21 protein-coding genes, 10 tRNA genes and 17 rRNA genes (2 of these 48 cut by a window edge) are annotated in these 49829 nt (G+C 39.3%); 45 read left to right on the forward strand and 3 right to left on the reverse strand.

Annotated elements, in window-relative coordinates; translation table 11 throughout:
- From A7L45_RS00275 to A7L45_RS00385, 23 genes are all read left to right on the forward strand, one after another.
- Window positions 1-77 (forward strand): 23S ribosomal RNA (locus A7L45_RS00275); it begins 2862 nt to the left of the window's first position.
- A gap of 174 nt (window positions 78-251) precedes the next feature.
- Window positions 252-368: ribosomal RNA gene (rrf, locus tag A7L45_RS00280) — 5S ribosomal RNA — on the forward strand.
- A 43-nt stretch (window positions 369-411) separates the two neighbouring features.
- Window positions 412-486 (forward strand) — tRNA-Glu (locus A7L45_RS00285).
- A gap of 9 nt (window positions 487-495) precedes the next feature.
- Window positions 496-580 (forward strand) — tRNA-Leu (locus tag A7L45_RS00290).
- 7 nt (window positions 581-587) lie between these two features.
- Window positions 588-661, forward strand: a tRNA-Gly gene (locus tag A7L45_RS00295).
- A 13-nt stretch (window positions 662-674) separates the two neighbouring features.
- Window positions 675-751 (forward strand) — tRNA-Arg (locus A7L45_RS00300).
- Between the two features lie 5 nt (window positions 752-756).
- Window positions 757-831, forward strand: a tRNA-Gln gene (locus A7L45_RS00305).
- A gap of 4 nt (window positions 832-835) precedes the next feature.
- Window positions 836-911 (forward strand) — tRNA-Lys (locus A7L45_RS00310).
- Between the two features lie 10 nt (window positions 912-921).
- Window positions 922-996 (forward strand) — tRNA-Glu (locus tag A7L45_RS00315).
- 142 nt (window positions 997-1138) lie between these two features.
- Complete coding sequence (gene sfsA / locus A7L45_RS00320; RefSeq protein ID WP_071610947.1) at window positions 1139-1831, forward strand: DNA/RNA nuclease SfsA; 693 nt, start codon at window positions 1139-1141, stop codon at window positions 1829-1831.
- Between the two features lie 99 nt (window positions 1832-1930).
- The gene (locus tag A7L45_RS00325; protein ID WP_071610948.1) at window positions 1931-2458 is read left to right on the forward strand and encodes an NAD(+) diphosphatase; all 528 of its coding nucleotides are present in this window, start codon (window positions 1931-1933) and stop codon (window positions 2456-2458) included.
- A gap of 45 nt (window positions 2459-2503) precedes the next feature.
- A complete protein-coding gene (locus A7L45_RS00330; protein WP_071610949.1) occupies window positions 2504-3223 on the forward strand; it encodes a hydrolase in 720 nt (239 codons plus the stop codon).
- 42 nt (window positions 3224-3265) lie between these two features.
- A complete protein-coding gene (locus A7L45_RS00335) occupies window positions 3266-3451 on the forward strand; it encodes a hypothetical protein (RefSeq protein WP_071610950.1) in 186 nt (61 codons plus the stop codon).
- A gap of 201 nt (window positions 3452-3652) precedes the next feature.
- Window positions 3653-3841 (forward strand): hypothetical protein, encoded by a 189-nt coding sequence (locus A7L45_RS00340; RefSeq protein WP_071610951.1) that lies wholly within the window; start codon window positions 3653-3655, stop codon window positions 3839-3841.
- 310 nt (window positions 3842-4151) lie between these two features.
- On the forward strand, window positions 4152-5222 hold the full coding sequence (locus A7L45_RS00345; RefSeq protein WP_071610952.1) for a pyridoxal-phosphate-dependent aminotransferase family protein: 1071 nt from the start codon (window positions 4152-4154) through the stop codon (window positions 5220-5222).
- A gap of 125 nt (window positions 5223-5347) precedes the next feature.
- The gene (locus tag A7L45_RS00350) at window positions 5348-6259 is read left to right on the forward strand and encodes a D-2-hydroxyacid dehydrogenase (protein ID WP_071610953.1); all 912 of its coding nucleotides are present in this window, start codon (window positions 5348-5350) and stop codon (window positions 6257-6259) included.
- Window positions 6260-6285: 26 nt separating this feature from the next.
- Window positions 6286-7530, forward strand: a complete 1245-nt coding sequence (locus A7L45_RS00355; RefSeq protein WP_071610954.1) for a DUF1015 domain-containing protein — start codon at window positions 6286-6288, stop codon at window positions 7528-7530.
- 183 nt (window positions 7531-7713) lie between these two features.
- The gene (locus tag A7L45_RS00360; protein WP_071610955.1) at window positions 7714-8478 is read left to right on the forward strand and encodes a tRNA threonylcarbamoyladenosine dehydratase; all 765 of its coding nucleotides are present in this window, start codon (window positions 7714-7716) and stop codon (window positions 8476-8478) included.
- A gap of 113 nt (window positions 8479-8591) precedes the next feature.
- Window positions 8592-9533, forward strand: a complete 942-nt coding sequence (locus A7L45_RS00365) for a GNAT family N-acetyltransferase (protein ID WP_071610956.1) — start codon at window positions 8592-8594, stop codon at window positions 9531-9533.
- Window positions 9534-10079: 546 nt separating this feature from the next.
- Window positions 10080-11593 (forward strand): 16S ribosomal RNA (locus tag A7L45_RS00370).
- A gap of 298 nt (window positions 11594-11891) precedes the next feature.
- Window positions 11892-14830: ribosomal RNA gene (locus tag A7L45_RS00375) — 23S ribosomal RNA — on the forward strand.
- A 58-nt stretch (window positions 14831-14888) separates the two neighbouring features.
- Window positions 14889-15005, forward strand: a 5S ribosomal RNA gene (gene rrf, locus A7L45_RS00380).
- Together the 16S, 23S and 5S rRNA genes with 1 tRNA gene alongside form the textbook arrangement of a ribosomal RNA operon.
- A gap of 5 nt (window positions 15006-15010) precedes the next feature.
- Window positions 15011-15086, forward strand: a tRNA-Phe gene (locus A7L45_RS00385).
- A 32-nt stretch (window positions 15087-15118) separates the two neighbouring features.
- On the opposite strand, the gene A7L45_RS00390 is transcribed toward A7L45_RS00385, so the two are convergent.
- On the reverse strand, window positions 15119-15808 hold the full coding sequence (locus tag A7L45_RS00390) for a uracil-DNA glycosylase (protein ID WP_071610957.1): 690 nt from the start codon (window positions 15806-15808) through the stop codon (window positions 15119-15121).
- 206 nt (window positions 15809-16014) lie between these two features.
- On the opposite strand from A7L45_RS00390, the gene A7L45_RS00395 reads away from it, so the two are divergent.
- The 7 genes from A7L45_RS00395 (at window position 16015) to A7L45_RS00425 (ending at window position 24178) form a co-directional block, all read left to right on the forward strand.
- Complete coding sequence (locus tag A7L45_RS00395; protein WP_071610958.1) at window positions 16015-16890, forward strand: YitT family protein; 876 nt, start codon at window positions 16015-16017, stop codon at window positions 16888-16890.
- 159 nt (window positions 16891-17049) lie between these two features.
- Window positions 17050-17268, forward strand: coding sequence for a DUF3892 domain-containing protein (locus tag A7L45_RS00400; RefSeq protein ID WP_071610959.1), 219 nt, complete (start codon window positions 17050-17052; stop codon window positions 17266-17268).
- Window positions 17269-17810: 542 nt separating this feature from the next.
- Window positions 17811-19324, forward strand: a 16S ribosomal RNA gene (locus tag A7L45_RS00405).
- Window positions 19325-19623: 299 nt separating this feature from the next.
- Window positions 19624-22562: ribosomal RNA gene (locus A7L45_RS00410) — 23S ribosomal RNA — on the forward strand.
- A 73-nt stretch (window positions 22563-22635) separates the two neighbouring features.
- Window positions 22636-22752 (forward strand): 5S ribosomal RNA (gene rrf / locus A7L45_RS00415).
- Window positions 22753-22758: 6 nt separating this feature from the next.
- Window positions 22759-22834 (forward strand) — tRNA-Lys (locus A7L45_RS00420).
- Window positions 22835-22984: 150 nt separating this feature from the next.
- On the forward strand, window positions 22985-24178 hold the full coding sequence (locus tag A7L45_RS00425) for a mechanosensitive ion channel family protein (protein ID WP_071610960.1): 1194 nt from the start codon (window positions 22985-22987) through the stop codon (window positions 24176-24178).
- Between the two features lie 97 nt (window positions 24179-24275).
- On the opposite strand, the gene A7L45_RS00430 is transcribed toward A7L45_RS00425, so the two are convergent.
- A complete protein-coding gene (locus tag A7L45_RS00430; RefSeq protein WP_372445284.1) occupies window positions 24276-25544 on the reverse strand; it encodes an Nramp family divalent metal transporter in 1269 nt (422 codons plus the stop codon).
- Window positions 25545-25817: 273 nt separating this feature from the next.
- Here A7L45_RS00430 and A7L45_RS00435 point away from each other — a divergent pair, with 273 nt between their 5' ends.
- Window positions 25818-26129 carry a hypothetical protein gene (locus tag A7L45_RS00435; RefSeq protein ID WP_152749565.1) on the forward strand — a complete coding sequence of 104 codons (312 nt, stop codon included), beginning with the start codon at window positions 25818-25820 and terminating at the stop codon, window positions 26127-26129.
- 134 nt (window positions 26130-26263) lie between these two features.
- Window positions 26264-26731: a VanZ family protein gene (locus A7L45_RS00440; RefSeq protein ID WP_071610962.1), complete on the forward strand. Its 468-nt coding sequence runs from the start codon at window positions 26264-26266 to the stop codon at window positions 26729-26731.
- Window positions 26732-27563: 832 nt separating this feature from the next.
- On the opposite strand, the gene A7L45_RS00445 is transcribed toward A7L45_RS00440, so the two are convergent.
- Window positions 27564-29564 carry a methyl-accepting chemotaxis protein gene (locus A7L45_RS00445; RefSeq protein ID WP_071614806.1) on the reverse strand — a complete coding sequence of 667 codons (2001 nt, stop codon included), beginning with the start codon at window positions 29562-29564 and terminating at the stop codon, window positions 27564-27566.
- Window positions 29565-29981: 417 nt separating this feature from the next.
- Between A7L45_RS00445 and A7L45_RS00450 the strand changes: the two genes are divergently transcribed.
- The 13 genes from A7L45_RS00450 to A7L45_RS00510 form a co-directional block, all read left to right on the forward strand.
- Window positions 29982-30782 carry a metalloprotease family protein gene (locus tag A7L45_RS00450; RefSeq protein ID WP_071610963.1) on the forward strand — a complete coding sequence of 267 codons (801 nt, stop codon included), beginning with the start codon at window positions 29982-29984 and terminating at the stop codon, window positions 30780-30782.
- Between the two features lie 221 nt (window positions 30783-31003).
- Window positions 31004-32137: a pyridoxal-phosphate-dependent aminotransferase family protein gene (locus A7L45_RS00455; protein ID WP_071610964.1), complete on the forward strand. Its 1134-nt coding sequence runs from the start codon at window positions 31004-31006 to the stop codon at window positions 32135-32137.
- 553 nt (window positions 32138-32690) lie between these two features.
- Window positions 32691-34204, forward strand: a 16S ribosomal RNA gene (locus tag A7L45_RS00460).
- 321 nt (window positions 34205-34525) lie between these two features.
- A 23S ribosomal RNA gene (locus tag A7L45_RS00465) occupies window positions 34526-37464 on the forward strand.
- A 73-nt stretch (window positions 37465-37537) separates the two neighbouring features.
- A 5S ribosomal RNA gene (gene rrf, locus A7L45_RS00470) occupies window positions 37538-37654 on the forward strand.
- 754 nt (window positions 37655-38408) lie between these two features.
- A 16S ribosomal RNA gene (locus A7L45_RS00475) occupies window positions 38409-39922 on the forward strand.
- Window positions 39923-40221: 299 nt separating this feature from the next.
- Window positions 40222-43160 (forward strand): 23S ribosomal RNA (locus tag A7L45_RS00480).
- 73 nt (window positions 43161-43233) lie between these two features.
- A 5S ribosomal RNA gene (rrf, locus tag A7L45_RS00485) occupies window positions 43234-43350 on the forward strand.
- An 870-nt stretch (window positions 43351-44220) separates the two neighbouring features.
- Window positions 44221-45734 (forward strand): 16S ribosomal RNA (locus A7L45_RS00490).
- Between the two features lie 298 nt (window positions 45735-46032).
- Window positions 46033-48971: ribosomal RNA gene (locus A7L45_RS00495) — 23S ribosomal RNA — on the forward strand.
- A 73-nt stretch (window positions 48972-49044) separates the two neighbouring features.
- Window positions 49045-49161: ribosomal RNA gene (gene rrf / locus A7L45_RS00500) — 5S ribosomal RNA — on the forward strand.
- A 6-nt stretch (window positions 49162-49167) separates the two neighbouring features.
- Window positions 49168-49243, forward strand: a tRNA-Lys gene (locus A7L45_RS00505).
- Window positions 49244-49420: 177 nt separating this feature from the next.
- Window positions 49421-49829, forward strand: the 5' portion of a protein-coding gene (locus A7L45_RS00510) for a peptidylprolyl isomerase (protein ID WP_071610965.1). The gene runs 335 nt beyond the window's last position; the window shows 409 of its 744 coding nt (coding positions 1-409); its start codon is at window positions 49421-49423; its stop codon lies off the right edge, out of view.

Raw genomic sequence — 49829 nt, forward strand, 5'->3', positions numbered from 1 at the left:
CCAGGTTGATAGGTTAGAGGTGTAAGCATGGTAACATGTTCAGCTGACTAATACTAATAAGTCGAGGGCTTGACCAAGATAATACAAGTAACAATTAATATTAATAATGCGAATACTGTGCAATTTTGAGAGAATACTTTTCTATAAAGAAAGTAAAACTTCTCTATATAGAAATGATGATGAGAATATATTTATATAGAATATCCGTAGTCAACGACGGTAGATTCTCAATTATTATTTCTGAAGATAAATCTGGTGATAATGGCCTGAAGGTAACACCCGTTCCCATACCGAACACGAAGGTTAAGCTTCAATGCGCCGATGGTACTGCAGGGGTGACCTTGTGGGAGAGTAGGTTGTCGCCAGGTCAATACTAAAATACTAATATATTAGTATTTTAGTATTTTTTAAGGCTCCTTGGTCAAGCGGTTAAGACACCACCCTTTCACGGTGGTAACAGGGGTTCAATTCCCCTAGGAGTCACCATAAATATTTGCAGGTGTGGCGGAATTGGCAGACGCACTAGACTTAGGATCTAGCGCCTTCGGGTGTATGGGTTCAACTCCCTTCACCTGCACCATAATTAAGCGGGTATAACTCAATGGTAGAGTGTTAGCCTTCCAAGCTAATTACGAGGGTTCGATTCCCTCTACCCGCTCCATTATATTTAATATGCGTCTTTAGCTCAGTTGGATAGAGCAACGCCCTTCTAAGGCGTGGGCCGGGGGTTCGAATCCCTTAAGACGCACCAAACATTGGGATATCGCCAAGCGGTAAGGCACCACACTTTGACTGTGGCATTCGTAGGTTCAAATCCTGCTATCCCAGCCATTATGGTTTACTAGCTCAGTTGGTAGAGCACATGACTTTTAATCATGGTGTCCGGAGTTCGATTCTCCGGTAAGCCACCAAATTTTCTAGGGCTCCTTGGTCAAGCGGTTAAGACACCACCCTTTCACGGTGGTAACAGGGGTTCAATTCCCCTAGGAGTCACCATAAAAAAGCTCTTGCTTTTAAAGCAAGGGCTTTTTTATTTTATAAAATATTAATCGAATTTATACATAATGCTATTTTGATTGTGTATAGTGTTGATTATTTTCATAAATAAGTGTATATTTATAAAAATGGAGATAAAATTATGATTATAAGTAAAAGAGTTGTTATTGCAGAGTTCGTTAAAAGACCAAATAGATTTGTAGCTTATGTAAATCTTAATGGAAAAGAAATAATAGTACATGTTCCTAATACGGGAAGATGTAAAGAAATATTAGTTCCGGGATCTAAAGTTTTATTAAGAGAAGAGCTTAATCCAAGTAGAAAGACTTTATATGATTTAATTGCTGGATATAAAGATAATAAAATTATTAACATAGATTCACAGATTCCTAATAAAGTTGTTGATGAAGCGTTAAAAGACCAAAAGATACAAAAACTTGTTAAATATAATATAATACAGAGGGAAAAAACCTTTGGGAATAGTAGATTTGATTTTAAATTATCTAATAACATGGGTGAGGAGTATTATCTTGAAGTAAAAGGGGTAACGTTTGAAGTAAATGGTAAAAGTATGTTTCCAGATGCACCTACGCAGAGGGGAAAAAAACATTTATTAGAACTTATAGAAGTTAAAAAAATAGGAATAGGAGCTGGAGTGCTATTTCTTATTCAAATGAGCAATATAGAAAATTTCTCTCCTTATGATGATATGGATGGAGCTTTTGGTGAAGCACTACGATTTGCATACGAAAGTGGTGTAGATATTTTTGTATACGAATGTGATGTGGGTGAGAATTACATAACCTTAAGCAAATCTGTTGAGATTATTTTGTAATTTATAAGATTACTAAGAGATTTATTGATACTTGTTTTAATTGAATTAAAGCCTAAATAGGATTAAACTAATAACATAGGAATTAAGAGGAGGGAGAATTTGAGATTTATATATTGTCCAATTTGCGGAACAAAATTAATTGAAAAAGATAGTTGGGATGAAGGGGCAGTACCATATTGCCCTGTTGATGATAATATGTATTTCGACACACCCAAACCATGTGTAGTAGTTGCAGTTATGAAGGGTAAAGAAATCTTACTTCTCAAACAAAATTATACTTTTAAAAATTCAAAGGTATTAGTATCGGGATATGTAACTAATGGAGAATCTGTTGAAGAGACTGTATATAGAGAAGTTAAAGAGGAAACAGGTATAACTGTTGGAAAAATTAAATATTTGGGGAGTGATTATTTAGCTTCCAAAGAAATTATAATGCTAACATTTATGGCGAAGTTTGTTGAAGGAAATATAAAGAAATCGCCTGAAGTTGATTGGGCTGATTGGGTAAACATAGATGATGCTATATGTGAAATGAGTGAAGATGAAATAGGTAAGAGAGTTGTAAGAAAGTTATTAAAGGAGATTAATTATACTGGTGAAAAGGCTTATAGATGCGATATAAAGTAAAGGTGATTAAATATCGAATAACAAATAGAGGGGAGAGAAGTTAAAATGGAAAAAGAAGTTAAAGAAAAAACTATGTATCAAAAAGCGCCTCAAATAACAGGAAATTTGAGGAGACATATGATAGAGCTACCAACGGCTATTAGAGATGCTACTGGAATTGTAATATTTGGTAAAAGATTAAAATCTTTTGTTTTTACTACAGATGTAGCTGTTATAAGAAATACAAACGCTGATGCAATTATTGCAGTATATCCATTTACACCTCAGCCTATAATAACGGAAGCCTTGGTACTTGCTGCTGATGTACCAGTATTTTGTGGTGTTGGAGGAGGAATTACTACTGGGAAGAGAGTAACAAATTTAGCATTAGATGCTGAATTTAAAGGTGCTATGGGGATAGTTGTTAATAGTCCAATATCTAATGAAGTTATAACACAGGTAAGGGAAACTATAGATATTCCAATAATAGTTACAGTTGTATCAGAATTTGAAGACATAGAGGCGAGAATAAGAGCAGGTGCTACTATAATTAATGTTTCAGGCGCTAAAAAAACGGCTTATATAGTTAGCAAAATAAGAGAGAAACATCCTGACTTTCCAATAATTGCAACTGGGGGTCCCGATAATGAAACTATAAGAGAAACTATAAAAGCTGGTGCTAATGCAATTACGTATACGCCACCAATAGTAGCGGATATATTAAATGAAATAATGATTAAGTACAGAACGATTTACAAGAAAGAAGATAATGAAAATAATATTTAAACTATTGATAAAATAGTTTTAACTAAAACGGTAGGTGATAAAATGGCTGTAGGTGGAGACAATTGTATTCACTGCCCTGAGGCTTTAACAAAACAGTGTAGTGGCGAAGTAACGGATTGTGTATGTAAAAGATGTCCAAGGAATTTAAGACAGTGTTTAACTACAAAGTATTGTAGAGAAACTGAGTCTATAATTAATATAAAAGATTATTGGTGGGAAACCCATTAATAAAAAATTTAGGTGTTATTTAAATTATAAAAAAATAACATATGCAAGCTATTAGAACATTTTATGTTTTAGTAGCTTTTTTCATTTGAAATTCTAAAAATTAATTTAAATAATAAAAATGTGAAGAGGATTTATTTGATGAAGTTAGGGAAATAATAAATAGACATTAACTAAATTTTAAATTTTAGGAGGTTTAATATCATGCCAAATATAGAACAGATGACACATGTAGCAAACAGTTGTAATGGATATGACTCAATAGGAACAGGATTTCAGTCTTCAATAGGTAATGCATATAGTAAAAGTTGTGACAATTGCCAGCACTTAAAAAATAATAAGTGTGAAGTTAATTTGTACGATAAAATTTTAGCTGGATTAGATCAAGGTTAATATTGCAGCGTCGCAGGAAATGATATAATAGTATATTCCAAATAGAATTTCTAATATTAACACCATATAACAGATATGCTTTGTTATATGGTGTTTAATTAGATAGCATAAATATTATGGGTTTTATACATATGACTAAATATTGTATGTAAATGAATACAATTTTGATATAATATTAAGTAACATAATTATAATCTTTGTTTTTATCACGTTGAGAAATATATACTTAAGTGCTAAAATAAGTGTTATAATTCAATAATAATAAAAATATGAATAAAAAATTATAAAAATAGAAATTTGGAGGTTGGATATGCATAAAAGATTATTTATACCGGGACCAGTAGAAGTAGCAGAAGATGTACTTCAAAAAATGGCTACTCCTCAAATATCACATAGAGGTAAAGAAGCATCAACACTACAAAGGAACATAAGCGATAAAATGAGAAAAGTATTTAATACTAAAGAAGAAATACTACTTTCAACTAGTTCAGGAAGTGGACTAATGGAAGGTGCTGTTCGGTCATGTACAGCAATACGGGCAGCAATATTTTCAGTTGGGGCATTTGGAAACAGATGGTTTCAAATGTGTACTGCGAATGGGGTACCAGCGGATAAATTCGAATCAGAGTGGGGCATGCCAACAACTAAACAAATGATTGAAGAAGTATTAAAAACAGGGAAATATGATTTAATAACTATTACTATGAATGAGACTTCAACAGGACTTATGAATAATATGGAAGATCTTTCATCGGTTTATAAAAAGTATCCTGATGTTGTAGTATGTGTAGATACGGTGAGTAATGCCGCTGGAACAGAAGTAAAAGTAGATGATTGGGCGATTGATATTTGTATAACTTCAACTCAAAAATGTTTAGGATTACCTGCAGGAATGTCTATTTGTACATTTTCAAAAAAAGCAGTAGAAAGAGCTAAACAAGTTACAAATAGAGGAGTATATTTCGATTTATTAGGACTATATGAGTGTATACAAAAGAAGGATTATCAATATCCATCTACTCCATCCCTTTCACATATGTTTGCTTTAGATTATCAATTAGATAAGATATTAGAAGAAGGATTAGAGAATAGATATGCTAGGCATATAGCTGGTGCGGAGGTCGTTCGCGAATGGGCTACAAAATACTTCGCAATATTTCCCGATGAAAACTTTGTGTCAAACACAGTAACTGCTATTAAAAACACAAAAGAAATTAGTATTTCTGATTTAAACAAGAAATTAGGAGAAAAAGGATTTATGATTTCTAATGGTTATGGGAAGTTAAAAGATAAGACATTTAGAATTGCTCATATGGCTGAAACTACGCCAGAAGAATTAAAGGGTTTATTGGCAATAATTAATAATATTTTAGGAATTTAATAAATAATAAATAATAAATAACAAATAATAAAAAAAATTAAGAATGAAAAATTATATTGTGATTTTTCATTCTTAATTTAACTTTAATTGGATATAAAAAATTTTATATATAGAGGAGGATTTTAATGATTAGAGTATTAGTTACTGATGGTATGGAAAAGGGTGCAATTGAGGAGTTAAAAAATAAAGGATTTGAAGTTGTTGAAAAATTTTATGAACCAGAATTTTTAGGTGAAGAATTAAAAAACTTTGATGTAATTGTAGTTAGGTCTGCAACAAAGGTTAGAAAGCCAATAATTGATAAAGCAGCAGAATCAGGAAAACTAAAGCTTATAATTCGTGGGGGAGTAGGCGTTGATAACATTGATGTAGCATATGCCGAGGAAAAAGGGATAAAAGTCACTAATACGCCTAATGCAAGTAGTGCATCTGTTGCTGAACTTGCACTTGCACATATGTTTGCGGTATCAAGATTTGTTAATATCTCGAATGTAGCTATGAGAAAAGGTATGTGGGATAAGAAAAAATATACTGGTGTAGAGATAGGTGGTAAGACACTAGGGCTAATAGGATTTGGAAGAATATCTAAAGAGTTAGCCAAAAAAGCATCTGCGCTTGGTATGACAGTTATATATACAGATATAATAGGGAAAGCTAAGGGTTTTGATGAGTATGAGTACTTAGAGTTAAATGATGTATTAAAAAAATCAGATTATGTATCATTGCATATACCATTTATTAAAGAGAATGGAGCGACTATAGGAAAAGATCAATTAGCAATGATGAAGGATGGAGCATTTTTAATTAACTGTGCTAGAGGTGGAGTAGTTGATGAGGCTGCTTTAGTAGAAGCGTTAGATAATGGTAAATTAGCAGGAGCTGGTGTGGACGTTTATATTGAGGAACCAACAAAAAATGAAGCTTTGGTTAATCATCCAAAAATTTCTGTAACACCGCATATAGGGGCTGCTACGAAGGAAGCTCAAACAAGAATAGGTACTGAAATAACGGAAATTATTATTAGTTTTTTCAAATAAAATGATTGATCACGGGAGGAACAATTATGGCTATAGTAAGGCCTTTTAAAGCATACAGACCACAATTAGATTTAGTAGAAAAAGTAGCAGCTCTTCCTTATGATGTTATGGATAGTGAAGAGGCCAGAGAAATGGTAAAGGGGAAACCTTATTCATTTTTACATGTTGATAAAGCAGAAGTAGATTTACCAAAAGGTATAGATGTACATGATAAGCAAGTTTATTTAAAGGCTAGAGAAAATCTTCAAAAGATGATTAGTGATAAAGTGTATATTCAGGATAAAGAACCATGCATGTATATTTATAGACAAATAATGGATGGAAGGTCTCAAACAGGTATAGTTGCTTGTGCATCAATAGATGATTATATAAAGGACACAATTAAAAAACATGAGTTAACAAGAGCCGATAAAGAGCTTGATAGATTTAATCATGTCGATTATACAAATTGTAATACTGGTCCAATATTCTTAACATATAGACATAAGGATGAAATAGATGATATAGTAAAAAATTGGACTGAAACAAAATCTCCATTATATGATTATAAATCAGAAGATGGTGTGTCACAAATCATTTGGGTTATTAATGAGGAATCTATTATAAATAAACTATCTGATATATTCGCCAAGACCGATTATTTATATATAGCCGACGGTCATCATAGATCAGCTTCTGCTGTCAAAGTCGGATTAAAGCGAAGAAAAGATAAGCTATCTTATACTGGTGATGAGGAATTTAATTACTTCTTATCAGTTATATTTCCAGATAATGAGTTATATGTAATGGACTATAATCGAGTGGTTGCAGATTTGTTTGGAAACTCTTTCGATGAATTTATGAATAAAGTCTCTGAGAAATTTCACATTACGACCTTTGATGGTATTGGTCAATTTAAGCCAGAAGTACAAAGGACATATGGGATGTTTCTAGAGGGAAAATGGTATAAATTAGAGGCTAAAGAAGGAACTTTTAATTTGAAGGATCCAGTAGAAAGATTAGATGTATCAATTTTGCAGAAGAATTTATTAGATCCGATTCTAGGAATTGATGACCCAACAACAAATTCTAGAATTGATTTTGTAGGTGGTATCAGAGGGCTTGGGGAACTTGAAAGAAGAGTTAGGTGTGGTATGAAAGTTGCATTTTCTATGTGTCCTACAACTATGGACGATCTTATCGATATAGCGAATGCAGGCAAAACGATGCCTCCTAAATCAACTTGGTTTGAACCAAAATTACAAAGTGGAATATTTGTACATGAATTGTAATTTTATGTAGTGGTAAAAATGAATTGTTGAAATAGTTATAAAGGCTACGCATATGCGTGGTCTTTATAACTATTTGGGGTATAATTAGATTATGATATCAAATTATTATTAATTAATAAATACGAAAGTAATAAAAAGTATAAAACATTTACGATAAAATATATTTTGAAGGAGAAAAAACATATGCCACAGCATGCATTGTCAAGAACAGAGTTACTTATAGGCATGGATAGCCTAAACAAGTTAAAAGAGAGTAAGGTAGTAGTATTTGGAATAGGCGGAGTTGGCAGTTATACCGTTGAAGCATTAGTAAGAGCAGGCATTGGAAAAATAGTATTAATAGATGATGATACAATATGTTTAACAAATTTAAATAGGCAAATTCATGCTACTCATAAAACTATAGGTAAAAGCAAGGTTCTAGTAATGAAGGATAGAATACTCGAAATAAATCCTAAGTGTGAAGTTATTACTTATGAAACATTTGTGACAGCAGATAATATGGGAGATATAATTACTGAAGATACAGATTATGTAGTAGATGCTATAGATACTGTAGCTTCAAAAATATCTTTAGTTGAGTACTGCACGAAGCGGGGTATCAAAATTATATGCTGCCTTGGAACAGGTAATAAATTAGACCCAACTTTATTTAGAGTTGTAGATATTTATGATACAAAAGTATGTCCGCTTGCAAGGGTTATGAGGCAGGAACTTAGGAAGAGAAATATCGACAAATTAAAGGTGGTTTATTCACAGGAAGTTCCTATAAAACCAAAGTCAGACGAGGTTATAACATGTAAAGAAGGTTGTGTATGTACCGGGGGTTCAAAGAAATGTGCTATGAAAAGACAGATCCCGGGTAGCATATCTTTTGTTCCACCAGTGGCAGGAATGATAATTGGTGGTGAAGTGATTAAGGATTTAATAAAAAAGGTTAATATTTAATAGTTTTATTATGAGAAATGAACAAGGGTGTAAGTTTAAGCACCTTTTGTTATTTTTGTTAATGAATATATTTATGATCTAAATTACTATTATTGTAGACAAAGGGGTTAAAAATGAACAAAGGTAAGTATGTTAATTTAGAAGCTTTAAAGGGTAACGAGAGAGAGTATATTATAAAAGATAATAATTATATTATACTGGGAAGAATATTTATAGTTGAATTAGATAAAGAAAACAAGTTTTGCCAATTTAGAATAAAATTTCATAAACATACCAATGGAAGTTACGAGTATTTAAAAGATACATTAAATCTCATGCTGAATATTTTGTTTAAAAATATGGGAATAAATAAAGTGGATGTTATTGCTGATGAGAATATAAATGTAAGTGCCTTTACTGATCTAGGATTTGAATTAGAGGGTATAATAACTGATAGTGTGGTAAATAAATCTGATTATCAATCAGAGGTGATGTTTGGTATAAACGCCTTTAGATTTAATAAGAATTCAATAAGGAGAGATTTAGATATTAAAGGTAGGAATATTAGTATTCGGGCATTGACTCCAGGGGATGCGCAGGAGGTATTAGGGTTTCATTTAAGGAATAGAAAATATCTGAGTTGTTTTGAACCGGTTAGGGATGAAACATTTTATACTTTAGACAATCAAAAACGTACTTTAACAGAGGGATATAAACAATTTTTAAATGGTAGTGGTGTTAATTTTGGAATATATAAGGCTAAGAAACTTATTGGGAAAATAAGAATATCGAATATAGTTATTGGTGTTTTTAAAAATGCCTTTATAGGATATTCTATGGATGAGGAAGAACAAAATAAGGGATATATGAAGGAGGCTGTTAAGCTTGCAGTAACATATGCATTTGAAGAATTAGAATTGCATAGAGTCGAAGCTAGTACTTTGATAAATAATGAAAAATCACAAAGAGTTTTAAAAAATTGTGGATTTAAGGAACTTGGTATAAGTGAAAAATATTTATACATTAATGGCGAATGGAGAGATCACATGGTTTTTTATAAGGTAAAAAACATTTAATTAACTAAATATAATTTAAATCATAATCTTGATTACAGCGGATATTAGCAAAAATACTTTTTTATTATAGTGTAAACTTTGAATTTATGTTAATAGATATGTATACTAGTCCTAGTGTATCAACATGAGAGAAACGTAGAATAAGTAAGAAAATAAGATTATTATGTACTTATGTTGTCTTAAATAATATATACCATAAAACGGATAAAAATAATTATGATAAGATATTACATGTTGCTGCTGTTTTGCAATGAAACATTAATCAAGATAGTAAAAGACTTAATTAAAAAAAGTAAAATGCTATTGACAAACGATTAAACAACTGATAGAATAGTAGAAGTCGTCACATGATGACAAAGCAAATTGGTCTTTGAAAATTAAACAGAGAAATAGGTAAAGAAATGAAATAATATTTTATTTTAACCAGTCAATTACTTTAGTAAAAGTAATATTTTAGTCGTAAGGCTAAAAAGTATGTAATGAGCTTGCTAACCAACTTAACAGTTGGCGCAGATTAATTATTTCAACTAAAAAAGTGTAAACTTTTAAATTGAGAGTTTGATCCTGGCTCAGGACGAACGCTGGCGGCGTGCCTAACACATGCAAGTCGAGCGATGCGATCCTTCGGGATCAATTAGCGGCGGACGGGTGAGTAACACGTGGGTAACCTGCCTCAAAGAGGGGAATAGCCTCCCGAAAGGGAGATTAATACCGCATAATATGTTTTGATCGCATGATCTTAACATCAAAGGAATTTTTCGGAATTTCACTTTGAGATGGACCCGCGGCGCATTAGCTAGTTGGTGAGGTAAAGGCCCACCAAGGCAACGATGCGTAGCCGACCTGAGAGGGTGATCGGCCACATTGGAACTGAGACACGGTCCAGACTCCTACGGGAGGCAGCAGTGGGGAATATTGCGCAATGGGGGAAACCCTGACGCAGCAACGCCGCGTGAATGATGAAGGCCTTCGGGTTGTAAAGTTCTGTCTTCTGGGACGATAATGACGGTACCAGAGGAGGAAGCCACGGCTAACTACGTGCCAGCAGCCGCGGTAATACGTAGGTGGCAAGCGTTGTCCGGATTTACTGGGCGTAAAGGATGCGTAGGCGGACATTTAAGTCAGATGTGAAATACCCGAGCTTAACTTGGGTGCTGCATTTGAAACTGGGTGTCTAGAGTGCAGGAGAGGTAAGTGGAATTCCTAGTGTAGCGGTGAAATGCGTAGAGATTAGGAAGAACACCAGTGGCGAAGGCGACTTACTGGACTGTAACTGACGCTGAGGCATGAAAGCGTGGGGAGCAAACAGGATTAGATACCCTGGTAGTCCACGCCGTAAACGATGAATACTAGGTGTCGGGGGTCGAACCTCGGTGCCGCCGTTAACACATTAAGTATTCCGCCTGGGGAGTACGATCGCAAGATTAAAACTCAAAGGAATTGACGGGGGCCCGCACAAGCAGCGGAGCATGTGGTTTAATTCGAAGCAACGCGAAGAACCTTACCTAGACTTGACATCCCTTGCATAACTCAGAGATGAGTGAAGTCCTTCGGGACAAGGTGACAGGTGGTGCATGGTTGTCGTCAGCTCGTGTCGTGAGATGTTGGGTTAAGTCCCGCAACGAGCGCAACCCTTATCATTAGTTGCTACCATTAAGTTGAGCACTCTAGTGAGACTGCCCGGGTTAACCGGGAGGAAGGTGGGGATGACGTCAAATCATCATGCCCCTTATGTCTAGGGCTACACACGTGCTACAATGGTGAGTACAAAGAGATGCAAGACCGCAAGGTGGAGCCAAACTCAAAAACTCATCCCAGTTCGGATTGTAGGCTGCAACTCGCCTACATGAAGCCGGAGTTGCTAGTAATCGCGAATCAGCATGTCGCGGTGAATACGTTCCCGGGCCTTGTACACACCGCCCGTCACACCATGAGAGTTGGTAACACCCGAAGTCCGTGAGGTAACCGTAAGGAGCCAGCGGCCGAAGGTGGGATCGATGATTGGGGTGAAGTCGTAACAAGGTAGCCGTAGGAGAACCTGCGGCTGGATCACCTCCTTTCTAGGGAGTAGATGTATTGACTTCGGTCGATGCAATAGAAGAATTTAATTATTCTTCAAAATATCTATTGTAATTACTCGTTCCTATTTCTCTGTTTAATTTTGAGAGACTAATTATATTAACTCTTAGGAGCTAATTAATTAATAGTTTTTCTTAAAATGTTCTTTGAAAATTGCACAGTGTATAAAATTGTTTTAAAAAGATTTAGATCCACGAGAGTGGTTATAGGTTAATTTATTATGATTTCGCAAAATTAATATTAAGAAACAAAACGTTTATGAAAATAAACAGAATCAAAGGTCAAGCTACAAAGGGCGCATGGCGAATGCCTTGGCACTAGGAGCCGAAGAAGGACGCGTTAAGCTGCGATAAGCTTTGGGTAGGCGCAAATAGCCTGTGATCCAAAGATTTCCGAATGGGGGAACCCACATAGTAACAACTATGTACTGCATACTGAATAAATAGGTATGCAGAGGTACACCCGGGGAACTGAAACATCTAAGTACCCGGAGGAAGAGAAAGAAATATCGATTTCCTAAGTAGCGGCGAGCGAAAGGGAATGAGCCCAAACCTAAGTCTTTGACTTAGGGGTTGAGGATAGATCATAAATACTGCAATTCTTTAATTGAAGATAGCTGGAAAGCTGCTCCGCAGAAGGTAATAGGCCTGTAAATGAAAAGGAAGAACAGTCAGATCTAATCCAGAGTACCACGAGACACGTGAAACCTTGTGGGAAGCTGGGAGGACCACCTCCCAAGGCTAAATACTACCTAGTGACCGATAGTGAAGAAGTACCGTGAGGGAAAGGTGAAAAGAACCCCGGAAGGGGAGTGAAATAGAACCTGAAACCGTGTGCCTACAACCGGTCGAAGCACTTTTTATGTGTGACGGCGTGCTTTTTGTAGAACGAGCCAACGAGTTACGATATGTAGCAAGGTTAAGTACTTAAGGTACGGAGCCGAAGGGAAACCGAGTCTGAATAGGGCGTTCTAGTTGCATGTCGTAGACCCGAAACCGGGTGACCTATCCATGGCCAGGATGAAGCGGAAGTAAAATTCCGTGGAGGTCCGAACCACGTTGGTGTTGAAAAACCATGGGATGAGCTGTGGATAGCGGAGAAATTCCAATCGAACTCGGAGATAGCTGGTTCTCCTCGAAATAGCTTTAGGGCTAGCGTCGATTAATTGAGTAATGGAGGTAGAGCACTGAATGGGCTAGGGGCTGACAACAGTTACTGAACCCTATCAAACTCCGAATGCCATATACTTTTATTTCGGCAGTCAGACTGCGAATGATAAGATCCGTAGTCAAAAGGGAAACAGCCCAGACCATCAGCTAAGGTCCCAAAGTGTAAGTTAAGTGGAAAAGGATGTGGGATTTCTAAGACAACTAGGATGTTGGCTCAGAAGCAGCCACTCATTCAAAGAGTGCGTAATAGCTCACTAGTCAAGAGATCCTGCGCCGAAGATGTCCGGGGCTAAAACTTACCACCGAAGCTATGGGTTTACACAATTGTGTAAGCGGTAGAGGAGCTTTCTGTACTGGCTGAAGTCATACCGTAAGGAGTGGTGGACGGTACAGAAGTGAGAATGTTGGCATGAGTAGCGAGAGTTAAGTGAGAATCTTAACGGTCGAAAACCTAAGGTTTCCTGAGGAAGGCTCGTCCTCTCAGGGTTAGTCGGGACCTAAGCCGAGGCCGAAAGGCGTAGGTGATGGACAATCGGTTGATATTCCGATACCACCAATGGACGTTATTAGAAATGGGATGACGCAGGAGGATAAGATGTGCACACTATTGGATGTGTGTCTAAGCATTTAGGCGGAGCAAGCAGGCAAATCCGTTTGCTCTTAACGCTGAGATGTAATGGGGAAGGCAATTTATTGCTGAAGTATCTGATTCCACGCTGCCAAGAAAAGTCTCTATCGAGGATATTGGTGCCCGTACCGCAAACCGACACAGGTAGGTGAGGAGAGAATCCTAAGACCATCGGAAGAATTACTGTTAAGGAACTCGGCAAATTGACCCCGTAACTTCGGGAGAAGGGGTGCCTACGTAAGTAGGTCGCAGAGAATAGGCCCAAGCAACTGTTTAGCAAAAACACAGGTCTCTGCTAAAGCGAAAGCTGATGTATAGGGGCTGACGCCTGCCCGGTGCTGGAAGGTTAAGGGGATTAGTTAGCTGAGAGCTTGCTCTCGGCGAGGCTATGAACTTAAGCCCCAGTAAACGGCGGCCGTAACTATAACGGTCCTAAGGTAGCGAAATTCCTTGTCGGGTAAGTTCCGACCCGCACGAATGGCGTAATGATTTGGGCACTGTCTCAACAGTACATCCGGCGAAATTGTAGTTCCAGTGAAGATGCTGGATACCCGCGATTGGACGGAAAGACCCCGTAGAGCTTTACTGTAGCTTAGCATTGAATTTCGGTATTGTCTGTACAGGATAGGTGGGAGACTAAGATACATGGGCGTCAGCCTGTGTGGAGTCATCCTTGGGATACCACCCTGACAGTACTGAGGTTCTAACTGGAGGCCATGAATCTGGTCACAGGACATTGTTAGGTGGGCAGTTTGACTGGGGCGGTCGCCTCCGAAAGAGTAACGGAGGCGCCCAAAGGTTCCCTCAGCGCGGTTGGAAATCGCGCGAAGAGTGCAAAGGCAGAAGGGAGCCTGACTGCGACACTTACAAGTGGAGCAGGGACGAAAGTCGGGCTTAGTGATCCGGTGGTACCTCGTGGGAGGGCCATCGCTCAACGGATAAAAGCTACCTCGGGGATAACAGGCTGATCTCCCCCAAGAGTCCACATCGACGGGGAGGTTTGGCACCTCGATGTCGGCTCGTCGCATCCTGGGGCTGAAGTAGGTCCCAAGGGTTGGGCTGTTCGCCCATTAAAGCGGCACGCGAGCTGGGTTCAGAACGTCGTGAGACAGTTCGGTCCCTATCCGTCGCGGGCGTAGGAAATTTGAAGGGAGCTGTCCTTAGTACGAGAGGACCGGGATGGACAAACCTCTGGTGCACCAGTTGTCACGCCAGTGGCATCGCTGGGTAGCTATGTTTGGAAGGGATAAACGCTGAAAGCATCTAAGCGTGAAGCCCACCCTAAGATGAGATTTCCCATTGTCCACACGTAAGTGTGGTGCAAGTAAGACTCCTGGAAGACCACCAGGTTGATAGGTTAGAGGTGTAAGCATGGTAACATGTTCAGCTGACTAATACTAATAAGTCGAGGGCTTGACCAAGATATAATAATAAAATGCGAAAACACTGTGCAATTTTGAGAGAATATTTATATTCTCATCTGGTGATTATGGCCTGAAGGTAACACCCGTTCCCATACCGAACACGAAGGTTAAGCTTCAATGCGCCGATGGTACTGCAGGGGTGACCTTGTGGAAGAGTAGGTTGTCGCCAGGTTACATGGCTAAATAGCTCAGTCGGTAGAGCAGAGGACTGAAAATCCTCGTGTCCCTGGTTCGATTCCGGGTTTAGCCACCAAAAACGTCTTAGATAATTCTAAGACGTTTTTTTTAGCGTTTTTTATCAGAATAATTATTAATTTGCCAGTCAATTGCCTTTTCACCTACTGATAACAAAAAACTATTAGTTTTAGAAAAAGGTTTACTGTTAAAAAAACCTCTGTATGCAGATAATGGACTTGGGTGAGCAGACTTTATTATGTAATGTATTGGATTTGTTAAAAGAGATTGTTTTGATTGAGCATTATTACCCCATAAAATAAAAACTATAGGTTTTGTTTTCTCATTTAACAAAGTGATAATTTTATCAGTAAAATTTTCCCAACCTTTGTTTTTATGAGAATTAGCCTCTCCGGATCTAACGGTAAGGACTGTATTTAATAATAAAACGCCTTGATCAGCCCATTTCTTTAAATAACCGGTGTTTGGTATATAACAACCTAAATCGGTATTTAATTCTTTATATATATTTAATAATGAAGGGGGAATCCTTACGCCTGGATTTACAGAAAAGCTTAAGCCATGAGCTTGACTAGGACCATGGTAAGGGTCTTGACCAAGTATAACAACATTTACGTCAGTATATGAAGTATATTTAAGTGCATTAAATACATCCTTTAATTCAGGATATATCAAAGAACTTTCATATTCTTCTTTTAAAAAGTATTTCAATTTTAAATAATAATCTTTGTTAACTTCATCTAATAAAAGTTCATTCCAATTATTTAATAAATTATTCATAAAATCACCTCACTTAAGTGTATCATAAATATTTTTATTTGGCTAAAATAAGTGGTTTATTTAAATTAATAAGAAGTTAAAGTATAAGACAGTTGTATTTAATATTTTAAGGATTAAATGGTATATAATTATATCGAATATAAAAATAGTGCATAAAATAACCAATAGTTGTATGCTAGTCAAGTATAAGATAAGGAGGATAAGCTATGCAAAAGATAGCTAGTAATGATTTAAAAGATTTAATTAAAAAAATATTTCTTATTATTTTAGGAAGTTTAATTTTAGCTATTGCAATAAATCTATTTGTAATTCCAAATAAACTTCTTAGTGGAGGCATTTCGGGAATAGGGTTAATGCTGCAGTATACATTTAATCTTCCTATGGGTGCGACGATATTAGTATTAAATATCCCACTGCTTATATTAAGTATTTTTAAAATAAATAAGAAATTCACTGTATTTACAATATTAGGAACAATATCGTTATCAGTTTTTTTGACTATTACAGTGCACTTAAATAATGTTCTCGCCCCGGTTGAGGAGTCTTATAGGCTACTATATTGTATATATGGGGGAGCGCTTTCAGGGATAGGTCTTGGAATCATTTTTTCTAATGAAGGATCTACAGGGGGCCTGGATATTGTAGCTGTATATGCTAAAAAGAAATATGGGATAGAAGTAGGCACAGTAATCTTTGCAATAAATGTTTTGATTGTGGCTGTTGGATCTGTAATATTTAATTTTAGAGTTGGATTATATACTTTAATTTCTATGTATATTAATTCTACTGTCATGGAAAAAGTTGTTAATGGGTTAAATCGTCGAAAAATGCTTCTAATTGTATCAGAAAAAGAAAAAGAAGTAAGTGATGCGATAATGGATAATTGCCATAGAGGAGTAACTCTATTATACGGGGAAGGTGCATACACTAGTCATAAGAAAAATATAATGTATTGTGTTGTTTCCTTAGGACAATTACCACAAATTAAAAGAGTAATAAAATCAATAGATCAAGGAGCTTTTATTTCTATAATAGATATAGCTGAGGTTCAGGGTAATGGATTTAAAAGTCCAATAAATTAGGAGTAGAAAAATATAAATAATAATTAATATAATTTATAGTAATAAAATATTAGAAATAAGGGAAATACTAAACCTGTAGTGTAAAAGTTAACGTGTGGAGTTAATAAAAATTCTAACACTTGAACTATACCTATACTAATTGATAAGGAGATGTGTTTTATGAAGATAGTTAAGGTTAGAAAAAATGCAGATGGAGATATTACAAATGTATTAACTAGTGCTGGTGAAGAATTAGATGTGAGCAAAGCGCTAGCTTTAGCAAAGATAGGGACAGTAGAGTCAGTGATTGTTGGTAAAAATAGAAATGGAAATGATGTTATAAAGTCATCACCTAATAGTACTATAGAAGATAATTTAGATAATCTCCCAACTTTCTAATATAAAATGGTTAAGTCCTCTTCATTTACTATCTAATTAATGTAGGGGCATATATTTTACTTGTTAGTAATAGATAGAATTAATTAATTTTGATAGGTATACTATTCCTAGTGTGTCAGTATAAAGAAAGTGTATGATACAAGAGTATTACAGAGATTAATACGTATAATTGTCGTATTAAAGAAAAAGACCAAAACTGATTATGGTCAAAGATGATATTATATTACTTGTCGCTGAGATTGAGTGGCAGTAAAGTACAAAAGCATAAGGAAACAACAGATAAAATGATTTGAAAAAACTGTTGACAACTTAAGCAATAACAGATATAATAGTAGAAGTCGTCACATGATGACAAATAAAATTGGTCTTTGAAAATTAAACAGAGAAATAGGTAAAGAAATGAAATAATATTTTATTTTAACCAGTCAATTACTTTAGTAAAAGTAATATTTAGTCGTAAGACTAAAAGTATGTAATGAGCTTGCTAACCAACTTAACAGTTGGCGCAGATTAATTATTTCAACTAAAAAAGTGTAAACTTTTAAATTGAGAGTTTGATCCTGGCTCAGGACGAACGCTGGCGGCGTGCCTAACACATGCAAGTCGAGCGATGCGATCCTTCGGGGTCAATTAGCGGCGGACGGGTGAGTAACACGTGGGTAACCTGCCTCAAAGAGGGGAATAGCCTCCCGAAAGGGAGATTAATACCGCATAATATGTTTTGATCGCATGATCTTAACATCAAAGGAATTTTTCGGAATTTCGCTTTGAGATGGACCCGCGGCGCATTAGCTAGTTGGTGAGGTAAAGGCCCACCAAGGCAACGATGCGTAGCCGACCTGAGAGGGTGATCGGCCACATTGGAACTGAGACACGGTCCAGACTCCTACGGGAGGCAGCAGTGGGGAATATTGCGCAATGGGGGAAACCCTGACGCAGCAACGCCGCGTGAATGATGAAGGCCTTCGGGTTGTAAAGTTCTGTCTTCTGGGACGATAATGACGGTACCAGAGGAGGAAGCCACGGCTAACTACGTGCCAGCAGCCGCGGTAATACGTAGGTGGCAAGCGTTGTCCGGATTTACTGGGCGTAAAGGATGCGTAGGCGGACATTTAAGTCAGATGTGAAATACCCGAGCTTAACTTGGGTGCTGCATTTGAAACTGGGTGTCTAGAGTGCAGGAGAGGTAAGTGGAATTCCTAGTGTAGCGGTGAAATGCGTAGAGATTAGGAAGAACACCAGTGGCGAAGGCGACTTACTGGACTGTAACTGACGCTGAGGCATGAAAGCGTGGGGAGCAAACAGGATTAGATACCCTGGTAGTCCACGCCGTAAACGATGAATACTAGGTGTCGGGGGTCGAACCTCGGTGCCGCCGTTAACACATTAAGTATTCCGCCTGGGGAGTACGATCGCAAGATTAAAACTCAAAGGAATTGACGGGGGCCCGCACAAGCAGCGGAGCATGTGGTTTAATTCGAAGCAACGCGAAGAACCTTACCTAGACTTGACATCCCTTGCATAACTCAGAGATGAGTGAAGTCCTTCGGGACAAGGTGACAGGTGGTGCATGGTTGTCGTCAGCTCGTGTCGTGAGATGTTGGGTTAAGTCCCGCAACGAGCGCAACCCTTATCATTAGTTGCTACCATTAAGTTGAGCACTCTAGTGAGACTGCCCGGGTTAACCGGGAGGAAGGTGGGGATGACGTCAAATCATCATGCCCCTTATGTCTAGGGCTACACACGTGCTACAATGGTGAGTACAAAGAGATGCAAGACCGCAAGGTGGAGCCAAACTCAAAAACTCATCCCAGTTCGGATTGTAGGCTGCAACTCGCCTACATGAAGCCGGAGTTGCTAGTAATCGCGAATCAGCATGTCGCGGTGAATACGTTCCCGGGCCTTGTACACACCGCCCGTCACACCATGAGAGTTGGTAACACCCGAAGTCCGTGAGGTAACCGTAAGGAGCCAGCGGCCGAAGGTGGGATCGATGATTGGGGTGAAGTCGTAACAAGGTAGCCGTAGGAGAACCTGCGGCTGGATCACCTCCTTTCTAGGGAGTAGATGTATTGACTTCGGTCGATGCAATAGAAGAATTTAATTATTCTTCAAAATATCTATTGTAATTACTCGTTCCTATTTCTCTGTTTAATTTTGAGAGACTAATTATATTAACTCTTAGGAGCTAATTAATTAATAGTTTTTCTTAAAATGTTCTTTGAAAATTGCACAGTGTATAAAGTTATTTTAAAAAGATTTAGATCCACGAGAGTGGTTATAGGTTAATTTATTATGATTTCGCAAAATTAATATTAAGAAACAAAATAGTTTATGAAAATAAACAGAATCAAAGGTCAAGCTACAAAGGGCGCATGGCGAATGCCTTGGCACTAGGAGCCGAAGAAGGACGCGTTAAGCTGCGATAAGCTTTGGGTAGGCGCAAATAGCCTGTGATCCAAAGATTTCCGAATGGGGGAACCCACATAGTAACAACTATGTACTGCATACTGAATAAATAGGTATGCAGAGGTACACCCGGGGAACTGAAACATCTAAGTACCCGGAGGAAGAGAAAGAAATATCGATTTCCTAAGTAGCGGCGAGCGAAAGGGAATGAGCCCAAACCTAAGTCTTTGACTTAGGGGTTGAGGATAGATCATAAATACTGCAATTCTTTAATTGAAGATAGCTGGAAAGCTGCTCCGCAGAAGGTAATAGGCCTGTAAATGAAAAGGAAGAACAGTCAGATCTAATCCAGAGTACCACGAGACACGTGAAACCTTGTGGGAAGCTGGGAGGACCACCTCCCAAGGCTAAATACTACCTAGTGACCGATAGTGAAGAAGTACCGTGAGGGAAAGGTGAAAAGAACCCCGGAAGGGGAGTGAAATAGAACCTGAAACCGTGTGCCTACAACCGGTCGAAGCACTTTTTATGTGTGACGGCGTGCTTTTTGTAGAACGAGCCAACGAGTTACGATATGTAGCAAGGTTAAGTACTTAAGGTACGGAGCCGAAGGGAAACCGAGTCTGAATAGGGCGTTCTAGTTGCATGTCGTAGACCCGAAACCGGGTGACCTATCCATGGCCAGGATGAAGCGGAAGTAAAATTCCGTGGAGGTCCGAACCACGTTGGTGTTGAAAAACCATGGGATGAGCTGTGGATAGCGGAGAAATTCCAATCGAACTCGGAGATAGCTGGTTCTCCTCGAAATAGCTTTAGGGCTAGCGTCGATTAATTGAGTAATGGAGGTAGAGCACTGAATGGGCTAGGGGCTGACAACAGTTACTGAACCCTATCAAACTCCGAATGCCATATACTTTTATTTCGGCAGTCAGACTGCGAATGATAAGATCCGTAGTCAAAAGGGAAACAGCCCAGACCATCAGCTAAGGTCCCAAAGTGTAAGTTAAGTGGAAAAGGATGTGGGATTTCTAAGACAACTAGGATGTTGGCTCAGAAGCAGCCACTCATTCAAAGAGTGCGTAATAGCTCACTAGTCAAGAGATCCTGCGCCGAAGATGTCCGGGGCTAAAACTTACCACCGAAGCTATGGGTTTACACAATTGTGTAAGCGGTAGAGGAGCTTTCTGTACTGGCTGAAGTCATACCGTAAGGAGTGGTGGACGGTACAGAAGTGAGAATGTTGGCATGAGTAGCGAGAGTTAAGTGAGAATCTTAACGGTCGAAAACCTAAGGTTTCCTGAGGAAGGCTCGTCCTCTCAGGGTTAGTCGGGACCTAAGCCGAGGCCGAAAGGCGTAGGTGATGGACAATCGGTTGATATTCCGATACCACCAATGGACGTTATTAGAAATGGGATGACGCAGGAGGATAAGATGTGCACACTATTGGATGTGTGTCTAAGCATTTAGGCGGAGCAAGCAGGCAAATCCGTTTGCTCTTAACGCTGAGATGTAATGGGGAAGGCAATTTATTGCTGAAGTATCTGATTCCACGCTGCCAAGAAAAGTCTCTATCGAGGATATTGGTGCCCGTACCGCAAACCGACACAGGTAGGTGAGGAGAGAATCCTAAGACCATCGGAAGAATTACTGTTAAGGAACTCGGCAAATTGACCCCGTAACTTCGGGAGAAGGGGTGCCTACGTAAGTAGGTCGCAGAGAATAGGCCCAAGCAACTGTTTAGCAAAAACACAGGTCTCTGCTAAAGCGAAAGCTGATGTATAGGGGCTGACGCCTGCCCGGTGCTGGAAGGTTAAGGGGATTAGTTAGCTGAGAGCTTGCTCTCGGCGAGGCTATGAACTTAAGCCCCAGTAAACGGCGGCCGTAACTATAACGGTCCTAAGGTAGCGAAATTCCTTGTCGGGTAAGTTCCGACCCGCACGAATGGCGTAATGATTTGGGCACTGTCTCAACAGTACATCCGGCGAAATTGTAGTTCCAGTGAAGATGCTGGATACCCGCGATTGGACGGAAAGACCCCGTAGAGCTTTACTGTAGCTTAGCATTGAATTTCGGTATTGTCTGTACAGGATAGGTGGGAGACTAAGATACATGGGCGTCAGCCTGTGTGGAGTCATCCTTGGGATACCACCCTGACAGTACTGAGGTTCTAACTGGAGGCCATGAATCTGGTCACAGGACATTGTTAGGTGGGCAGTTTGACTGGGGCGGTCGCCTCCGAAAGAGTAACGGAGGCGCCCAAAGGTTCCCTCAGCGCGGTTGGAAATCGCGCGAAGAGTGCAAAGGCAGAAGGGAGCCTGACTGCGACACTTACAAGTGGAGCAGGGACGAAAGTCGGGCTTAGTGATCCGGTGGTACCTCGTGGGAGGGCCATCGCTCAACGGATAAAAGCTACCTCGGGGATAACAGGCTGATCTCCCCCAAGAGTCCACATCGACGGGGAGGTTTGGCACCTCGATGTCGGCTCGTCGCATCCTGGGGCTGAAGTAGGTCCCAAGGGTTGGGCTGTTCGCCCATTAAAGCGGCACGCGAGCTGGGTTCAGAACGTCGTGAGACAGTTCGGTCCCTATCCGTCGCGGGCGTAGGAAATTTGAAGGGAGCTGTCCTTAGTACGAGAGGACCGGGATGGACAAACCTCTGGTGCACCAGTTGTCACGCCAGTGGCATCGCTGGGTAGCTATGTTTGGAAGGGATAAACGCTGAAAGCATCTAAGCGTGAAGCCCACCCTAAGATGAGATTTCCCATTGTCCACACGTAAGTGTGGTGCAAGTAAGACTCCTGGAAGACCACCAGGTTGATAGGTTAGAGGTGTAAGCATGGTAACATGTTCAGCTGACTAATACTAATAAGTCGAGGGCTTGACCAAGATAACATAAGTAACAATTAATATTAATAATGCGATAATACTGTGCAATTTTGAGAGAATATTTATATTCTCATCTGGTGATTATGGCCTGAAGGTAACACCCGTTCCCATACCGAACACGAAGGTTAAGCTTCAATGCGCCGATGGTACTGCAGGGGTGACCTTGTGGAAGAGTAGGTTGTCGCCAGGTAAACATGGTTTACTAGCTCAGTTGGTAGAGCACATGACTTTTAATCATGGTGTCCGGAGTTCGATTCTCCGGTAAGCCACCAAAAAAAGACACTTCATATGAAGTGTCTTTTTTTGTACGGCTTATATACTAATAAAAAAATGATTCTTCATATATAATCTATTGAGTAAATAACATTATTAGTTTAAAATGATTATATACTTAAACATAGGATAAAAGGGAGTGTGATTGTTTGTTTAAATCGATAGTAGATTTTTTTGCAAAAGATGGAATACAAGGTTTTTTTAGTGGATTAACATATGTTAAACTTAGATATGTTGGATTTGCTATTGGAGTTTTCGTGTTATTTCTATTACTAAAAAAAATATTTGCGAAGTATGTATTTAAAATAATATTAAAACTTGTTAATAAAACAAAATTTAATGCAGATACAAAAATAGTAGCTGCTTTTGAAAGACCATTGATTAATTTTTTCGAAGTACTGGGATTGTATTTTGCTTTTAAAATTTTAACAAATGCATTCTATATAGGGCTTGTGGTTATAAATAATATTTTTAGTTCTGCCATAATAGTATTAATTTCATGGGGACTTTACAATCTTACAGGGGAATCTTCACTTTTATTTGAGAGAATGCATAAAGCATATGATGTAAAAGTCGATAAAATATTATTCCCATTTATATCAAAAACATTAAGATTAATAGTAATAGCGTTAGCTATTACAATAATAGCTGAAAAATGGGGATATAACATTCAAGGGTTTATTGCGGGACTTGGACTAGGTGGATTGGCATTTGCACTAGCTGCTAAAGATGCAGCTGCTAATATTATTGCGGGTATGTCTATAATATTAGATAAACCTTTTACTATTGGAGACTGGGTTAAAAGTGATGTGTTAGAAGGTAGTATAGAAAATATTTCTTTTAGAACTACTAAAATAAGAACTATCGATGAAGCATTAATAATAGTGCCTAATTCGAAATTAACTAATGAAGCAGTAACAAATTTTAGTAGAAGAGGTAAACGAAGAGTTACTTTTAGTTTAGAACTAAATTATATAACATCTAGGCAAAAATTAGAGATTTGTGTCTCAAGAGTTAGGAGTATGTTAGAGAATCATCCTCAGGTTAATAAGGAAGGGATTCTTGTTAGGTTTGATAAATTGAGTGCGGCTAGTTTAGATATTATAGTATGTTATTTCGCTGATACACCAGATTTTGATGAATACTTTAGAGTAAAAGAAGATATAAATTTTGAAATATCGGATATACTGCATCAAGAAGAGATTTTAATGGCATTTCCGAGAAGTGGTATTTATGTGGATAGTTTACCTGATGAAGGTAAAAAAGACTATATAAAATCACTAGATATGATTCAAAATAAGGATATCTCAACAGAGGATATTAATGAAGATAACGATAAGTAAGAAGGGTTCTAAAGTTTTAGGTTAGAGCAATTGTAAATTAAAAGATATAGCCATAACTAATGAAGTTATGGCTATATCTTTTTTATGTTTTGTGGATTTACGCTATGAGGCTTAGTAATAGCATTATATTAAGCCCGGTTACTATAAGTCCAACAATCCAAAGAGTTATTTTACTTAGTGTACTGTTAGCATATTTGCCCATAACTTTTTTAGAAGAAGTTAAATATATCTGTAGAAATATAGTTATTGGAAGCTGTATACTTAAGAGCATTTGTGAGTAGATAAGACCTTTAAAAGGATTTGTTATAAAAAATATAGCTATTGTAGCACCAATTAAAGTAATTCCTATTCCAAGTTTAGTGTATACATTGTTAATATCATAATCTTTACCGAATATTCCTGCAAAAATACTTCCGCCTGCCATGCCTGCGGTGACTGAGGAAGAAATTCCGGCAAAAAGGAGGGCTATAGCGAAAACAATTGATGCTGTATTTCCAAGTAGAGGTGTAAGCATTTGTTGAGCTTGACTAAGTTCTGTAACTTGAACCTTTTGTGCAAAAAAAGTAGTTGCTGCGATAAGGATCATAGCGCTATTTATAGCCCAACCTACTATCATTGAAAAAAAAGTATCCATAAATTCATATTTAAGTTGCTTCTTTATTATACTCTCATCTTCTAGATTCCACTGACGACTTTGTATTACTTGTGAATGCAAAAATAAATTATGAGGCATTACTACAGCTCCTAGGACACTCATTATTATTGGGAGGGATCCACTTGGGAAAGAAGGTTTAATCCAGCCCACCATAGCTTTACCCCATTCTACATGCACAAGGCTCAATTCGAATAAGAATGATATTCCTATAAGCGAGACAAAGCCAATAATCCATTTTTCTAGTTTTTTATAAGAATTTGTACATAATATCCATAATATAAAGCATAAAACTAATATTGTTCCAAGTTTTAAAGGTATACCAAATAGCATATTTAAAGCAATAGCTCCGCCTAGAAGCTCTGCAAGGGCAGTAGAAACTGCGGCTATTACAGCGGAACCAAGCACCACGCGATTAAGCTTTGGGTTTAATGTGGCAGTAGATGCTTCCGATAGACAATTGCCGGTTACAATTCCAAGGTGGGCAGCATTATGTTGAAGAAGAATAAGCATAATTGTTGAAAGGGTTACCATCCAAAGTAGAGCATATCCATATTCGCCACCGGCAGAAATATTTGAAGCCCAGTTCCCTGGATCGATAAATCCTACTGTTACTAAAAGGCCTGGGCCTATATATCTTATAAAATTTAATGCTTTAAGTTTAGGTTCATGCTTTTTTTTAAAGAGATTCTTAATAGATGATAAGTTCAATATAACACATCCATTCTATATTATTCCTACAATATATACTATGTGGTAACTATTATTTGGATCAACAAAAGTGCATAAATAAAGAAAATAAAAATAATTTATGAATGAGTTTAATAATGTTAAATAAATTAGATATAGCGGAAAAATTACAAATAGTCATTAAAAGTGGATATTTGAGCTATATAATAACCATAAACAATAAATTATAATAAGGGGAGTATGAAAGAGAAATAAACAAATACTATAAATATATTATAATAGAAAGGGAGTTATAAATTGAAAATAAATGAATCACTAATATGTCCTAAATGTAATGGTAAAAACTTTGAAATAAAACATGAGGCCACTTTTGTTTATACATATAAAATAGACATAGTAAATGCAAGTATAGACAATGAAGAATCAGAAAATCTTCCTTTTTTATTTGATAATAGGGAACAGACTTGTTTTAAGGAATTTATAGAGTGTGATAAGTGTGGTACAAAATACCCTTGCTCTTTTGACAAATATAATCAAACCATAGATCTTACTATAATGAAAAAAGCAATAAGAGCAGATAATGTTAAAGAACCTGATTTCTTGGGATAAAATAATCATCCATTTTATAATGTATATATGTACATTCGTCTCAATTTCAAAATAGAATATTGACAAACTTATTCAATTAAACCATAATTAAATTCTTAAGCAAAAGGTAATTTGAACAATTAAGGGGCGATTATATGCGAAAAAAGCATTTGAATTGGATTTTAGTTATAGGGTGGATGATAATAATTTTCATATTTTCTAGTCAAGTAGGAGAGGTGTCAAATGAAAACAATAAATTTGTCATTTATGTATTCAACTTGCTTGGTCTAAATTTGAATAATATATTTGGAACTTTGAGTAATTTTATTGTTAGAAAAGCATCTCATTTTACTGAGTATTTTATTTTATATATGCTAATATATAGAGCAATGAATAAAGGTAAAAAGATAGATATGAAAATTTTTATTGCTTCAATATTAATAGTATTTCTATATGCATGCTCAGATGAATTTCATCAATCATTTGTTCCGGGAAGAGGACCCGCATTAAGGGATGTGATGGTAGATACATGTGGAGGACTTACAGCATTTTTATTTATCTATATTGTCACATTAAAAAAAAGACCTGCTCCACCAAATAAAGTCCTGACAAAATTAAAATAAAGTTTTGCTAAAAAGCTAATCGGCTCCACACTCGATTAGCTTTTTCCGCTTTTACCCCTACCTTTCCCTCGAAAAAATACCAGACAATTACCACGACTTAACGTCCCTCGAAACCATCCCGAAAGGGATAATGATAGGTTCAATAGCATGACATGAACTCATACAAACAAAGGCGTACATACGATTTATGAACAGAGAAGTAAACCTATAAATAGAAAGAAAATGAGATATAAAGATGGAAGAAAAGATGGACTCCTACGGAGAGTTTTGGGTGAAATAACGGTTGAAAAAAGAGCATGAAAAAGCGGGAAATGGAATTGAAGTAAAAGTTGAGAAAAGAAGTGAGTGTTTGCAAGGGTTAAGGGTGATTTGGTGGGCGATAAAAGCAAGACTTTATTAGAATTTTAATATAGATTTGATTCTGAATTTGATTTGTTGAGAGAGAAAAAGAGGGCTGAGAAGAAGAACTTTATTAAATTGGGTGACGGAGGAATCAGCGTTTGAGAGGTGTTTGGAGGCAGAACTTTATTAGAATCTAACATATATTCGTGTTACATTAAAAAAAAGACCTGCTTCTAATAAAGTTCTGACTAAATTAAAATAAAGTTCTGCTACAAAAGCTAATCGGAATACTACTCGATTAGCTTTTTATGTTTTTCTTATTATACATATTAATGTCTTTTGCAATATCAAGCAATGTAGAAATAAACACATGAATTATTTCATTTTTAATAAATAATTAAAAACAAATATAGTTATGAACATAGTTATACACAGTAGGACAATCAGATAGAGAGTAACTGTGGATAACTATAAGCTTATTGTTAGTATATTAGTTGATTTTGAACCTTTTTATTTCATTATCTAATTCTTCTGCTAATATTTGAAGCTCGCTTGAATGTTTCGTAAACTCTTCCATAGCGGCAGTTATTTCCTCAGTCGATGCATTTACTTGTTGCGTAGAAGAGGCGGTTTGTTCTGATATAGACGAAATATTTTCTATTTCAGATACTGTGGATTGCTTTTTCTCGTTTATATCAATAATTGATATTTTTACTTCATCAACTTTAGTGATCATTATTTCAATTGATTTTAGTATTTGACTAAATAGTTTTTTAGTTTGTACTACGGCTAGGTCTTGTTCATTTACTACAACTTCAGTTGATTTAATAGCAGTTAATGCTGCAATAGATTTTGTCTGTATACTTGCTATAATTTTCTTTATTTCCTCTGTTGAATGCTTTGATTGCTCGGCAAGTTTACTTATTTCTACAGCAACTACGGAAAATCCTTTACCTGCTTCACCGGCACGTGCAGATTCTATACTTGCGTTTAGTGATAAAAGATTAGTTTGTTCTGTAATACCTACTAATGTTTCAGAGATTATATCTATTTGTTTAGTACTCTCATTCATATCTTGTATTAAGGTATCAACTTCTTCGGTAGATAGCTTAGTTTTATTTGATTTCTCGATTAATGTATCTATCATAGATAGTCCTTTAGATCCTAATTTTTTAGTATCAATTGAAAGTATATCCATTTCGTTAGAATTAACACTAATTTTATCTAATCTATTTGATAAGTCATCCATAGCGGAAGATCCATCTTGAGCATTTTGAGCCTGTTGAGTTGCACCCATGGAAACTTGACCTATTGCACTTGCTACTTCACTGATTGCGGCGGTTACCTCTTCTGACATACTTGCAAGGGTTGTTGAAGTCTCGGATACTGTCTTGGATGAATTAGTAACATTGTTCATGATACCTGACATATTTTTCATCATTGAGTTAAAGGATGTAGCTAGATCTTTGAATTCATCTTTTGTAGAAGCAGTAATAGATACTGTTAAGTCTCCATCTGAGGCTTTAGTAAATACTTCCTTTAGCTTTTGAATATTATGAGCTATTCCTTTACTTAGTAACAATGATATAAATACAGAAATAATTCCCATTATTAATATAATTAGAAAAGTGGTTTTTAGGATAGACTTTGTATCACTAGTTAATTCACTCTCACTTAAGGGAGAGATTAATTTCCAACCTGTTAATTTATTTGTTACAAATACCCCGAATTTTTTTTCGCCATTATAATTATATTTAACAAAAGCATTATCTTGCGATTTAATGTTGTTCCAAATAGATAACTTAGAGGCCTCATTTGTTCCGATAAGGTCTTTTTTAGGATGAGATATAATATTACCTAAAGTATCAGATATAAACACATATCCAGTAGTCCCTACCTTTTTTGTGGACATTCGCTCTGCAAGTGTAGTTAGAGAACAATCCATTCCAACAACACCGACTACTTGTCCATCTTTCTCTACTGCGTGTACAATGGCAACAACAGTATTTCCAGTTACGTTATCTTTATATGGAGGAGTTATTATAACTTGACCTATATGGTCTATAGCCTGTTTATACCAAGAGCTCTTAGTTGAGTCATATCCATCAGGCATTTTTGCGATAGGATATGTAGCAAATTTGCCAGAAGCAGTTCCATAATACATATTAAGTATATCTTTATTGTTTTCTTTTACGCCTTTTAAAACGTCTGGTATATAATTGTAATTCTTACCTGTATCAACATTTATGAAGTCATAATTATTTGATGTCATTGATACCATATTAGCAAACCCATTAAAATAATCAGATAACCCATTATTTATTTCGGTAAGTGTTTGAGAACTTGTTACTGTAAGTTTTTTACTGAGAATTGATTTTGATTCAGTATAAGATCCAAAACCAGATATGATCAATGGAATAACACAAATGGATACTAAGCTAATAATTAATTTAGTGCGAATACTGTTCAGTTTAAAATTCTTGAATTTAATTTTAATTCCCCCTTTATAATATATAGAAATATACAATGTTGTTACTTAAAATAAATAAAATTTAATTTAATGTTTAATTCACTTAAATAAAAAAAGAAAACATACTAAAAGGTTTAGCTAATGAACTAAAAATCATCAATATAATTAATATTAAACTATAATTATACTTATTTTTCATTGTATCTAATTAATATCGTATTATAATTAAATAACTGAATACTGAAATAAAAGTAAATATGTTTTTGTATAGCATATTTTTGTTTTTTCACATTTATAATTATTTATTAGAGTAAGGTGGTGGTAATAGTAAGCTACAGTGTTATTATTGCTGTATAATTATGTTTAAGTTAATACATTGAAAAATGTGAGGTATGGTACTTAATATATAAAGCAAATAAAATTTGAAAGGGTGATTATATGAATACTTTAATAGACTTAATAATAAAGACGTGCCTAGATACAATATACATGACGGGAATGATAATTTTTGTGGGATTCATACTTGGATTTTTAAGGAATCATTCAATAGAAAATTTTCAAAGGAGTTTTGGGTGGAAGGCAGTAGCGACTACCGCGATTATAGGAGTTCCTATTCACGAACTTTCACATGCTATCTTGTGTCTTGTTTTTAGACATAAAATATCTAAATTGGTACTTTTACAAAGAAAAGATGAAAACGGAGTACTGGGTTATGTAAATCATGCATATAATCCTAATAGTATATACCAACAAACGGGTAACTTTTTTATAGGTATTGCACCTATATTTGGTGGGATATCAGCGATAATTGCTTTAATGTATATCATAATTCCTAAGACATACAATCAATTTATAAGTATATCTATGGTTAATATAAATATAACTAAAATAAATTCAGTTTCTTTAAATGGAATATTAAATTCTTACATTGATTTAATAAAGATAATTTTTTCAGTAACTAATTTTTCTAATCCATATTTTATATTGTTCTTATTCTTAGCTATCTGTATTTCATCTCATATATCGTTAAGTTCTGCAGATATTAAAGGGGCTTCTAAGGGGTTAATTGTAATATTTTTCATAGTACTTGCCCTTAATGTATTTGGATTTTCAAAGTTCGTTATGGCCCAAGGTTTATTAAAGTATAATATTATACTAATAGGGTTTCTTATAGTATCGTTAATCTTTTCTGGGATAACTTATCTTGTAAGTTTATTGTTACTATTAATAAAGCATTAATATATTATAAAGCACATGGAATTTTTCATGTGCTTTATTGTGGTTAAAAGATAATCGCATTAAGGAATCTATATAGACAATTTGTTGTATGGGAATAAAACATTTATAAGTTAAATGTCTTATTAATTAAGAATAGCGTATGGATACATTTTTTCAAATTACCTATTAGTGATATAATTTTATTATTGAAATATAAAGAATAGTATGAAGGAGTGAAAATGATGAAGGTATCTCAAATAATGACTCCAGGGCCTACACAAGTAAGAGAAAACGTAAGAATGGCTAGAGCTTTAGCTACTACAAATCCAGATTTAGATTTGCAGTTTTATGAATTTTATAAAGAAACTTGTGAGGAAATAGGACAGTTTTTAAAGACAAGTAATGAAGTTAGAATATTAAGCGGTGAGGGGATTTTAGGCCTTGAAGCTGCGTGTGCATCACTTACCGAAAATGGTGATAGGGTATTAGTGATTGATAATGGAATATTTGGAGAAGGGTTTGCTGATTTTGTTAAGATGTATGGTGGAGAGGTCGTTGTTTTTAAAGGGGATAGGAAGCGTGCAATAGATACTCAAAAATTAGGAAAATTCCTTGAAAAAGATCATGATTTCAAATATGCTACTGTAGTACATTGTGATACACCATCAGGAGTATTAAATGATATAGATAAGATATGTCATTTACTAAAAAGGATGAATATACTTACAGTAGTGGACAGTGTAGCTGGTATGGGTGGAGAAGAGGTAAGAGTAGATGAATGGAAAATAGATATAGTAATAGGTGCTTCGCAAAAATGTGTTTCAGCACCAGCAGGGCTTACATTTTTAAGTATAAGTGAAGAGGCATTTGAATCTATGGATCAAAGAAAGAAACCTATAGCTTCCTATTATTGTAATTTACTTATATGGAAAGATTATTACAAGAATAAGTGGTTCCCGTATACGCCACCAATAAGTGATATTGTTGGTCTAAGACAAGCTTTTGATAATATTAAAGAAGACACGGGAATACTTGAAAGACATAATTCTATTGCTAAAGCTACAAGGAAGGCTGTAAAGAAGGCGGGTCTTAGTTTATATATTGAAGAAGGATATTCTAATACTGTAACAGTTATAGAATTGCCTAAGGATATAAATGATAAAGTATTATTAAAATATATGGTTGATGAGTTTAATGTATTTATAGCTGGTTCATTTGGGTATTTACAGGGAAAAGTAATAAGGATAGGACATATGGGGGAAAATGCTAAAAGGGATAAAATGGCTTATACATTATTAGCATTACAATCATCGTTAAAGGAGCTTGGATTTGATTGTAAAACTAATATGGTCGAAGTTTTTCTAAGTGAGGTATAGAATAATAAAAGTTTATTTAATATTTTTGAAATAGGTAGTATAACTAATAAAATATTAAAGAATGTAAAATTTAGGTATGTTATTAATAGAATCATAGTATACCAGTCCTAGTGTATCAATGTGAAGGAAATGCGATAAACAATAGCATTATGAAGAATATTGCATATAATTAGCATACTTAAAGGATTATTGTAAGTGTGTCATATATGTATATGATAGAATACTCTTTGTCGTCACATACGAGTGGCACACTAACTAACTGTTAATTATACTTTATTAGATTTTAATTATAAATTTATTATAAAGAACTAGTTGACAAAACAAGAAAAACCTAGTATTATAGTAGAAGTCGTCACATGATGACAAGTTAAATTGGTCTTTGAAAATTAAACAGAGAAATAGGTAAAGAAATGAAATAATATTTTATTTTAACCAGTCAATTACTTTAGTAAAAGTAATATTTAGTCGTAAGACTAAAAGTATGTAATGAGCTTGCTAACCAACTTAACAGTTGGCGCAGATTAATTATTTCAACTAAAAAAGTGTAAACTTTTAAATTGAGAGTTTGATCCTGGCTCAGGACGAACGCTGGCGGCGTGCCTAACACATGCAAGTCGAGCGATGCGATCCTTCGGGGTCAATTAGCGGCGGACGGGTGAGTAACACGTGGGTAACCTGCCTCAAAGAGGGGAATAGCCTCCCGAAAGGGAGATTAATACCGCATAATATGTTTTGATCGCATGATCTTAACATCAAAGGAATTCTTCGGAATTTCACTTTGAGATGGACCCGCGGCGCATTAGCTAGTTGGTGAGGTAAAGGCCCACCAAGGCAACGATGCGTAGCCGACCTGAGAGGGTGATCGGCCACATTGGAACTGAGACACGGTCCAGACTCCTACGGGAGGCAGCAGTGGGGAATATTGCGCAATGGGGGAAACCCTGACGCAGCAACGCCGCGTGAATGATGAAGGCCTTCGGGTTGTAAAGTTCTGTCTTCTGGGACGATAATGACGGTACCAGAGGAGGAAGCCACGGCTAACTACGTGCCAGCAGCCGCGGTAATACGTAGGTGGCAAGCGTTGTCCGGATTTACTGGGCGTAAAGGATGCGTAGGCGGACATTTAAGTCAGATGTGAAATACCCGAGCTTAACTTGGGTGCTGCATTTGAAACTGGGTGTCTAGAGTGCAGGAGAGGTAAGTGGAATTCCTAGTGTAGCGGTGAAATGCGTAGAGATTAGGAAGAACACCAGTGGCGAAGGCGACTTACTGGACTGTAACTGACGCTGAGGCATGAAAGCGTGGGGAGCAAACAGGATTAGATACCCTGGTAGTCCACGCCGTAAACGATGAATACTAGGTGTCGGGGGTCGAACCTCGGTGCCGCCGTTAACACATTAAGTATTCCGCCTGGGGAGTACGATCGCAAGATTAAAACTCAAAGGAATTGACGGGGGCCCGCACAAGCAGCGGAGCATGTGGTTTAATTCGAAGCAACGCGAAGAACCTTACCTAGACTTGACATCCCTTGCATAACTCAGAGATGAGTGAAGTCCTTCGGGACAAGGTGACAGGTGGTGCATGGTTGTCGTCAGCTCGTGTCGTGAGATGTTGGGTTAAGTCCCGCAACGAGCGCAACCCTTATCATTAGTTGCTACCATTAAGTTGAGCACTCTAGTGAGACTGCCCGGGTTAACCGGGAGGAAGGTGGGGATGACGTCAAATCATCATGCCCCTTATGTCTAGGGCTACACACGTGCTACAATGGTGAGTACAAAGAGATGCAAGACCGCAAGGTGGAGCCAAACTCAAAAACTCATCCCAGTTCGGATTGTAGGCTGCAACTCGCCTACATGAAGCCGGAGTTGCTAGTAATCGCGAATCAGCATGTCGCGGTGAATACGTTCCCGGGCCTTGTACACACCGCCCGTCACACCATGAGAGTTGGTAACACCCGAAGTCCGTGAGGTAACCGTAAGGAGCCAGCGGCCGAAGGTGGGATCGATGATTGGGGTGAAGTCGTAACAAGGTAGCCGTAGGAGAACCTGCGGCTGGATCACCTCCTTTCTAGGGAGTAGATGTATTGACTTCGGTCGATGCAATAGAAGAATTTAATTATTCTTCAAAACATCTATTGTAATTACTCGTTCCTATTTCTCTGTTTAATTTTGAGAGACTAATATTGCTTAACTTTTACAAGTTAAGCAATTGATAGTTTTTCTTAAAATGTTCTTTGAAAATTGCACAGTGTATAAAGTTATTTTAAAAAGATTTAGATCCACCTTGCATATTGTAAAATACGAGTAAGTGGTTATAAGTTGATTTATTATGATTTCGCAAAATTAATATTAAGAAACAAAATAGTTTATGAAAATAAACAGAATCAAAGGTCAAGCTACAAAGGGCGCATGGCGAATGCCTTGGCACTAGGAGCCGAAGAAGGACGCGTTAAGCTGCGATAAGCTTTGGGTAGGCGCAAATAGCCTGTGATCCAAAGATTTCCGAATGGGGGAACCCACATAGTAACAACTATGTACTGCATACTGAATAAATAGGTATGCAGAGGTACACCCGGGGAACTGAAACATCTAAGTACCCGGAGGAAGAGAAAGAAATATCGATTTCCTAAGTAGCGGCGAGCGAAAGGGAAAGAGCCCAAACCTAAGTCTTTGACTTAGGGGTTGAGGATAGATCATAAATACTGTAATTCTTTAATTGAAGATAGCTGGAAAGCTGCTCCGCAGAAGGTAATAGGCCTGTAAATGAAAAGGAAGAACAGTCAGATCTAATCCAGAGTACCACGAGACACGTGAAACCTTGTGGGAAGCTGGGAGGACCACCTCCCAAGGCTAAATACTACCTAGTGACCGATAGTGAAGAAGTACCGTGAGGGAAAGGTGAAAAGAACCCCGGAAGGGGAGTGAAATAGAACCTGAAACCGTGTGCCTACAACCGGTCGAAGCACTTTTTATGTGTGACGGCGTGCTTTTTGTAGAACGAGCCAACGAGTTACGATATGTAGCAAGGTTAAGTACTTAAGGTACGGAGCCGAAGGGAAACCGAGTCTGAATAGGGCGTTCTAGTTGCATGTCGTAGACCCGAAACCGGGTGACCTATCCATGGCCAGGATGAAGCGGAAGTAAAATTCCGTGGAGGTCCGAACCACGTTGGTGTTGAAAAACCATGGGATGAGCTGTGGATAGCGGAGAAATTCCAATCGAACTCGGAGATAGCTGGTTCTCCTCGAAATAGCTTTAGGGCTAGCGTCGATTAATTGAGTAATGGAGGTAGAGCACTGAATGGGCTAGGGGCTGACAACAGTTACTGAACCCTATCAAACTCCGAATGCCATATACTTTTATTTCGGCAGTCAGACTGCGAATGATAAGATCCGTAGTCAAAAGGGAAACAGCCCAGACCATCAGCTAAGGTCCCAAAGTGTAAGTTAAGTGGAAAAGGATGTGGGATTTCTAAGACAACTAGGATGTTGGCTCAGAAGCAGCCACTCATTCAAAGAGTGCGTAATAGCTCACTAGTCAAGAGATCCTGCGCCGAAGATGTCCGGGGCTAAAACTTACCACCGAAGCTATGGGTTTACGCAATTGTGTAAGCGGTAGAGGAGCTTTCTGTACTGGCTGAAGTCATACCGTAAGGAGTGGTGGACGGTACAGAAGTGAGAATGTTGGCATGAGTAGCGAGAGTTAAGTGAGAATCTTAACGGTCGAAAACCTAAGGTTTCCTGAGGAAGGCTCGTCCTCTCAGGGTTAGTCGGGACCTAAGCCGAGGCCGAAAGGCGTAGGTGATGGACAATCGGTTGATATTCCGATACCACCAATGGACGTTATTAGAAATGGGATGACGCAGGAGGATAAGATGTGCACACTATTGGATGTGTGTCTAAGCATTTAGGCGGAGCAAGCAGGCAAATCCGTTTGCTCTTAACGCTGAGATGTAATGGGGAAGGCAATTTATTGCTGAAGTATCTGATTCCACGCTGCCAAGAAAAGTCTCTATCGAGGATATTGGTGCCCGTACCGCAAACCGACACAGGTAGGTGAGGAGAGAATCCTAAGACCATCGGAAGAATTACTGTTAAGGAACTCGGCAAATTGACCCCGTAACTTCGGGAGAAGGGGTGCCTACGTAAGTAGGTCGCAGAGAATAGGCCCAAGCAACTGTTTAGCAAAAACACAGGTCTCTGCTAAAGCGAAAGCTGATGTATAGGGGCTGACGCCTGCCCGGTGCTGGAAGGTTAAGGGGATTAGTTAGCTGAGAGCTTGCTCTCGGCGAGGCTATGAACTTAAGCCCCAGTAAACGGCGGCCGTAACTATAACGGTCCTAAGGTAGCGAAATTCCTTGTCGGGTAAGTTCCGACCCGCACGAATGGCGTAATGATTTGGGCACTGTCTCAACAGTACATCCGGCGAAATTGTAGTTCCAGTGAAGATGCTGGATACCCGCGATTGGACGGAAAGACCCCGTAGAGCTTTACTGTAGCTTAGCATTGAATTTCGGTATTGTCTGTACAGGATAGGTGGGAGACTAAGATACATGGGCGTCAGCCTGTGTGGAGTCATCCTTGGGATACCACCCTGACAGTACTGAGGTTCTAACTGGAGGCCATGAATCTGGTCACAGGACATTGTTAGGTGGGCAGTTTGACTGGGGCGGTCGCCTCCGAAAGAGTAACGGAGGCGCCCAAAGGTTCCCTCAGCGCGGTTGGAAATCGCGCGAAGAGTGCAAAGGCAGAAGGGAGCCTGACTGCGACACTTACAAGTGGAGCAGGGACGAAAGTCGGGCTTAGTGATCCGGTGGTACCTCGTGGGAGGGCCATCGCTCAACGGATAAAAGCTACCTCGGGGATAACAGGCTGATCTCCCCCAAGAGTCCACATCGACGGGGAGGTTTGGCACCTCGATGTCGGCTCGTCGCATCCTGGGGCTGAAGTAGGTCCCAAGGGTTGGGCTGTTCGCCCATTAAAGCGGCACGCGAGCTGGGTTCAGAACGTCGTGAGACAGTTCGGTCCCTATCCGTCGCGGGCGTAGGAAATTTGAAGGGAGCTGTCCTTAGTACGAGAGGACCGGGATGGACAAACCTCTGGTGCACCAGTTGTCACGCCAGTGGCATCGCTGGGTAGCTATGTTTGGAAGGGATAAACGCTGAAAGCATCTAAGCGTGAAGCCCACCCTAAGATGAGATTTCCCATTGTCCACACGTAAGTGTGGTGCAAGTAAGACTCCTGGAAGACCACCAGGTTGATAGGTTAGAGGTGTAAGCATGGTAACATGTTCAGCTGACTAATACTAATAAGTCGAGGGCTTGACCAAGATAACATAAGTAACAATTAATATTAATAATGCGATAATACTGTGCAATTTTGAGAGAATATTTATATTCTCATCTGGTGATTATGGCCTGAAGGTAACACCCGTTCCCATACCGAACACGAAGGTTAAGCTTCAATGCGCCGATGGTACTGCAGGGGTGACCTTGTGGAAGAGTAGGTTGTCGCCAGGTTACAAAAAACTACTAAGTATAACTTAGTAGTTTTATTTTGCGTTAATATAACTTGGTATTGAAATGCTTTAACGCCAATATTAATTTGAGGGATATATTAAATCATCCGTAGCTTGTGTATTAGTCCAAATTAGTAAGGATGTTGATTGAAATTTGAGAAAATTATGGAATAAAATAAAACAAAAATATGATAATCATCATCGTATCTGAAGTGTTTTGAATATTTTGGTACCTATCAGAGTATAAAATTAAAGAAATATATTGCTATTATTAATACGACAATACTGAAATATTGTATATACTTATCCATGTGTATCATAACGCTAAATATTGAATTATATAGATATATATGTAGAAATATGGAGTTAATCTTCTTAGACTGTATTTATGGTAAAATTGTAATGTTTTTTATATGATAGAATACTCCTTGTCGTCACATACGAGTGACACATTAAACTAACTGACAATTACAATTTAATAACTTTCAGATGAAAATTTATTTTTAAGAAGTAGTTGACAAAACAAGAAAAACCTAGTATTATAGTAGAAGTCGTCACATGATGACAAAGCAAATTGGTCTTTGAAAATTAAACAGAGAAATAGGTAAAGAAATGAAATAATATTTTATTTTAACCAGTCAATTACTTTAGTAAAAGTAATATTTAGTCGTAAGACTAAAAGTATGTAATGAGCTTGCTAACCAACTTAACAGTTGGCGCAGATTAATTATTTCAACTAAAAAAGTGTAAACTTTTAAATTGAGAGTTTGATCCTGGCTCAGGACGAACGCTGGCGGCGTGCCTAACACATGCAAGTCGAGCGATGCGATCCTTCGGGATCAATTAGCGGCGGACGGGTGAGTAACACGTGGGTAACCTGCCTCAAAGAGGGGAATAGCCTCCCGAAAGGGAGATTAATACCGCATAATATGTTTTGATCGCATGATCTTAACATCAAAGGAATTTTTCGGAATTTCACTTTGAGATGGACCCGCGGCGCATTAGCTAGTTGGTGAGGTAAAGGCCCACCAAGGCAACGATGCGTAGCCGACCTGAGAGGGTGATCGGCCACATTGGAACTGAGACACGGTCCAGACTCCTACGGGAGGCAGCAGTGGGGAATATTGCGCAATGGGGGAAACCCTGACGCAGCAACGCCGCGTGAATGATGAAGGCCTTCGGGTTGTAAAGTTCTGTCTTCTGGGACGATAATGACGGTACCAGAGGAGGAAGCCACGGCTAACTACGTGCCAGCAGCCGCGGTAATACGTAGGTGGCAAGCGTTGTCCGGATTTACTGGGCGTAAAGGATGCGTAGGCGGACATTTAAGTCAGATGTGAAATACCCGAGCTTAACTTGGGTGCTGCATTTGAAACTGGGTGTCTAGAGTGCAGGAGAGGTAAGTGGAATTCCTAGTGTAGCGGTGAAATGCGTAGAGATTAGGAAGAACACCAGTGGCGAAGGCGACTTACTGGACTGTAACTGACGCTGAGGCATGAAAGCGTGGGGAGCAAACAGGATTAGATACCCTGGTAGTCCACGCCGTAAACGATGAATACTAGGTGTCGGGGGTCGAACCTCGGTGCCGCCGTTAACACATTAAGTATTCCGCCTGGGGAGTACGATCGCAAGATTAAAACTCAAAGGAATTGACGGGGGCCCGCACAAGCAGCGGAGCATGTGGTTTAATTCGAAGCAACGCGAAGAACCTTACCTAGACTTGACATCCCTTGCATAACTCAGAGATGAGTGAAGTCCTTCGGGACAAGGTGACAGGTGGTGCATGGTTGTCGTCAGCTCGTGTCGTGAGATGTTGGGTTAAGTCCCGCAACGAGCGCAACCCTTATCATTAGTTGCTACCATTAAGTTGAGCACTCTAGTGAGACTGCCCGGGTTAACCGGGAGGAAGGTGGGGATGACGTCAAATCATCATGCCCCTTATGTCTAGGGCTACACACGTGCTACAATGGTGAGTACAAAGAGATGCAAGACCGCAAGGTGGAGCCAAACTCAAAAACTCATCCCAGTTCGGATTGTAGGCTGCAACTCGCCTACATGAAGCCGGAGTTGCTAGTAATCGCGAATCAGCATGTCGCGGTGAATACGTTCCCGGGCCTTGTACACACCGCCCGTCACACCATGAGAGTTGGTAACACCCGAAGTCCGTGAGGTAACCGTAAGGAGCCAGCGGCCGAAGGTGGGATCGATGATTGGGGTGAAGTCGTAACAAGGTAGCCGTAGGAGAACCTGCGGCTGGATCACCTCCTTTCTAGGGAGTAGATGTATTGACTTCGGTCGATGCAATAGAAGAATTTAATTATTCTTCAAAATATCTATTGTAATTACTCGTTCCTATTTCTCTGTTTAATTTTGAGAGACTAATTATATTAACTCTTAGGAGCTAATTAATTAATAGTTTTTCTTAAAATGTTCTTTGAAAATTGCACAGTGTATAAAGTTATTTTAAAAAGATTTAGATCCACGAGAGTGGTTATAGGTTAATTTATTATGATTTCGCAAAATTAATATTAAGAAACAAAATAGTTTATGAAAATAAACAGAATCAAAGGTCAAGCTACAAAGGGCGCATGGCGAATGCCTTGGCACTAGGAGCCGAAGAAGGACGCGTTAAGCTGCGATAAGCTTTGGGTAGGCGCAAATAGCCTGTGATCCAAAGATTTCCGAATGGGGGAACCCACATAGTAACAACTATGTACTGCATACTGAATAAATAGGTATGCAGAGGTACACCCGGGGAACTGAAACATCTAAGTACCCGGAGGAAGAGAAAGAAATATCGATTTCCTAAGTAGCGGCGAGCGAAAGGGAATGAGCCCAAACCTAAGTCTTTGACTTAGGGGTTGAGGATAGATCATAAATACTGCAATTCTTTAATTGAAGATAGCTGGAAAGCTGCTCCGCAGAAGGTAATAGGCCTGTAAATGAAAAGGAAGAACAGTCAGATCTAATCCAGAGTACCACGAGACACGTGAAACCTTGTGGGAAGCTGGGAGGACCACCTCCCAAGGCTAAATACTACCTAGTGACCGATAGTGAAGAAGTACCGTGAGGGAAAGGTGAAAAGAACCCCGGAAGGGGAGTGAAATAGAACCTGAAACCGTGTGCCTACAACCGGTCGAAGCACTTTTTATGTGTGACGGCGTGCTTTTTGTAGAACGAGCCAACGAGTTACGATATGTAGCAAGGTTAAGTACTTAAGGTACGGAGCCGAAGGGAAACCGAGTCTGAATAGGGCGTTCTAGTTGCATGTCGTAGACCCGAAACCGGGTGACCTATCCATGGCCAGGATGAAGCGGAAGTAAAATTCCGTGGAGGTCCGAACCACGTTGGTGTTGAAAAACCATGGGATGAGCTGTGGATAGCGGAGAAATTCCAATCGAACTCGGAGATAGCTGGTTCTCCTCGAAATAGCTTTAGGGCTAGCGTCGATTAATTGAGTAATGGAGGTAGAGCACTGAATGGGCTAGGGGCTGACAACAGTTACTGAACCCTATCAAACTCCGAATGCCATATACTTTTATTTCGGCAGTCAGACTGCGAATGATAAGATCCGTAGTCAAAAGGGAAACAGCCCAGACCATCAGCTAAGGTCCCAAAGTGTAAGTTAAGTGGAAAAGGATGTGGGATTTCTAAGACAACTAGGATGTTGGCTCAGAAGCAGCCACTCATTCAAAGAGTGCGTAATAGCTCACTAGTCAAGAGATCCTGCGCCGAAGATGTCCGGGGCTAAAACTTACCACCGAAGCTATGGGTTTACACAATTGTGTAAGCGGTAGAGGAGCTTTCTGTACTGGCTGAAGTCATACCGTAAGGAGTGGTGGACGGTACAGAAGTGAGAATGTTGGCATGAGTAGCGAGAGTTAAGTGAGAATCTTAACGGTCGAAAACCTAAGGTTTCCTGAGGAAGGCTCGTCCTCTCAGGGTTAGTCGGGACCTAAGCCGAGGCCGAAAGGCGTAGGTGATGGACAATCGGTTGATATTCCGATACCACCAATGGACGTTATTAGAAATGGGATGACGCAGGAGGATAAGATGTGCACACTATTGGATGTGTGTCTAAGCATTTAGGCGGAGCAAGCAGGCAAATCCGTTTGCTCTTAACGCTGAGATGTAATGGGGAAGGCAATTTATTGCTGAAGTATCTGATTCCACGCTGCCAAGAAAAGTCTCTATCGAGGATATTGGTGCCCGTACCGCAAACCGACACAGGTAGGTGAGGAGAGAATCCTAAGACCATCGGAAGAATTACTGTTAAGGAACTCGGCAAATTGACCCCGTAACTTCGGGAGAAGGGGTGCCTACGTAAGTAGGTCGCAGAGAATAGGCCCAAGCAACTGTTTAGCAAAAACACAGGTCTCTGCTAAAGCGAAAGCTGATGTATAGGGGCTGACGCCTGCCCGGTGCTGGAAGGTTAAGGGGATTAGTTAGCTGAGAGCTTGCTCTCGGCGAGGCTATGAACTTAAGCCCCAGTAAACGGCGGCCGTAACTATAACGGTCCTAAGGTAGCGAAATTCCTTGTCGGGTAAGTTCCGACCCGCACGAATGGCGTAATGATTTGGGCACTGTCTCAACAGTACATCCGGCGAAATTGTAGTTCCAGTGAAGATGCTGGATACCCGCGATTGGACGGAAAGACCCCGTAGAGCTTTACTGTAGCTTAGCATTGAATTTCGGTATTGTCTGTACAGGATAGGTGGGAGACTAAGATACATGGGCGTCAGCCTGTGTGGAGTCATCCTTGGGATACCACCCTGACAGTACTGAGGTTCTAACTGGAGGCCATGAATCTGGTCACAGGACATTGTTAGGTGGGCAGTTTGACTGGGGCGGTCGCCTCCGAAAGAGTAACGGAGGCGCCCAAAGGTTCCCTCAGCGCGGTTGGAAATCGCGCGAAGAGTGCAAAGGCAGAAGGGAGCCTGACTGCGACACTTACAAGTGGAGCAGGGACGAAAGTCGGGCTTAGTGATCCGGTGGTACCTCGTGGGAGGGCCATCGCTCAACGGATAAAAGCTACCTCGGGGATAACAGGCTGATCTCCCCCAAGAGTCCACATCGACGGGGAGGTTTGGCACCTCGATGTCGGCTCGTCGCATCCTGGGGCTGAAGTAGGTCCCAAGGGTTGGGCTGTTCGCCCATTAAAGCGGCACGCGAGCTGGGTTCAGAACGTCGTGAGACAGTTCGGTCCCTATCCGTCGCGGGCGTAGGAAATTTGAAGGGAGCTGTCCTTAGTACGAGAGGACCGGGATGGACAAACCTCTGGTGCACCAGTTGTCACGCCAGTGGCATCGCTGGGTAGCTATGTTTGGAAGGGATAAACGCTGAAAGCATCTAAGCGTGAAGCCCACCCTAAGATGAGATTTCCCATTGTCCACACGTAAGTGTGGTGCAAGTAAGACTCCTGGAAGACCACCAGGTTGATAGGTTAGAGGTGTAAGCATGGTAACATGTTCAGCTGACTAATACTAATAAGTCGAGGGCTTGACCAAGATAACATAAGTAACAATTAATATTAATAATGCGATAATACTGTGCAATTTTGAGAGAATATTTATATTCTCATCTGGTGATTATGGCCTGAAGGTAACACCCGTTCCCATACCGAACACGAAGGTTAAGCTTCAATGCGCCGATGGTACTGCAGGGGTGACCTTGTGGAAGAGTAGGTTGTCGCCAGGTTACAAAAAACTACTAAGTATAACTTAGTAGTTTTATTTTGCGTTAATATAACTTGGTATTGAAATACTTTAACGCCAATATTAATTTGAGGGATATATTAAATCATCTCTCGGGGAGATGCAACAGCTCCGAAGACGATGCATTGACGACTTAAGAAGGAGATTTGTACATTTGCAGTTCCCTGAAGTAGGTAACTCTTATTTATAGAAATGAAAATCTTAATCACTTAATCATCCGTAGCTTGTGTATTAGTCCAAATTAGTAAGTTGTTGATTGAAATTTGAGAAAATTATGGAATAAAGTAAAACAAAAATATGATAATAATCAGCGTTTTGAACATTTTGGTACCTACCACAGTATAAAATTAAACAAATATATTGCTATTAGTAATACTACAATACTGTAATATTGTATATACTTATCCATGTGTATCATAACGCTAGATATTGAATTATATAGATATAGATGTAGAAATATGGAGTTAATCTTCTTAGACTGTGTTTATGGTAAAATTGTAATGTTTTTTATATGATAGAATACTCCTTGTCGTCACATACGAATGACACATTAAACTAACTGACAATTACAATTTAATAACTTTCAGATGAAAATTTATTTTAAAGAAGTAGTTGACAAAACAAGAAAAACCTAGTATTATAGTAGAAGTCGTCACATGATGACAAAGCAAATTGGTCTTTGAAAATTAAACAGAGAAATAGGTAAAGAAATGAAATAATATTTTATTTTAACCAGTCAATTACTTTAGTAAAAGTAATATTTAGTCGTAAGACTAAAAGTATGTAATGAGCTTGCTAACCAACTTAACAGTTGGCGCAGATTAATTATTTCAACTAAAAAAGTGTAAACTTTTAAATTGAGAGTTTGATCCTGGCTCAGGACGAACGCTGGCGGCGTGCCTAACACATGCAAGTCGAGCGATGCGATCCTTCGGGGTCAATTAGCGGCGGACGGGTGAGTAACACGTGGGTAACCTGCCTCAAAGAGGGGAATAGCCTCCCGAAAGGGAGATTAATACCGCATAATATGTTTTGATCGCATGATCTTAACATCAAAGGAATTTTTCGGAATTTCACTTTGAGATGGACCCGCGGCGCATTAGCTAGTTGGTGAGGTAAAGGCCCACCAAGGCAACGATGCGTAGCCGACCTGAGAGGGTGATCGGCCACATTGGAACTGAGACACGGTCCAGACTCCTACGGGAGGCAGCAGTGGGGAATATTGCGCAATGGGGGAAACCCTGACGCAGCAACGCCGCGTGAATGATGAAGGCCTTCGGGTTGTAAAGTTCTGTCTTCTGGGACGATAATGACGGTACCAGAGGAGGAAGCCACGGCTAACTACGTGCCAGCAGCCGCGGTAATACGTAGGTGGCAAGCGTTGTCCGGATTTACTGGGCGTAAAGGATGCGTAGGCGGACATTTAAGTCAGATGTGAAATACCCGAGCTTAACTTGGGTGCTGCATTTGAAACTGGGTGTCTAGAGTGCAGGAGAGGTAAGTGGAATTCCTAGTGTAGCGGTGAAATGCGTAGAGATTAGGAAGAACACCAGTGGCGAAGGCGACTTACTGGACTGTAACTGACGCTGAGGCATGAAAGCGTGGGGAGCAAACAGGATTAGATACCCTGGTAGTCCACGCCGTAAACGATGAATACTAGGTGTCGGGGGTCGAACCTCGGTGCCGCCGTTAACACATTAAGTATTCCGCCTGGGGAGTACGATCGCAAGATTAAAACTCAAAGGAATTGACGGGGGCCCGCACAAGCAGCGGAGCATGTGGTTTAATTCGAAGCAACGCGAAGAACCTTACCTAGACTTGACATCCCTTGCATAACTCAGAGATGAGTGAAGTCCTTCGGGACAAGGTGACAGGTGGTGCATGGTTGTCGTCAGCTCGTGTCGTGAGATGTTGGGTTAAGTCCCGCAACGAGCGCAACCCTTATCATTAGTTGCTACCATTAAGTTGAGCACTCTAGTGAGACTGCCCGGGTTAACCGGGAGGAAGGTGGGGATGACGTCAAATCATCATGCCCCTTATGTCTAGGGCTACACACGTGCTACAATGGTGAGTACAAAGAGATGCAAGACCGCAAGGTGGAGCCAAACTCAAAAACTCATCCCAGTTCGGATTGTAGGCTGCAACTCGCCTACATGAAGCCGGAGTTGCTAGTAATCGCGAATCAGCATGTCGCGGTGAATACGTTCCCGGGCCTTGTACACACCGCCCGTCACACCATGAGAGTTGGTAACACCCGAAGTCCGTGAGGTAACCGTAAGGAGCCAGCGGCCGAAGGTGGGATCGATGATTGGGGTGAAGTCGTAACAAGGTAGCCGTAGGAGAACCTGCGGCTGGATCACCTCCTTTCTAGGGAGTAGATGTATTGACTTCGGTCGATGCAATAGAAGAATTTAATTATTCTTCAAAATATCTATTGTAATTACTCGTTCCTATTTCTCTGTTTAATTTTGAGAGACTAATTATATTAACTCTTAGGAGCTAATTAATTAATAGTTTTTCTTAAAATGTTCTTTGAAAATTGCACAGTGTATAAATTGTTTTAAAAAGATTTAGATCCACGAGAGTGGTTATAGGTTAATTTATTATGATTTCGCAAAATTAATATTAAGAAACAAAATAGTTTATGAAAATAAACAGAATCAAAGGTCAAGCTACAAAGGGCGCATGGCGAATGCCTTGGCACTAGGAGCCGAAGAAGGACGCGTTAAGCTGCGATAAGCTTTGGGTAGGCGCAAATAGCCTGTGATCCAAAGATTTCCGAATGGGGGAACCCACATAGTAACAACTATGTACTGCATACTGAATAAATAGGTATGCAGAGGTACACCCGGGGAACTGAAACATCTAAGTACCCGGAGGAAGAGAAAGAAATATCGATTTCCTAAGTAGCGGCGAGCGAAAGGGAATGAGCCCAAACCTAAGTCTTTGACTTAGGGGTTGAGGATAGATCATAAATACTGCAATTCTTTAATTGAAGATAGCTGGAAAGCTGCTCCGCAGAAGGTAATAGGCCTGTAAATGAAAAGGAAGAACAGTCAGATCTAATCCAGAGTACCACGAGACACGTGAAACCTTGTGGGAAGCTGGGAGGACCACCTCCCAAGGCTAAATACTACCTAGTGACCGATAGTGAAGAAGTACCGTGAGGGAAAGGTGAAAAGAACCCCGGAAGGGGAGTGAAATAGAACCTGAAACCGTGTGCCTACAACCGGTCGAAGCACTTTTTATGTGTGACGGCGTGCTTTTTGTAGAACGAGCCAACGAGTTACGATATGTAGCAAGGTTAAGTACTTAAGGTACGGAGCCGAAGGGAAACCGAGTCTGAATAGGGCGTTCTAGTTGCATGTCGTAGACCCGAAACCGGGTGACCTATCCATGGCCAGGATGAAGCGGAAGTAAAATTCCGTGGAGGTCCGAACCACGTTGGTGTTGAAAAACCATGGGATGAGCTGTGGATAGCGGAGAAATTCCAATCGAACTCGGAGATAGCTGGTTCTCCTCGAAATAGCTTTAGGGCTAGCGTCGATTAATTGAGTAATGGAGGTAGAGCACTGAATGGGCTAGGGGCTGACAACAGTTACTGAACCCTATCAAACTCCGAATGCCATATACTTTTATTTCGGCAGTCAGACTGCGAATGATAAGATCCGTAGTCAAAAGGGAAACAGCCCAGACCATCAGCTAAGGTCCCAAAGTGTAAGTTAAGTGGAAAAGGATGTGGGATTTCTAAGACAACTAGGATGTTGGCTCAGAAGCAGCCACTCATTCAAAGAGTGCGTAATAGCTCACTAGTCAAGAGATCCTGCGCCGAAGATGTCCGGGGCTAAAACTTACCACCGAAGCTATGGGTTTACACAATTGTGTAAGCGGTAGAGGAGCTTTCTGTACTGGCTGAAGTCATACCGTAAGGAGTGGTGGACGGTACAGAAGTGAGAATGTTGGCATGAGTAGCGAGAGTTAAGTGAGAATCTTAACGGTCGAAAACCTAAGGTTTCCTGAGGAAGGCTCGTCCTCTCAGGGTTAGTCGGGACCTAAGCCGAGGCCGAAAGGCGTAGGTGATGGACAATCGGTTGATATTCCGATACCACCAATGGACGTTATTAGAAATGGGATGACGCAGGAGGATAAGATGTGCACACTATTGGATGTGTGTCTAAGCATTTAGGCGGAGCAAGCAGGCAAATCCGTTTGCTCTTAACGCTGAGATGTAATGGGGAAGGCAATTTATTGCTGAAGTATCTGATTCCACGCTGCCAAGAAAAGTCTCTATCGAGGATATTGGTGCCCGTACCGCAAACCGACACAGGTAGGTGAGGAGAGAATCCTAAGACCATCGGAAGAATTACTGTTAAGGAACTCGGCAAATTGACCCCGTAACTTCGGGAGAAGGGGTGCCTACGTAAGTAGGTCGCAGAGAATAGGCCCAAGCAACTGTTTAGCAAAAACACAGGTCTCTGCTAAAGCGAAAGCTGATGTATAGGGGCTGACGCCTGCCCGGTGCTGGAAGGTTAAGGGGATTAGTTAGCTGAGAGCTTGCTCTTGGCGAGGCTATGAACTTAAGCCCCAGTAAACGGCGGCCGTAACTATAACGGTCCTAAGGTAGCGAAATTCCTTGTCGGGTAAGTTCCGACCCGCACGAATGGCGTAATGATTTGGGCACTGTCTCAACAGTACATCCGGCGAAATTGTAGTTCCAGTGAAGATGCTGGATACCCGCGATTGGACGGAAAGACCCCGTAGAGCTTTACTGTAGCTTAGCATTGAATTTCGGTATTGTCTGTACAGGATAGGTGGGAGACTAAGATACATGGGCGTCAGCCTGTGTGGAGTCATCCTTGGGATACCACCCTGACAGTACTGAGGTTCTAACTGGAGGCCATGAATCTGGTCACAGGACATTGTTAGGTGGGCAGTTTGACTGGGGCGGTCGCCTCCGAAAGAGTAACGGAGGCGCCCAAAGGTTCCCTCAGCGCGGTTGGAAATCGCGCGAAGAGTGCAAAGGCAGAAGGGAGCCTGACTGCGACACTTACAAGTGGAGCAGGGACGAAAGTCGGGCTTAGTGATCCGGTGGTACCTCGTGGGAGGGCCATCGCTCAACGGATAAAAGCTACCTCGGGGATAACAGGCTGATCTCCCCCAAGAGTCCACATCGACGGGGAGGTTTGGCACCTCGATGTCGGCTCGTCGCATCCTGGGGCTGAAGTAGGTCCCAAGGGTTGGGCTGTTCGCCCATTAAAGCGGCACGCGAGCTGGGTTCAGAACGTCGTGAGACAGTTCGGTCCCTATCCGTCGCGGGCGTAGGAAATTTGAAGGGAGCTGTCCTTAGTACGAGAGGACCGGGATGGACAAACCTCTGGTGCACCAGTTGTCACGCCAGTGGCATCGCTGGGTAGCTATGTTTGGAAGGGATAAACGCTGAAAGCATCTAAGCGTGAAGCCCACCCTAAGATGAGATTTCCCATTGTCCACACGTAAGTGTGGTGCAAGTAAGACTCCTGGAAGACCACCAGGTTGATAGGTTAGAGGTGTAAGCATGGTAACATGTTCAGCTGACTAATACTAATAAGTCGAGGGCTTGACCAAGATAACATAAGTAACAATTAATATTAATAATGCGATAATACTGTGCAATTTTCAGAGAATATTTATATTCTCATCTGGTGATTATGGCATGAAGGTAACACCCGTTTCCATACCGAACACGAAGGTTAAGCTTCAATGCGCCGATGGTACTGCAGGGGTGACCTTGTGGAAGAGTAGGTTGTCGCCAGGTAAACATGGTTTACTAGCTCAGTTGGTAGAGCACATGACTTTTAATCATGGTGTCCGGAGTTCGATTCTCCGGTAAGCCACCAAAAAAAGCACTTTTATATAAAGTGTTTTTTTTGTTTTGTAAATTTAAAGGAGATTTTAGAAGCTTTTAATTAAGCTATTATGATGAAAAGAAATATATAGATTTTGCTTTTTTATGGTTTTATGTTATTATGAAACCATAAAAAAAATGCTTATAATAAATTTTAAGGAGATTAATTATGGAAAATAAAGTTTTAGCTATAGTAAATGGAAGTAAAATAACTGAAAAAGATATAAAAAGGTCATTGTTGAGATTCCCACAGGAGACACAAGACCACTATAAAACAGAAGAAGGTAAAAAAGAGTTTTTAGACCAAATGATAAATTTTGAATTAATATACAACTATGCACTTGACGGTGATATGAAGAATGATGAAGATTATATAGAGCAAATGCATCTAATTGAAAAAGATATTTTAATACAAACAGGTGTAAAAAATATAATGTCAGATATAAATATAACTGAAGAAGAGATTGAAAATTATTATAAAGAAAATATTCAGATGTTCAAAAGTGAGGAGACTGCATCGGCTAAACATATATTAGTTGATACTTTGGAGCAAATGAAGGAGATTAAATTAGAAATAA

Source organism: Clostridium estertheticum subsp. estertheticum (assembly GCF_001877035.1).
GTDB classification, from domain to species: Bacteria; Bacillota; Clostridia; order Clostridiales; family Clostridiaceae; genus Clostridium_AD; species Clostridium_AD estertheticum.

Excerpts from the sequence above, each read along its gene's own strand:
- A7L45_RS00360 (WP_071610955.1), top strand. The coding sequence starts at position 7,714 with ATGCCACAGCATGCATTGTCAAGAACAGAGTTACTTATAGGCATGGAT.
- A7L45_RS00390 (WP_071610957.1), bottom strand. The coding sequence starts at position 15,808 with ATGAATAATTTATTAAATAATTGGAATGAACTTTTATTAGATGAAGTT.
- sfsA (WP_071610947.1), top strand. The coding sequence starts at position 1,139 with ATGATTATAAGTAAAAGAGTTGTTATTGCAGAGTTCGTTAAAAGACCA.
- A7L45_RS00400 (WP_071610959.1), top strand. The coding sequence starts at position 17,050 with ATGAAGATAGTTAAGGTTAGAAAAAATGCAGATGGAGATATTACAAAT.
- A7L45_RS00365 (WP_071610956.1), top strand. The coding sequence starts at position 8,592 with ATGAACAAAGGTAAGTATGTTAATTTAGAAGCTTTAAAGGGTAACGAG.
- A7L45_RS00450 (WP_071610963.1), top strand. The coding sequence starts at position 29,982 with ATGAATACTTTAATAGACTTAATAATAAAGACGTGCCTAGATACAATA.
- A7L45_RS00330 (WP_071610949.1), top strand. The coding sequence starts at position 2,504 with ATGGAAAAAGAAGTTAAAGAAAAAACTATGTATCAAAAAGCGCCTCAA.
- A7L45_RS00350 (WP_071610953.1), top strand. The coding sequence starts at position 5,348 with ATGATTAGAGTATTAGTTACTGATGGTATGGAAAAGGGTGCAATTGAG.
- A7L45_RS00455 (WP_071610964.1), top strand. The coding sequence starts at position 31,004 with ATGAAGGTATCTCAAATAATGACTCCAGGGCCTACACAAGTAAGAGAA.
- A7L45_RS00335 (WP_071610950.1), top strand. The coding sequence starts at position 3,266 with ATGGCTGTAGGTGGAGACAATTGTATTCACTGCCCTGAGGCTTTAACA.
- A7L45_RS00440 (WP_071610962.1), top strand. The coding sequence starts at position 26,264 with ATGCGAAAAAAGCATTTGAATTGGATTTTAGTTATAGGGTGGATGATA.
- A7L45_RS00340 (WP_071610951.1), top strand. The coding sequence starts at position 3,653 with ATGCCAAATATAGAACAGATGACACATGTAGCAAACAGTTGTAATGGA.
- A7L45_RS00355 (WP_071610954.1), top strand. The coding sequence starts at position 6,286 with ATGGCTATAGTAAGGCCTTTTAAAGCATACAGACCACAATTAGATTTA.
- A7L45_RS00345 (WP_071610952.1), top strand. The coding sequence starts at position 4,152 with ATGCATAAAAGATTATTTATACCGGGACCAGTAGAAGTAGCAGAAGAT.
- A7L45_RS00395 (WP_071610958.1), top strand. The coding sequence starts at position 16,015 with ATGCAAAAGATAGCTAGTAATGATTTAAAAGATTTAATTAAAAAAATA.